57 protein-coding genes, 4 tRNA genes and 1 pseudogene are annotated in these 56176 nt (G+C 59.6%); 29 read left to right on the forward strand and 33 right to left on the reverse strand.

The window, feature by feature from the left end:
* The 12 genes from PMI31_RS25755 to PMI31_RS25810 form a co-directional block, all read left to right on the forward strand.
* A partial coding sequence (locus PMI31_RS25755) for a sigma-54 interaction domain-containing protein (protein WP_008004499.1) occupies positions 1 to 993 on the forward strand: 993 nt, incomplete at its 5' end.
* 814 nt (positions 994 to 1807) lie between these two features.
* A complete protein-coding gene (locus PMI31_RS25760; RefSeq protein WP_008022407.1) occupies positions 1808 to 3208 on the forward strand; it encodes a polynucleotide adenylyltransferase PcnB in 1401 nt (466 codons plus the stop codon).
* A 3-nt stretch (positions 3209 to 3211) separates the two neighbouring features.
* Positions 3212 to 3697, forward strand: a complete 486-nt coding sequence (gene folK / locus PMI31_RS25765) for a 2-amino-4-hydroxy-6-hydroxymethyldihydropteridine diphosphokinase (protein ID WP_008022409.1) — start codon at positions 3212 to 3214, stop codon at positions 3695 to 3697.
* Between the two features lie 277 nt (positions 3698 to 3974).
* Positions 3975 to 4775: a 3-methyl-2-oxobutanoate hydroxymethyltransferase gene (gene panB, locus PMI31_RS25770; RefSeq protein WP_008022412.1), complete on the forward strand. Its 801-nt coding sequence runs from the start codon at positions 3975 to 3977 to the stop codon at positions 4773 to 4775.
* Entirely contained in the window at positions 4772 to 5632 is an 861-nt protein-coding gene (panC, locus tag PMI31_RS25775) for a pantoate--beta-alanine ligase (RefSeq protein WP_008022414.1), read from the forward strand. Before panB ends, panC begins: the two co-directional genes overlap by 4 nt.
* A gap of 204 nt (positions 5633 to 5836) precedes the next feature.
* The gene (gene panD / locus PMI31_RS25780) at positions 5837 to 6217 is read left to right on the forward strand and encodes an aspartate 1-decarboxylase (RefSeq protein ID WP_003228271.1); all 381 of its coding nucleotides are present in this window, start codon (positions 5837 to 5839) and stop codon (positions 6215 to 6217) included.
* A 224-nt stretch (positions 6218 to 6441) separates the two neighbouring features.
* Positions 6442 to 8106 (forward strand): glucose-6-phosphate isomerase, encoded by a 1665-nt coding sequence (pgi, locus tag PMI31_RS25785; protein ID WP_008022416.1) that lies wholly within the window; start codon positions 6442 to 6444, stop codon positions 8104 to 8106.
* A gap of 186 nt (positions 8107 to 8292) precedes the next feature.
* Positions 8293 to 10230, forward strand: coding sequence for an acetate--CoA ligase (gene acs, locus PMI31_RS25790; protein ID WP_008022418.1), 1938 nt, complete (start codon positions 8293 to 8295; stop codon positions 10228 to 10230).
* A gap of 156 nt (positions 10231 to 10386) precedes the next feature.
* Positions 10387 to 11253, forward strand: coding sequence for an oxygenase MpaB family protein (locus PMI31_RS25795; RefSeq protein WP_008022419.1), 867 nt, complete (start codon positions 10387 to 10389; stop codon positions 11251 to 11253).
* 140 nt (positions 11254 to 11393) lie between these two features.
* Positions 11394 to 12410: a class I SAM-dependent rRNA methyltransferase gene (locus PMI31_RS25800; protein WP_008022421.1), complete on the forward strand. Its 1017-nt coding sequence runs from the start codon at positions 11394 to 11396 to the stop codon at positions 12408 to 12410.
* Positions 12411 to 12503: 93 nt separating this feature from the next.
* Positions 12504 to 15461, forward strand: coding sequence for a DUF748 domain-containing protein (locus PMI31_RS25805; RefSeq protein ID WP_008022423.1), 2958 nt, complete (start codon positions 12504 to 12506; stop codon positions 15459 to 15461).
* Positions 15461 to 15757, forward strand: a complete 297-nt coding sequence (locus PMI31_RS25810; RefSeq protein WP_008022424.1) for a DUF2845 domain-containing protein — start codon at positions 15461 to 15463, stop codon at positions 15755 to 15757. The genes PMI31_RS25805 and PMI31_RS25810 overlap by 1 nt, the downstream gene beginning before the upstream one ends.
* 180 nt (positions 15758 to 15937) lie before the next feature.
* On the opposite strand, the gene PMI31_RS25815 is transcribed toward PMI31_RS25810, so the two are convergent.
* The 3 genes from PMI31_RS25815 to PMI31_RS25820 all read right to left on the reverse strand — a co-directional run bounded on the left by PMI31_RS25815 (position 15938) and on the right by PMI31_RS25820 (position 17146).
* A complete protein-coding gene (locus tag PMI31_RS25815) occupies positions 15938 to 16294 on the reverse strand; it encodes a BON domain-containing protein (RefSeq protein ID WP_008022426.1) in 357 nt (118 codons plus the stop codon).
* 85 nt (positions 16295 to 16379) lie between these two features.
* The gene (locus PMI31_RS31125) at positions 16380 to 16667 is read right to left on the reverse strand and encodes a hypothetical protein (protein WP_238539322.1); all 288 of its coding nucleotides are present in this window, start codon (positions 16665 to 16667) and stop codon (positions 16380 to 16382) included.
* Between the two features lie 65 nt (positions 16668 to 16732).
* Entirely contained in the window at positions 16733 to 17146 is a 414-nt protein-coding gene (locus PMI31_RS25820; protein WP_008022430.1) for a pilin, read from the reverse strand.
* 227 nt (positions 17147 to 17373) lie between these two features.
* Here PMI31_RS25820 and PMI31_RS25825 point away from each other — a divergent pair, with 227 nt between their 5' ends.
* From PMI31_RS25825 to yacG, 4 genes are read left to right on the forward strand one after another with little or no spacing between them, the layout of a single operon-like run.
* Positions 17374 to 18591: a type II secretion system F family protein gene (locus PMI31_RS25825; RefSeq protein WP_008022432.1), complete on the forward strand. Its 1218-nt coding sequence runs from the start codon at positions 17374 to 17376 to the stop codon at positions 18589 to 18591.
* A gap of 1 nt (position 18592) precedes the next feature.
* On the forward strand, positions 18593 to 19465 hold the full coding sequence (locus PMI31_RS25830) for a prepilin peptidase (protein WP_008022434.1): 873 nt from the start codon (positions 18593 to 18595) through the stop codon (positions 19463 to 19465).
* Complete coding sequence (gene coaE, locus PMI31_RS25835) at positions 19462 to 20085, forward strand: dephospho-CoA kinase (RefSeq protein ID WP_008022437.1); 624 nt, start codon at positions 19462 to 19464, stop codon at positions 20083 to 20085. The genes PMI31_RS25830 and coaE overlap by 4 nt, the downstream gene beginning before the upstream one ends.
* Positions 20082 to 20282, forward strand: a complete 201-nt coding sequence (gene yacG / locus PMI31_RS25840) for a DNA gyrase inhibitor YacG (protein WP_008022439.1) — start codon at positions 20082 to 20084, stop codon at positions 20280 to 20282. The genes coaE and yacG overlap by 4 nt, the downstream gene beginning before the upstream one ends.
* 34 nt (positions 20283 to 20316) lie before the next feature.
* Here the strand turns inward: yacG and PMI31_RS25845 are convergent, their stop codons facing one another.
* Both PMI31_RS25845 and PMI31_RS25850 read right to left on the reverse strand, forming a co-directional pair.
* On the reverse strand, positions 20317 to 21006 hold the full coding sequence (locus PMI31_RS25845) for an energy-coupling factor ABC transporter permease (RefSeq protein WP_008022441.1): 690 nt from the start codon (positions 21004 to 21006) through the stop codon (positions 20317 to 20319).
* Between the two features lie 128 nt (positions 21007 to 21134).
* Positions 21135 to 22067, reverse strand: a complete 933-nt coding sequence (locus PMI31_RS25850; protein ID WP_008022443.1) for a LysR family transcriptional regulator — start codon at positions 22065 to 22067, stop codon at positions 21135 to 21137.
* A gap of 121 nt (positions 22068 to 22188) precedes the next feature.
* Here PMI31_RS25850 and PMI31_RS25855 point away from each other — a divergent pair, with 121 nt between their 5' ends.
* Positions 22189 to 22431, forward strand: coding sequence for a DUF2790 domain-containing protein (locus PMI31_RS25855; RefSeq protein WP_008022445.1), 243 nt, complete (start codon positions 22189 to 22191; stop codon positions 22429 to 22431).
* A gap of 9 nt (positions 22432 to 22440) precedes the next feature.
* Here PMI31_RS25855 and PMI31_RS25860 read toward each other — a convergent pair whose 3' ends face one another.
* From PMI31_RS25860 to PMI31_RS25870, 3 genes are read right to left on the reverse strand one after another with little or no spacing between them, the layout of a single operon-like run.
* A complete protein-coding gene (locus tag PMI31_RS25860; protein ID WP_008022446.1) occupies positions 22441 to 23709 on the reverse strand; it encodes an OprD family porin in 1269 nt (422 codons plus the stop codon).
* 16 nt (positions 23710 to 23725) lie between these two features.
* Positions 23726 to 24946, reverse strand: coding sequence for a benzoate/H(+) symporter BenE family transporter (locus PMI31_RS25865; protein ID WP_008022448.1), 1221 nt, complete (start codon positions 24944 to 24946; stop codon positions 23726 to 23728).
* Between the two features lie 3 nt (positions 24947 to 24949).
* Positions 24950 to 26293 carry an aromatic acid/H+ symport family MFS transporter gene (locus PMI31_RS25870; RefSeq protein WP_008022450.1) on the reverse strand — a complete coding sequence of 448 codons (1344 nt, stop codon included), beginning with the start codon at positions 26291 to 26293 and terminating at the stop codon, positions 24950 to 24952.
* Positions 26294 to 26512: 219 nt separating this feature from the next.
* Here PMI31_RS25870 and PMI31_RS25875 point away from each other — a divergent pair, with 219 nt between their 5' ends.
* Genes PMI31_RS25875 through PMI31_RS25890 form a run of 4 tightly spaced genes read left to right on the forward strand, consistent with a single transcriptional unit; the run spans position 26513 to position 29247 of the window.
* The gene (locus PMI31_RS25875) at positions 26513 to 27139 is read left to right on the forward strand and encodes a DUF1780 domain-containing protein (RefSeq protein ID WP_007970534.1); all 627 of its coding nucleotides are present in this window, start codon (positions 26513 to 26515) and stop codon (positions 27137 to 27139) included.
* Positions 27136 to 27663 carry an MOSC domain-containing protein gene (locus PMI31_RS25880; protein ID WP_008022452.1) on the forward strand — a complete coding sequence of 176 codons (528 nt, stop codon included), beginning with the start codon at positions 27136 to 27138 and terminating at the stop codon, positions 27661 to 27663. The genes PMI31_RS25875 and PMI31_RS25880 overlap by 4 nt, the downstream gene beginning before the upstream one ends.
* Positions 27664 to 27714: 51 nt before the next feature.
* Entirely contained in the window at positions 27715 to 27888 is a 174-nt protein-coding gene (locus PMI31_RS25885) for a DUF3094 domain-containing protein (protein ID WP_008022453.1), read from the forward strand.
* Positions 27889 to 27948: 60 nt separating this feature from the next.
* On the forward strand, positions 27949 to 29247 hold the full coding sequence (locus PMI31_RS25890) for an NAD(P)/FAD-dependent oxidoreductase (RefSeq protein ID WP_008022455.1): 1299 nt from the start codon (positions 27949 to 27951) through the stop codon (positions 29245 to 29247).
* A gap of 158 nt (positions 29248 to 29405) precedes the next feature.
* Here PMI31_RS25890 and PMI31_RS25895 read toward each other — a convergent pair.
* The 7 genes from PMI31_RS25895 to rluD all read right to left on the reverse strand — a co-directional run bounded on the left by PMI31_RS25895 (position 29406) and on the right by rluD (position 34500).
* Positions 29406 to 29482, reverse strand: a tRNA-Pro gene (locus PMI31_RS25895).
* Positions 29483 to 29577: 95 nt separating this feature from the next.
* Positions 29578 to 29653 (reverse strand) — tRNA-Lys (locus PMI31_RS25900).
* A 5-nt stretch (positions 29654 to 29658) separates the two neighbouring features.
* Positions 29659 to 29735: transfer RNA gene (locus PMI31_RS25905), tRNA-Pro, on the reverse strand.
* Between the two features lie 9 nt (positions 29736 to 29744).
* Positions 29745 to 29820, reverse strand: a tRNA-Asn gene (locus PMI31_RS25910).
* Positions 29821 to 30120: 300 nt separating this feature from the next.
* Positions 30121 to 32685 (reverse strand): ATP-dependent chaperone ClpB, encoded by a 2565-nt coding sequence (gene clpB, locus PMI31_RS25915; protein ID WP_008022457.1) that lies wholly within the window; start codon positions 32683 to 32685, stop codon positions 30121 to 30123.
* 130 nt (positions 32686 to 32815) lie between these two features.
* Positions 32816 to 33541 (reverse strand): peptidoglycan editing factor PgeF, encoded by a 726-nt coding sequence (gene pgeF / locus PMI31_RS25920; protein ID WP_008022458.1) that lies wholly within the window; start codon positions 33539 to 33541, stop codon positions 32816 to 32818.
* The gene (rluD, locus tag PMI31_RS25925; protein WP_008022459.1) at positions 33538 to 34500 is read right to left on the reverse strand and encodes a 23S rRNA pseudouridine(1911/1915/1917) synthase RluD; all 963 of its coding nucleotides are present in this window, start codon (positions 34498 to 34500) and stop codon (positions 33538 to 33540) included. Before rluD ends, pgeF begins: the two co-directional genes overlap by 4 nt.
* 151 nt (positions 34501 to 34651) lie before the next feature.
* On the opposite strand from rluD, the gene PMI31_RS25930 reads away from it, so the two are divergent.
* The 4 genes and pseudogenes from PMI31_RS25930 (at position 34652) to PMI31_RS25945 (ending at position 37715) form a co-directional block, all read left to right on the forward strand.
* Positions 34652 to 35674 carry an outer membrane protein assembly factor BamD gene (locus PMI31_RS25930; protein ID WP_008022460.1) on the forward strand — a complete coding sequence of 341 codons (1023 nt, stop codon included), beginning with the start codon at positions 34652 to 34654 and terminating at the stop codon, positions 35672 to 35674.
* 124 nt (positions 35675 to 35798) lie between these two features.
* On the forward strand, positions 35799 to 36032 hold the full coding sequence (locus tag PMI31_RS30405) for a PP0621 family protein (RefSeq protein ID WP_008022461.1): 234 nt from the start codon (positions 35799 to 35801) through the stop codon (positions 36030 to 36032).
* 46 nt (positions 36033 to 36078) lie between these two features.
* A pseudogene (locus PMI31_RS31660) lies at positions 36079 to 36381 on the forward strand (hypothetical protein); the annotation flags it as partial.
* Entirely contained in the window at positions 36378 to 37715 is a 1338-nt protein-coding gene (locus PMI31_RS25945) for a sigma-54-dependent transcriptional regulator (RefSeq protein ID WP_008022465.1), read from the forward strand. The pseudogene PMI31_RS31660 and the gene PMI31_RS25945, both read left to right, overlap by 4 nt.
* A 9-nt stretch (positions 37716 to 37724) precedes the next feature.
* On the opposite strand, the gene thiO is transcribed toward PMI31_RS25945, so the two are convergent.
* The 7 genes from thiO to PMI31_RS25980 are packed head-to-tail and all read right to left on the reverse strand — an operon-like array spanning position 37725 to position 41811.
* Positions 37725 to 38825 carry a glycine oxidase ThiO gene (gene thiO, locus PMI31_RS25950; RefSeq protein ID WP_008022466.1) on the reverse strand — a complete coding sequence of 367 codons (1101 nt, stop codon included), beginning with the start codon at positions 38823 to 38825 and terminating at the stop codon, positions 37725 to 37727.
* A gap of 56 nt (positions 38826 to 38881) precedes the next feature.
* Entirely contained in the window at positions 38882 to 39283 is a 402-nt protein-coding gene (locus tag PMI31_RS25955) for a type IV pilin protein (RefSeq protein WP_008022469.1), read from the reverse strand.
* A 14-nt stretch (positions 39284 to 39297) separates the two neighbouring features.
* Positions 39298 to 39660, reverse strand: coding sequence for a hypothetical protein (locus PMI31_RS25960; RefSeq protein ID WP_238539321.1), 363 nt, complete (start codon positions 39658 to 39660; stop codon positions 39298 to 39300).
* Positions 39661 to 39697: 37 nt separating this feature from the next.
* Positions 39698 to 40177, reverse strand: a complete 480-nt coding sequence (locus PMI31_RS25965; RefSeq protein WP_008022472.1) for a pilus assembly PilX family protein — start codon at positions 40175 to 40177, stop codon at positions 39698 to 39700.
* A gap of 10 nt (positions 40178 to 40187) precedes the next feature.
* Positions 40188 to 40895, reverse strand: coding sequence for a PilW family protein (locus PMI31_RS25970; RefSeq protein WP_008022474.1), 708 nt, complete (start codon positions 40893 to 40895; stop codon positions 40188 to 40190).
* On the reverse strand, positions 40892 to 41341 hold the full coding sequence (pilV, locus tag PMI31_RS25975; RefSeq protein ID WP_008022477.1) for a type IV pilus modification protein PilV: 450 nt from the start codon (positions 41339 to 41341) through the stop codon (positions 40892 to 40894). The genes PMI31_RS25970 and pilV overlap by 4 nt, the downstream gene beginning before the upstream one ends.
* Positions 41338 to 41811 carry a GspH/FimT family pseudopilin gene (locus tag PMI31_RS25980; protein WP_008022479.1) on the reverse strand — a complete coding sequence of 158 codons (474 nt, stop codon included), beginning with the start codon at positions 41809 to 41811 and terminating at the stop codon, positions 41338 to 41340. Before PMI31_RS25980 ends, pilV begins: the two co-directional genes overlap by 4 nt.
* 63 nt (positions 41812 to 41874) lie before the next feature.
* On the opposite strand from PMI31_RS25980, the gene PMI31_RS25985 reads away from it, so the two are divergent.
* The gene (locus PMI31_RS25985) at positions 41875 to 42414 is read left to right on the forward strand and encodes a GspH/FimT family pseudopilin (RefSeq protein WP_008022481.1); all 540 of its coding nucleotides are present in this window, start codon (positions 41875 to 41877) and stop codon (positions 42412 to 42414) included.
* Here PMI31_RS25985 and ispH read toward each other — a convergent pair.
* The 6 genes from ispH to murJ form a co-directional block, all read right to left on the reverse strand.
* Positions 42383 to 43330 (reverse strand): 4-hydroxy-3-methylbut-2-enyl diphosphate reductase, encoded by a 948-nt coding sequence (gene ispH, locus PMI31_RS25990; RefSeq protein ID WP_008022483.1) that lies wholly within the window; start codon positions 43328 to 43330, stop codon positions 42383 to 42385. The two genes, PMI31_RS25985 and ispH, sit on opposite strands and share 32 nt — an antisense overlap.
* Positions 43331 to 43460: 130 nt before the next feature.
* Positions 43461 to 43898, reverse strand: a complete 438-nt coding sequence (fkpB, locus tag PMI31_RS25995; protein WP_177323582.1) for an FKBP-type peptidyl-prolyl cis-trans isomerase — start codon at positions 43896 to 43898, stop codon at positions 43461 to 43463.
* A 7-nt stretch (positions 43899 to 43905) separates the two neighbouring features.
* The gene (gene lspA / locus PMI31_RS26000; protein WP_008022488.1) at positions 43906 to 44418 is read right to left on the reverse strand and encodes a signal peptidase II; all 513 of its coding nucleotides are present in this window, start codon (positions 44416 to 44418) and stop codon (positions 43906 to 43908) included.
* Positions 44411 to 47242, reverse strand: coding sequence for an isoleucine--tRNA ligase (gene ileS / locus PMI31_RS26005; protein WP_008022491.1), 2832 nt, complete (start codon positions 47240 to 47242; stop codon positions 44411 to 44413). The genes lspA and ileS overlap by 8 nt, the downstream gene beginning before the upstream one ends.
* A gap of 13 nt (positions 47243 to 47255) precedes the next feature.
* Positions 47256 to 48194 carry a bifunctional riboflavin kinase/FAD synthetase gene (ribF, locus tag PMI31_RS26010; protein ID WP_008022492.1) on the reverse strand — a complete coding sequence of 313 codons (939 nt, stop codon included), beginning with the start codon at positions 48192 to 48194 and terminating at the stop codon, positions 47256 to 47258.
* A gap of 129 nt (positions 48195 to 48323) precedes the next feature.
* Positions 48324 to 49862 (reverse strand): murein biosynthesis integral membrane protein MurJ, encoded by a 1539-nt coding sequence (gene murJ / locus PMI31_RS26015; protein ID WP_008022493.1) that lies wholly within the window; start codon positions 49860 to 49862, stop codon positions 48324 to 48326.
* Positions 49863 to 50114: 252 nt separating this feature from the next.
* Here murJ and rpsT point away from each other — a divergent pair, with 252 nt between their 5' ends.
* Positions 50115 to 50393, forward strand: coding sequence for a 30S ribosomal protein S20 (gene rpsT, locus PMI31_RS26020; protein ID WP_007970922.1), 279 nt, complete (start codon positions 50115 to 50117; stop codon positions 50391 to 50393).
* A gap of 187 nt (positions 50394 to 50580) precedes the next feature.
* Here the strand turns inward: rpsT and PMI31_RS26025 are convergent, their stop codons facing one another.
* From PMI31_RS26025 to rplU, 5 genes are all read right to left on the reverse strand, one after another.
* A complete protein-coding gene (locus PMI31_RS26025) occupies positions 50581 to 51045 on the reverse strand; it encodes a CreA family protein (RefSeq protein ID WP_008022496.1) in 465 nt (154 codons plus the stop codon).
* 12 nt (positions 51046 to 51057) lie between these two features.
* Positions 51058 to 52176, reverse strand: coding sequence for a glutamate 5-kinase (gene proB / locus PMI31_RS26030; RefSeq protein ID WP_043302662.1), 1119 nt, complete (start codon positions 52174 to 52176; stop codon positions 51058 to 51060).
* A gap of 137 nt (positions 52177 to 52313) precedes the next feature.
* Entirely contained in the window at positions 52314 to 53537 is a 1224-nt protein-coding gene (gene cgtA / locus PMI31_RS26035) for an Obg family GTPase CgtA (protein ID WP_008022500.1), read from the reverse strand.
* 195 nt (positions 53538 to 53732) lie between these two features.
* Positions 53733 to 53990: a 50S ribosomal protein L27 gene (gene rpmA, locus PMI31_RS26040; RefSeq protein ID WP_003281574.1), complete on the reverse strand. Its 258-nt coding sequence runs from the start codon at positions 53988 to 53990 to the stop codon at positions 53733 to 53735.
* A gap of 35 nt (positions 53991 to 54025) precedes the next feature.
* On the reverse strand, positions 54026 to 54340 hold the full coding sequence (rplU, locus tag PMI31_RS26045) for a 50S ribosomal protein L21 (protein WP_007950961.1): 315 nt from the start codon (positions 54338 to 54340) through the stop codon (positions 54026 to 54028).
* A 239-nt stretch (positions 54341 to 54579) separates the two neighbouring features.
* On the opposite strand from rplU, the gene PMI31_RS26050 reads away from it, so the two are divergent.
* Together PMI31_RS26050 and PMI31_RS26055 are read left to right on the forward strand one after the other, a co-directional pair.
* Complete coding sequence (locus PMI31_RS26050) at positions 54580 to 55548, forward strand: polyprenyl synthetase family protein (protein WP_008022502.1); 969 nt, start codon at positions 54580 to 54582, stop codon at positions 55546 to 55548.
* 169 nt (positions 55549 to 55717) lie between these two features.
* Complete coding sequence (locus PMI31_RS26055) at positions 55718 to 56059, forward strand: zinc ribbon domain-containing protein YjdM (RefSeq protein ID WP_008022504.1); 342 nt, start codon at positions 55718 to 55720, stop codon at positions 56057 to 56059.
* Positions 56060 to 56176: the final 117 nt, after the last annotated feature.

Here is a 56176-nt window from a genome sequence, read left to right on the forward strand (position 1 = left end):
GGCTCGTGCCCGCCGATGCAGGACCTGTACGGCAAGATCCGCAAAGTCGCGCCGACCGACTCCAACGTTCTGATCCAGGGCGAATCGGGCACCGGTAAAGAACTGGTGGCGCGCGCCCTGCACAACCTGTCCAAACGCGCCAAGGCGCCGATGATTTCGGTGAACTGCGCGGCCATTCCGGAAAGCCTGATCGAGTCCGAACTGTTCGGCCACGAAAAAGGCGCATTCACCGGTGCCAGTGCCGGACGCGCTGGCCTGGTAGAAGCGGCGGACGGCGGCACCTTGTTCCTCGATGAAATCGGCGAACTGCCGCTGGAAGCCCAGGCTCGCCTGCTGCGCGTATTGCAGGAGGGCGAAATTCGTCGCGTGGGCTCGGTGCAGTCGCAAAAAGTCGATGTGCGCCTGATCGCAGCGACGCACCGCGACCTCAAGAGCCTGGCGAAGATCGGCCAGTTCCGCGAAGACTTGTATTATCGCCTCCACGTTATCGCGCTGAAGCTGCCAGCCCTGCGCGAACGCGGTGCGGACGTCAACGAAATCGCCAACGCCTTCCTGGCGCGGCAAAGTGCGCGAATCAACCGCACCGACCTGAAGTTCGCCGCGGATGCCGAGCAAGCCATTCGTCACTACTCCTGGCCGGGCAACGTTCGCGAACTGGAGAACGCCGTCGAGCGCGCCGTTATCCTGTGCGAAAGCCCGGAGATTTCTGCCGAACTGCTGGGCATCGACATCGAACTGGGCGACCTGGAAGACGACGAGTTCATTGGCCTGCCCCCGCAACAGGGCAACGGCAATGCCAGTAACAACAACCACGAGCCGACCGAAGACCTCTCCCTGGAAGACTACTTCCAGCATTTCGTTCTCGAGCATCAGGACCACATGACGGAAACCGAGCTGGCTCGCAAGCTCGGGGTCAGTCGCAAATGCCTGTGGGAGCGCCGTCAACGCCTGGGCATTCCACGACGCAAGACCGGGGTGGCCAGCGAGAGCTGAACCGCTCCTGTCTGATGTGCGGGTAACACGTGACTTTGTGGAAAAAACTGTTACCTCAGTTTTTTCACGTAACAGAAGCCGGGGCTTACGGTAACGAAGCCCCGGTTTTTTTTGGCCCTCGAAATGCCTACCAGCCGACCTAACCCCTTGTTTTATTGGGCTTCGTAAAAGTTGGCACGCACCCTGCTATATGTTTGGTACAAGAACAATAACAAGCAATGCACAAGACAATAAAAATAAGACGAATCGACTCACGCACAATAAAAACAAGACGGCGAGAGGCGCAGCTAACTGATTCTTTTGGAGAGGCGTTGTATTTGGGGCTTGCCCCACGACCAGGCCGAGAACAACAAAAACTGTCCCAAGACAGAGCCTGCACTGGTTGGATCGAAAGATCACTGCAATTCAGCGACCAAAGCAATCCGTTTGCTCTTGGCTCCCGATTGGGAGGGTCATGAAGGAAAACTTCATGGCGAGGGCGCTCAACAAAAACAAGAAGCCCAAAACCAAAAATAAAAATAGAGCATGCAACTACTTCTTGGGGAGCTTCGGCTCCCCTTGTGGTTTCTGTGATCCCCCCCTACCCGCTTCCTGTCCCTGTAGGAGCGAGCTTGCTCGCGAAAAACCCACAGGCAACACTGGGCATCTGGTTTTCCGTGTAATCGTTCACGTCTTTCGCGAGCAATCGAGCGTCGACCGGCTGCTCCTACATTTGCAGTGTCCTACACCATCCCCCGACTAAATGCTAGAATCCCCGCCCATCATGCGGTCATTCTTCTGTTATGGCCGAATATTCCTTCAAACAGTGCATCCCATGCTGAAGAAGCTGTTCCAGTCATTCCGTTCTCCCAAGCGTCCTACGCAACACATTCGCAGCACGCCTGAAGTGCTCAACAGCGGTCAACATTCGCTGCAAAAGGCGCAATTCAGCCGCTACGCGGTGAATATCGTTGAACGCCTGCAGAGCGCCGGTTATCAGGCTTACCTGGTTGGCGGTTGCGTGCGCGACATGCTGCTGGGTATCACTCCGAAAGATTTCGACGTTGCCACCAGCGCCACCCCCGAGCAGGTACGGGCCGAATTCCGTAACGCGCGAATCATCGGGCGCCGATTCAAACTGGTGCACATCCACTTCGGCCGCGAAATCATCGAAGTCGCGACATTCCGCGCCAATCACCCGCAAAACGAAGACGAGGAAGACAGCAACCAGTCTTCGCGCAACGAAAGCGGGCGCATCTTGCGCGATAACGTCTATGGCACCCTGGAAGAAGACGCGCAACGTCGCGACTTCACCATCAATGCCCTGTATTACGATCCGGTCAGCGAACGCATCCTCGACTACGCCAATGGCGTACACGACATCCGCAATCACCTGATCCGCCTGATCGGCGATCCGAAGCAACGCTACCAGGAAGACCCGGTACGCATGCTGCGAGCCGTGCGTTTCGCCGCCAAGCTGAACTTCGGCATCGAAAAACACAGCGCCCTGCCGATCCGCGACCTCGCGCCGATGCTGCGCGAGATCCCGTCGGCTCGCCTGTTCGAAGAGGTACTCAAGCTGTTCCTCTCCGGTCATGCCGCCGATACGTTTGAAATGCTGGTCGACCTGCAATTGTTCGATCCACTGTTCCCGGCCAGCGCCGAAGCACTGGAATACAACCCGACGTACACCCACACCCTGATCAGCGAAGCCCTGATCAATACCGACCTGCGGATCAAGCAGAACAAACCGGTTACCCCGGCGTTCCTGTTTGCTGCCCTGCTCTGGCCTGCCCTGCCGGCGCGGGTCCTGCGCCTGCAGGAGCGTGGCATGCCGCCGATTCCGGCGATGCAGGAAGCGGCGCACGAGCTGATTGCCGAACAGTGCCAACGCATCGCGATTCCGAAACGCTTCACCATGCCGATCCGCGAGATCTGGGACATGCAGGAACGCCTGCCGCGCCGCAGCGGCAAGCGTGCCGATCTGTTGCTGGACAATCCGCGCTTCCGCGCCGGCTACGACTTCCTGCTGCTACGCGAAAGCGCTGGCGAGCAGACCGACGGCCTTGGCGACTGGTGGACGGACTACCAGGACGCCAACGACAGTGAGCGCCGCGACATGATTCGCGACCTCAGCGGCAAGGACGAAGGTACCGGTGCCCCGCGCAAGCGTCGCCGCAGCGGTGGTTCCAAACGCAAACGCGCCGCCGGTGCTTCGAGCACCTCGGGCGAATAATCCATGGAACGCATCTACATCGGCATGGGCAGCAATCTGGCTGACCCTGCCGAACAACTGCGCAGCGCCGTCGAAGCACTGGCGCACTTGCCGCAATCGGCGCTGGTCGGGGTTTCTGCGTTTTATCAAAGCGACTCGCTGCTTCCCGGACAACCGCGCTACACCAATGCGGTGGCCGCTCTTGACAGCACGTTGGCGCCACTGGAACTGCTGGATGCCTTGCAAGCCATCGAAAACGGCCAGGGTCGCGAGCGCCTCGAGCGTTGGGGGCCACGCACGCTGGACCTCGACATCCTGCTGTTCGGTGATCGCCTGATCGACGAACCGCGCCTCAAGGTCCCCCATTACCACATGCAGGAACGGGCCTTCGTGCTTTATCCGCTGGCGGAATTGGCACCTGCGGATCTGCGACTGGCTGATGGCCGGACATTGGCCCAACTGCTCATGGCATGCCCGTTCGTCGGCCTGGAGCGCCTTCCCCAAAACTGACCAAAATCCCCCACATTGGTTTTGCGTCGAGCGCGACATCCACTGCTGAATCGCATCAGTACCCCGGTAACACCCCACCCGTAACAATGCGGTAACACACGCAATTGACTTCCCTCGTTCTCCTCACGACTATAGGCGTCCCGCTGCCGCCAACACGGCGTTCAAGGGCGCAATCCAGGCCTTAAAAGCACGACAAAAGAGCGTGCGCCTGTATTTAACGAAGAATCACGCGCGTTACTCGCAGTAGTTTCCACAGCGCCTGAATGAGGAACTTTTCATGCCAGCCATCACCCTGACCACCCTGCAAGGTCTGAAGCAAAAAGGTGAAAAGATCACCATGCTGACCTGCTACGACGCGACCTTCGCCCATGCCTGCAATCAGGCCGGCGTCGAAGTGCTGCTGGTGGGCGACTCCCTCGGCATGGTTTTGCAGGGCCACGACAGCACCTTGCCTGTCACCACCGCAGAAATGGCTTACCACGTGGCTGCCGTCAAACGCGGTAACAGTGATGCCTTGATCCTCGCCGACCTGCCTTTCATGGCCTACGCCACCACCGAGCAAGCCATGGCCAACAGCGCTTTGTTGATGCAGGCCGGCGCGCACATGGTCAAGGTTGAAGGGGCTTTGTGGCTGGCCGACTCGATCCGCCTGCTGGCCGAACGCGGCATCCCTGTATGCGCGCACATGGGCCTGACGCCGCAATCGGTGAACATCCTTGGCGGCTACAAGGTCCAGGGTCGCAATGAAAACCAGGCGCGGCAGATGCGTGCCGACGCGATCGCCCTGGAACAGGCCGGTGCGGCAATGCTGCTGCTCGAGTGCGTCCCGAGCGAGCTGGCAGAAGAAATCACCCAGGCCGTGAAGATACCGGTGATCGGTATTGGCGCCGGCAATCGCACCGATGGCCAGGTGCTGGTTCTGCACGACATGCTGGGGCTGTCCATTTCCGGCCGCGTGCCAAAATTCGTGAAAAACTTCATGACTGGCCGGACCAGCATCGAAGCTGCACTGAATGCCTACGTGACTGAAGTCAAAGCGGCAACTTTCCCTGGGATCGAACACGGATTCTCTGCATGAACACCGTAAAAACCGTACGCGAACTGCGGGCCGCCGTGGCCCGTGCCCGTAGCGAAGGCAAGCGCATCGCCTTTGTGCCAACCATGGGCAACCTGCACAGCGGCCACGTTGCACTGGTGACCAAAGCCTCCCAACGGGCGGACTTCGTGGTGGCGAGCGTTTTCGTCAATCCGCTGCAATTCGGTGCTGGCGAAGACCTCGACAAGTACCCGCGCACTCTCGCCGCCGACCAGGAAAAACTGCTCCAGGCCGGATGCCACCTGCTGTTTGCCCCCACTGTCGAAGAGATGTATCCCGACGGCATGACCGGCCAGACCCGCGTCAGTGTCCCGCAATTGTCCGAAGGCCTGTGCGGCGCCAGCCGGCCGGGGCATTTCGAAGGTGTGGCGACGGTGGTCAGCAAGCTGTTCAACATGGTCCAGCCGGACCTGGCGATTTTCGGCGAGAAAGACTTCCAGCAACTGGCGGTGATTCGCGCACTGGTACATGACCTGAACATGCCGATCCAGATCATCGGTGAGCCGACCGTAAGGGCGGCCGATGGCCTGGCGCTGTCGTCGCGCAACGGTTTTCTCAACGAAGAGCAGCGCGCTGTGGCGCCGGTGGTGTACCGCACGTTGAGCGAGATCGCCGAGTCGATCAAGCACGGTGAGCGCGACTTCCCGGCGTTGATCCGCGTGAAACTGCAACAGCTCGAAGCCGCCGGCCTGCGCCCGGATTACCTGGAAATTCGCCACGCCATGACCTTGCGTCCTGCGACGCCAGAGGATCGTGACCTGGTAATCCTGGTGGCGGCGTTCCTGGGAACGACGCGGTTGATCGACAACCTGCACCTGAACCTCGACGCGCCGATCTAATCACCGAAATTCCCCTGTAGGAGCGAGCCTGCTCGCGATGAACTCCGACGCGCCGCGTACATTCAGGAAATACGCGTAATCGTTAACGTCCATCGCGAACAGGCTCGCTCCTACAGGGGCATCTGTGCCCAAACAGACTGTATTGCCGCCCACAAACCCATCGGGCAAACTGCCCGCCGTTCGATTCCGACCTGGGAAACACTCATGCACGCCATCATGCTCAAAGCCAAGCTGCATCGCGCCGAAGTCACCCACGCTGTACTCGATTACGAAGGCTCCTGCGCCATCGACGGTGAATGGCTGGACCTGTCCGGCATCCGCGAGTACGAGCAGATCCAGATCTACAACGTCGACAACGGCGAGCGCTTCACCACCTACGCCATCCGTGGCGAAGAAGGCTCGCGCATGATTTCGGTCAATGGCGCTGCGGCGCACAAGGCCAAGGTCGGCGATCGCGTGATCATCTGCGCTTATGCCCACTACAGCGAAGCCGAACTGCTCAACTTCAAGCCGCGCATGCTCTACATGGCACCGGGCAATGAACTGAGCCACACCAGCAATGCCATTCCGGTCCAAGTCGCCTGATCCGAGCACTGTCTCTTCCGTTTGTCGGACTTTTCCTAACTTCGATGTTAAAAAAGTACCGGAAACAGGTCAGACAAAGTCAAGACAGATCATTGCGCGGGGTTTACTGTATTCGCCCTGCGCCATGAAATCGTGTCGACGCAGTTGACCGGAACGCCAACCCACAGCGCTCCGGGATTTTTAGTGTTCAAAAGGCCGTTCAAGTAATAAGGAAACCCGCAGCGATGGCGTACTACCGCACTCCTCACGACGTGACCGCTCTGCCTGCCTGGCAAGCGTTGAATGACCACCGCCAAGCCATGCAGGATTTCAGCATGCGCGAAGCCTTCAATGCCGATCCGCAGCGCTTTACTCAATTCACCCTCAGCAGTTGCGGCCTGTTTCTCGATTACTCGAAAAACCTGATCAACGCCGAGACCCGCAACTTGCTGGTGGGCCTGGCCAACGCAGTCGACCTCAAGGGTGCGATCAAGTCGCTGTTCGACGGCGAAATCGTCAACGCTTCGGAAGGCCGTCCAGCCCTGCACACCGCCCTGCGCCGCCCGGTTGGCGACAAGCTCTCGGTCAATGGCATCAACGTGATGCCGGAAGTGCACAAGGTGCTGAACCAGATCACCGACCTCGTTGGCCGTATCCACGATGGTCTGTGGCGCGGTTACACCGAAAAACCAATCACCGACGTGGTCAACATCGGCATCGGCGGCTCCTTCCTCGGCCCGGAGCTGGTGTCCGAAGCCTTGCTGTCCTACGCCCAGAAAGGCGTGCGCTGCCATTACCTGGCAAACATCGACGGCAGCGAGTTCCACGAACTGACCATGAAGCTGCGCGCCGAGACCACGCTGTTCATCGTCTCGTCGAAATCCTTCAACACCCTCGAAACCCTGAAGAACGCCCAGGCCGCCCGTGCCTGGTATCTGGCCCAGGGTGGTTCGGAAGCCGAGCTGTATCGCCATTTCATCGCGGTATCGAGCAACAACGCCGCCGCGGTGGCGTTCGGCATCCGCGAAGAGAACATCTTCCCGATGTGGGACTGGGTCGGCGGGCGCTACTCGCTGTGGTCGGCCATCGGTTTGCCGATTGCCCTGGCCATCGGCATGTCCAACTTCAAGGAATTGCTGTCCGGTGCCTACACCATGGACCAGCACTTCCAGAGCGCACCGTTCGAACAGAACATGCCGGTGCTGCTGGCCTTGCTCGGTGTGTGGTACGGCAACTTCTGGGGCGCGCAAAGCCATGCGATCCTGCCGTACGATCACTACCTGCGTAACATCACCAAGCACCTGCAACAGCTGGACATGGAATCCAATGGCAAGAGCGTGCGCCAGGACGGCAAGCCCGTGTCCACCGACACCGGACCGGTGATCTGGGGTGGCGTTGGCTGCAACGGGCAGCACGCCTACCACCAGTTGCTGCACCAGGGCACCCAACTGATCCCGGCCGACTTCATCGTGCCGATCGTCAGCTTCAACCCGGTGTCCGACCACCACCAGTGGCTGTACGCCAACTGCCTGTCCCAGAGCCAGGCGCTGATGCTCGGCAAGACCCTTGCCGAGGCTGAAACCGAGCTGCGTGACAAAGGCATGGGCGAAGCCGAAGTGCAAAAGCTTGCACCGCACAAGGTGATCCCGGGCAACCGTCCGAGCAACACCCTGGTGGTCGAGCGCATCAGCCCGCGCCGCCTCGGCGCTCTGGTGGCGATGTACGAGCACAAAGTCTTCGTGCAAAGCGTGATCTGGGGCATCAACGCCTTCGACCAGTGGGGCGTGGAACTGGGCAAAGAGCTGGGCAAAGGCGTCTACAACCGCCTGGTCGGCAGCGAAGAAACCCCGGCCGAGGACGCCTCCACCCAAGGGCTGATCAATTACTTCCGCGGTCGTCACCGCGGGTGATTTGACCGGCCCCTGTAGGAGCTGGCTTGCCGGCGAAGGCTGCGTGTCATTCAACGCTTATGTTGACTGATCCACCGCTTTCGCTGGCAAGCCAGCTCCTACGAGGGTCGCACAGCTCCCCTCTTGAACCCATGGGGCACTCGGCGCATCTTTATCCTTGTCGCAAAACAAGCATAAGGAACCGTCATGTTCGATATCAGCACGTTCCCCAAAGCCGATGCCGTCCGCCGGGCTGCACAATTGAGTCAAGACGACTACCACCGCCTGTACCGCGAATCCGTCGAACACCCCAGTACGTTCTGGGCCGAACAGGCCACGCGTTTTCTCGACTGGAGCAAACCGTGGGACACCGTCCAGCGCTACAACCTGAAAACCGGTGAGGCCAGCTGGTTTGCCGGCGCGCAATTGAACGTCAGCTACAACTGCATCGACCGGCACCTGGAGAAACGCGGCGATCAGGTCGCCATCATCTGGGAAGGCGATGACCCCGCCGAATCCACGCAAATCACCTACAAAAAACTCCATCACCACGTCTGTCGACTGGCCAACGTGCTCAAAAGCCGTGGCGTGACGAAAGGCGACCGCGTGTGCATCTACATGCCGATGATCCCCGAAGCCGCCTACGCCATGCTCGCCTGTGCGCGGATCGGTGCGATTCATTCAGTGGTGTTCGGCGGATTCTCCCCTGACTCGCTGCGTGACCGGATCCTCGACGCCGACTGCCGCACCGTGATCACCGCCGATGAAGGCGTGCGCGGCGGTAAATTCGTGCCGCTCAAACACAACGTCGACAAGGCCCTGCAAAGCTGCCCCGATGTCAGCAGCGTGATCGTGGTCGAGCGCACCCAAAACCAGGTGAACTGGATTGAAGGCCGCGACCTCTGGTATCACCAGGTGCTGCGCGACGTCAGCGACGATTGCCCACCCGAACCAATGGACGCCGAAGACCCGCTGTTCATCCTCTATACCTCAGGCAGCACCGGCAAACCCAAAGGCGTGTTGCACACCACTGGCGGCTACCTGCTACAAGCGGCGATGACCTTCAAATACGTGCTGGATTACCGCGACGGCGAAGTGTTCTGGTGCACCGCCGATGTCGGTTGGGTCACCGGCCACAGCTACATCGTCTACGGCCCGCTGACCAGCGGCGCAACCACGCTGATCTTCGAAGGCGTGCCGAGCTACCCGAGCACTTCGCGTTTCTGGCAAGTGATCGACAAGCACAAGGTGAATATCTTCTACACCGCCCCTACCGCCCTGCGCGCCCTGATGCGCGAAGGTCCCGAGCCATTGAAGGAAACGTCACGCCAAAGCCTCAGATTGCTCGGTACCGTCGGCGAGCCGATCAACCCAGAAGCGTGGGAGTGGTACTTCCATGAGGTCGGCGAAGAGCGCTGCCCCATCGTCGATACCTGGTGGCAGACCGAAACCGGCGGCATCATGCTCAGTCCTTTGGTCAGCGCACAGCGGATAAAACCCGGTTGCGCCACGCAACCGATGTTCGGTGTGCAACCGGTACTGCTCGACGAGCAGGGCAAGGAAATCAAAGGCGCCGGCAGCGGCGTACTCGCCATAAAGTCCAGCTGGCCGGCGCAGATCCGCAGCGTCTATCGCGACCCGCAACGCATGGTCGACACCTATTTCAAGCCGTATCCCGGGTACTACTTCACCGGCGATGGCGCGCGGCGCGATGAAGATGGCGATTACTGGATCACCGGGCGCATCGACGATGTGATCAACGTGTCCGGCCACCGTATCGGCACCGCCGAAGTGGAAAGCGCCCTGGTGCTGCACGAGAGCATCGCCGAAGCCGCAGCAGTTGGTTACCCCCACGACATCAAGGGCCAGGGCATCTATGTTTTCGTCACGCCCATGAACGGCGTCGAAACCAACGATGAACTGAAAAAGCAATTGCTGGCCCTCGTCAGCCAGGAAATCGGCAGTTTCGCCAAACCGGATTTGATCCAGTGGGCACCGGCCTTGCCGAAAACCCGCTCAGGCAAGATCATGCGGCGCATTCTGCGCAAGATCGCCTGCAATGAGCTCGATAGCCTGGGTGACACTTCGACACTGGCCGATCCGAGCGTGGTGCAGGGGCTGATCGACAAACGCCTGAATCAATAACGTACCGACTTCTGTAGGAGCAGCCGGTCGACGCTCGATCGCTCGCGATGAACTCCGACACACCGCGTTTACTCAGGAAACACGCGTTATCGTTAACGTCCATCGCGAGCAATCGAGCGTCGACCGGCTGCTCCTACAGAAAATTACAGAGTGACCATGGAATTCATCCGCACCCGCATTGAAACCCAGATCATGAGCCTGAGCGGTTTGTCCCTGGGCAAACTCGACCTGGAAAACCCCAAGGGCGACCCCGGGCTGTTCGGGCCAGACTCGGTGAGCTGGCAAGTCCATGGTGATTTCAGCAGCATGCTGATCGGTGGCATCGCCGCCCTGATGCTGCAGGCCCTGCACCCGCTGGCATTGGCCGGGGTCTGGGACCATTCGAATTTTCGTGAAGACATGCTCGGTCGCTTGCGCCGCACCGGGCAGTTCATCTCCGGCACTACCTTCGGTTCTCGACAGGATGCCGAATGGCTGATCGAAAAAGTCCGCACCATCCATTTGCAGATTACCGGCACGGCGCCGGATGGCCGCCCCTATGCTGCCAGCGATCCCGAATTGCTGACGTGGGTGCACGTGGCAGAAGTCAGTAACTTCCTCGCCGCGCATTTGCGCTATCGCAACCCACATCTTTCACCTGCCGACCAGGATCGCTATTACGCGGAAATCGCCTTGGTCGCCGAACGCCTGGGCGCCCGCGATGTGCCCCGTTCACGGCGGGAAATTGCCGACTACCTCAAGCGCATCCGTCCACAACTGCTGTGCGACGAACGCAGTCGTGAAGTCCTGCGCCTGCTGCTGAACGCCCCCTCCCCCAGTCGCCTGGCCAAGCCTTTCGGCAGTTTGATGATGCAGGCCGGGATCGACTTGCTGCCGGACTGGGCCAGCGAGATGCTCGGCGTAAGCCAGAACCCGCTGCAACGCAAGCTGATCCGCGCCAGCGTCAACCGCAGCGCGCCGATGCTGCGCTGGGCGGTGCGTAATGGATCGGTTCAACGCGCTAAACGAAGGATGGGCCTGTAGGAGCTGGCTTGCCAGCGATGAACGATAATGCGGATTGTCAGATAAGTCGTGTTGCGGCCTTCGCTGGCAAGCCAGCTCCTACCAGGTGTGCTGCAAGCTGTTAAACTCCCGCGCCCAATTCCTCTTGCAAGGCGCCCAGCATGTCTTCCTTGAATCAGGCGCTGCGCGCCGCCCTCGATCAACGCCAGGACCTGCTCGCCGAACTGCACCAGCAAGGTACCGATTGCTATCGCCTGTTCCACGGCAGCCAGGAAGGCGCCGGCGGCCTGACCATCGACCGCTACGGCCCGCAATTGCTGGTGCAAAGTTTCCACCAGCCGCTGGAGCGCGAGACGCTGCTGCAACTGCACGAAGCGATCAATCAACACCTGGGTTTTGCCACCCTGCTGGTCTACAACGACCGCTCCCGGGGCAACTCACGCATCGATCGCGAAGACACCGTCTACCGCGCCGACGAAGCCGCCCTGCAAGACCTGGTTGGCCACGAATGGGGCCTGAACTATCGGGTGCGTGGCCGCCATGCCGGACAGGACCCGCTGCTGTTCCTCGATTTGCGCAATACCCGTGGCTGGGTCAAGGATCACAGCAAAAACAAAAGCGTACTGAACCTGTTCGCCTACACCTGTGGTGTCGGCCTCAGTGCTGCCGCCGGCGGCGCGCGCGAGGTATGCAACCTGGACTTCGCCGAAGGCAACCTGGCGGTCGGTCGGGAGAACGGCCAACTCAATCCGCAGTTGCCGACCATGGAATTTATCCAGTCCGACTACTTCCCGGCCATTCGCCAGCTTGCCGGCCTGCCGGTCAGCCAGCGCCGCGGGCAGAAACTGCCAAGCTATCAGCGCCTGGAACAGCGCCAGTACGATTTGGTGCTGCTGGACCCGCCGGCCTGGGCCAAGAGCGCATTCGGCACTGTCGACCTGCTGCGCGACTACCAGAGCCTGCTCAAACCAGCCCTGCTGACCACCGCCGACAACGGCGTGCTGATTTGCTGCAACAACCTGGCGAAAGTCAGCATGGACGACTGGCGTGAACAGGTTTTGCGTTGTGCAGAGAAGGCCGGGCGGCCGGTACGTGAGTGGACCGTGATGAAGCCAGGCGCCGACTTCCCGTCGCTGGATCAGCAACCACCGCTGAAAACCCTGATTCTGCAGCTCTGACCGTTGCAGGAGAAATCTGAAAGTTCATGAACGGGCCGACCACTTCGGAACCAGAATCGCGTGCCATACTCCAAGGCACTCCGATCCAGACAGATGAAGCCGCACATGTACAAAGGATTGATTCGCGCCCTCGGCGCCTTGTTGACTGTTCTGGCCCTCTACAGCTTGCTGGGCTTTCTGATTTTACCGGGGGTCGCGTTGCGCGTTGCCAACCAGCAACTGGCCAACTACGCCACCACCCCAGCCACGATCCAGCGGATCGAATTCAATCCGTTCAGCCTTGAACTGACCCTTTGGGGCTTGAATATCGGCGAGCCCGGCAAGGAGCAGGTCGGTTTCGAACGCCTGTACGCCAACCTGCAACTCGACAGCCTGTGGACCAAAGCGGTGCACCTGTCCGATGTCGAACTGATCAAGTCAAAAACCGAAATCCTGTTCAGCAAGGACGGCAAACTCAATCTGCTCGGGTTGTTCAAACTGCCAGCGAGCGAACCCACACCCGCCGACCCGAATGCCAAGCCCTTCCCGCTGCGCATCGAGCGGATCAAGCTGGCCGGCGGTTCCTTGCACTTTGAAGATGCCCGCCCCAGCGAGCCCATCGAGTTTCTCTACGACACACTCGATTTCGAACTGAAAAACCTCAGCACTCTGCCTGAAGACAGCGCCGACATGACCCTGGTGGCTATCGGCCCAAACGGTGGACAGATCGACTGGACGGGTAACTTCAGCCTGATCCCGATCGCCTCCGAAGGTAAGCTGAAAATCACCGATGGCAAGATGAAAGCCTTCTGGCCCTATGTGCGCGATGCCGTGCCACTGGACCTCGAAAGCGGCATCATGAGTATCAGTACCGACTACAAACTCAACCTGTCCAAGGAAACCGAGCTGCTGCTGAGCAATGTAGCGGTCAACATTGCCCCCTTCGCGATCAAGGCCCCGGATGGCCGGCCGCTGGTGAAGCTTGAACGCCTGGACGTCAGCGAAACCACCGTGGACCTGGCCAAACAGCAAGTGGTGGTCGGCAAGATCCGCAGCAACAAACTGGAAACCTGGGCCGCGCTGGAATCAGACGGCCAACTCGACTGGCAGAAGCTGTTCGCCAGCCAACCGTCAAAACCCGCCGCCAAAGCCAAGGCGGATGCCGAACCGGCCAGCACTCCGGCGGCGGCAGACTCACCGAAACCCGAACCGGCCGCGCCAGGCAAACCCTGGCAAGTGCTGCTCAAGGATGTGCAGTTGCGCGATTACCGGGTGCATCTGGCTGACCGCAAGGCACAACCCGCCGTCGCCCTGGACCTGAGCCCGCTGAACCTCGACCTGCAAAACTTCGACAGCCTCAACGGCTCGCCCTTTACCCTCAAGCTCGATACCGGCGTGGGCAAGCAAGGCAAGATCATCGCCGACGGCGAGGTCAACCTGGCCCCGGTCAGCGCCCAACTGAAGGTACAGACCAGGGACATCGACCTGCGGGTCGCCCAGTCCTACATCACTCCGTTCATTCGCCTCGAACTGCGCAGTGGCATGCTCGGCAGTGATCTTGCGGTCAACCTGAAGAGCACCGAGCCGCTGGCCTTCAACGTCACCGGCCGCGCCCAGGTCGATCAGATGCACACCCTCGACACCTTGAAAACCCGCGATTTCGTCAAGTGGCAACAGGTCGTTGTCGAAGGCCTGAACTATCAGCATGGGGACAGCCTTTCGATCGACAAGATCAACCTGTTCCAGCCCTATGCGCGTTTCATGATCAACGATGATCGCACCACCAACATCGATGACCTGCTGATTCCGCAGCCGGCGGACTCCGGGGCAAAACCGGCAGCGAACAAACCGGCCAGCAACGAAAAACCCTTGGGCATCCACATCGGCGGCATTTTCATCAATGATGGCTCGGCTAACTTCGCCGACTTCAGCCTGACCCCGAACTTCGCCACCGCCATCCAGCAACTCAACGGGCAGATCGGCACCATCGACAGCCGCCAGCCGAAACCGGCCGGTGTCGACGTCAAGGGCAAGGTCGATCGCTACGCGCCGGTGACCATCAAGGGCGCCGTCAATCCGTTCGACCCGATGGCCAGCCTCGACATCGCCACCAGCTTCAAACGCGTGGAACTGACCACGCTGACGCCCTACTCCGGCAAGTTCGCCGGCTACCGTATCCGCAAGGGCCGGCTCAATCTCGACCTGCATTACCAGATCACCAGGGGCCAGCTCAAAGCTGAAAACAAAGTGGTGGTCGAACAACTGCAACTGGGGGAAAAAGTCGACAGCCCGGATGCCGTGAGCCTGCCGCTGAAACTGGCCATTGCCTTGCTCAAGGACGTCGATGGCAAGATCTCCATCGAACTGCCGGTGACCGGCGACCTGAACAACCCCCAGTTCAGTGTCATGCCGATTATCTGGCAGACCCTGCGCAACCTGATCGTCAAAGCCGCGGCCGCACCGTTCAAGCTCATTGGCGGGCTGGTCAACGGCGGGGGCGCGGAAGATCTGGGCAGTGTGTCGTTCGCAGCGGGTTCCAGCGACCTGAGCAAGGACGCCGAAGGCGCGTTGGACAAACTGTCCAAGGCGCTCAAGGAACGCCCGGCCCTGCGCCTGGAAATCGAAGGCACCGCCGCCCAGAGCAGCGACGGCCCGTTGATCGCCGAACAACGCCTGGAGCGTGAGTACCAGTACAACTACTACAAAATGCTCCAGCGCCGCGGCGACAAGGTCCCGGCCCAGGCTTCGTTGCTGGAAGTGCCGGACGGGGAAAAAGGCCCGCTGCTCGAAGGTATCTACCGCACCCGCCTGAAAACCCAGCCCCCAGCCGAATGGAAGGATCTGGGCAAGGAAGAGCGCACCGCGAAAATGCGTGCCGAGGTGATCAAGTTCTGGAGTACCAGCGACGTGCTGTTGCGTCAACTGGGCCAGGAGCGCGCCAGCAGTATCAAGGATTACCTGGTCGACAAGGCCCAGCTGGAAGATGACCGGGTGTACTTCATCGACGCCAATCTGGGCGAGGCGGAAAGTGACGGCCGCGTGGTGACGCCGATGCATCTGGATGCCGAGTGATGACTCGACGGCTGCTGACAGGCCTGATTCTGGCGCTAGCCGCCAGTCAGGCTTGGGCGGCCGATACCCTGCGCTGTGGCAGCCAATTGGTCAGCGTCGGTGATCGTTCGAGTGAGGTTCTCCAGAAATGCGGTGAGCCGGTCAGTCGCGACTTGCTGGGTTACAAGCGCAGTGCAAACCGGCGCGAGGAGTTTCAGGTCGAGGAATGGACCTACGGACCGAATGGCGGCATGTATCAATACTTGCGATTCGAAGGTAATCGGCTGAAACAAATCACCAGCAAACGCGGCAATTAATCAGGCACGCCCCCCACAATTGATTGACACCGCGGCAAATAAAACAGGCCCCGGCAAAAATGCGCGGGGCCTGTGGTGGCCTAACTCCGTTTGGCCGTTCGCATGAACTCCCAGGTTGCAACAGACGTATGACTCGGCCCGTCTGTCGCGCCCTCTCCCGGTCCAGGCGAGAAGCCTGTCTTATTCAGCTTTGAGGCCGTCAGCGGAGACCGCCTTGACGCCTTTGATTTTCTTGGCGATGGCCACAGCCATGTCTTTTTGCGAATCGGTCACGGCAGCGGTCGACGACAGCGATACCACGCCTTTGTTGGTTTCAACCTTGATGTCGGTACCTGGAATGCCTTTTTCGGTCATCAGGTCGGCTTTGACTTTGGTGGTGATCCAGGTATCGGAAGTAGCTTCTTTAGCCTTGGTCATTTCACCCGCCGCCAGGGTCATTGGAGACTGGGTGGCTTGAGTGGTCTGGGCGAATGCCGCATTTGCCATGGTCAGAGTCAACGCGGTGGCAGTAGCGGCAGCGATAGCGAACTTCTTCATACGAGTAACTCCTGTTTTTCCGAAAAGTCTGCCGGGTGTCATGTCGGCAGGGTTACCCAGGGTATTGCGAACGCTGTGCCAGTTTTTATAAAGACAATAAACCCTTATAAATCAATAATTTATAAAGAAAGCCGATTTTCGGAATCATGCAAAATGCACGAGACGCCGAAACACTGCATGCAAGTTGCGGGTTTATGGAAAGTTCCTGAGATCCTGAATTTCTACGCTGCTCTGAAACTTTTGACGACAGGTCGGACCCCGCGATGGCGGTGATGATCCGCTGTAGGAGTGAGCTTGCTCCGGGCGGCGATCCGACGATGAATTCAAGAGCGCTGCGTTTCGTCAGTAACCACGCGGCATCGTTAACGACCATCGCGAGCAAGCTCGCTCCTACATTGCAATACTATTTTTGATACGTGGCTGGCTTGATTCAGTAATTCACGTTGCGGAACACCCTTTCGGCAAGTAGTCCCGGGATACGGTGCTTTTACACGACCAGCCTTTGGTTTCATCCCGTGTCAGGACGACGGTCTTGCCCAGGACCGTCCCCGGGGCATTCTGCAACGTACAAACGATCGATCCCTCCCCCTCCGGAGTCGAAGCCGTCACAGACAGGGCGCAGTGGATAGTCGAAGCCGCGCCGGCGGGCGCCACATTGGCAATGGTCGGGGTATCCCCCTGATTGACCACATCCTCGAACGGCACCTTCATCGCAGTCAGCTCGGCCAGCGCCGCCGTGACTTTGGCCCGGGCCTGGTATTTGGAATACATCGGCAGACCCAGTGTTGTCAGGATCCCGACGATCGCCACCACAACGAGCAACTCGATCAGGGTAAAACCTTTTTGATTCATATACAGGCTCCATGCATGAGTCGAAAGCTCATGATCTGCCCCTTGGCAGCACAGCCTGTGCCAAGGCAAAAGCCCCCTGTTGGCTGGGGCCGTGGCGGCGGCAAAGCCCTTTCTCACTACCAGGATCAGCACTATCTGACGTTTTTTGTCACCTCACCCTTGCTGGTTTGGCTCCGTTGATTGACTAGGCTATAAGAGCAACTCAACCGGATTACCCAGGACTGAACATGGCGGTCAAGGCAGCGAAAATCAGCGTGTATGCATGGGAAGGCATCGACCGCAAAGGCACAAAGGTAACCGGTGAGCTCAGCGCTCAAAACCCGGCGTTGCTCAAGGCAAAACTGCGCAAGCAAGGCATCAATCCGGGCAAGGTTCGCAAGAAAAACCATTCGGTTTTCCACATGGGCAAGCGCATCAAGGCCCAGGACATTGCCCTGTTCACCCGGCAAATGGCGACGATGATGAGGGCCGGTGTGCCCTTGTTACAGTCGTTCGACATCATCGGCGAAGGCTTCGACAATCCGGCCATGCGCCAGTTGGTGGATGAGCTGAAACAGGAAGTCGCGGCCGGCAACAGCTTCGCCACCGCCCTGCGCAAGAAGCCCCGGTATTTCGATGAACTGTATTGCAACCTGGTGGATGCCGGCGAGCAGGCCGGGGCCCTCGACACCCTTTTGGAGCGGGTCGCGACCTACAAGGAAAAAAGCGAAAGCCTCAAGGCCAGGATCAGGAAAGCCATGACCTATCCGCTGGTGGTGGTGTTCGTCGCGGTGATTGTCACCGGGATTCTGCTGGTCAATGTCGTACCGCAGTTCGAGTCGGTGTTCAAAGGCTTTGGCGCCGAGCTGCCGGCCTTCACCGTGATGGTCATTGGCCTGTCGCAATTCATGCAGGCCTGGTGGTGGACGGTCCTTGGTGCGCTGATCGCAACGGTCTTCGGTGTGCGCCACGCCCTCAGGACATCCCCGGCCTTTCGTGACCGGATGGACACCTGGCTGCTGAAGCTGCCGCTGGTGGGCACGTTGATTTACAAGTCCGCCGTGGCCCGGTTCGCCCGCACACTGTCGACTACATTCGCTGCCGGCGTGCCACTGCTGGAGGCCCTGGAATCAGTGGCCGGTGCGACCGGCAATAGCGTGTTCAAGCGCGCCGTGTTGCGCATCCGGCAGGACGTTTCGACCGGCATGCAATTGAATTTCGCCATGCGCACCTCGGGCGTGTTTCCGAACATGGCCATACAGATGACCGCCATCGGCGAAGAGTCCGGCACCCTGGACGATATGCTCGAAAAAGTCGCGGATTTCTACGAAAACGACGTCGATAACATGGTCGATAACCTCACCAGCCTGATGGAGCCGTTCATCATGGTGGTGCTGGGTGTTATCGTCGGTGGACTGGTAGTTGCCATGTACCTGCCCATCTTCCAACTCGGCTCAGCGATCTGACATGCCCTTGAATGAAATCCTGATTCACTATCCGCTGGCCTTTGTCCTTCTCGCAGGCATCACCGGCCTGCTGGTTGGCAGTTTCCTCAATGTGGTGATCTGGCGCCTGCCGAAAATGCTCGAACGCGAGTGGCGTGTGCAGGCCCATGACATTCTCGGGCTGCCCGGCGAAACGCCGGTGCCGACCTACAACCTGCTGCTGCCCCATTCCCAGTGCCCGCACTGCGGTCACCGGATCCGTGCCTGGGAAAACATTCCGCTGCTCAGTTATGTGTTGTTGCGCGGGCGCTGTTCATCCTGTGCAGCAGCGATCAGCCCGCGCTATCCGTTGATCGAGCTGGCCTGTGGCGCGCTGTCGGCGTTTGTGGCCTGGCATTTCGGCTTCGGTTGGCCAGCTGGCCTGATGCTGATCCTGAGTTGGGGGTTGCTGGCGATGAGCCTGATCGACGCCGAACATCAGATATTGCCGGACGTGCTGGTGCTGCCGTTGATATGGCTGGGGTTGATCGTCAACAGTTTCGGCCTGTTCGTGTCATTGCACGAGGCGCTTTGGGGGGCAATAGCCGGCTACAGCGTGCTGTGGGCGGTGTTCTGGCTGTTCAAGCTGGTCACGGGCAAGGACGGCATGGGCTACGGTGATTTCAAGCTGCTGGCGATGCTGGGCGCCTGGGGTGGCTGGCAGATTTTGCCACTGACCATCCTGCTGTCCTCGCTGGTGGGTGCCATTATCGGGATGATATTGCTGCGCTGGCGCAATGCAAAAACTTCGACGCCGATCCCTTTCGGTCCCTATCTGGCCATTGCCGGCTGGATTGCGTTGCTCTGGGGTGGTCAAATAACCGACCTTTATTGGCAGTTTGTCGGTTTGAAATGAATAGCCCTGTGGAAAAACCCTGGATTCTCGGCCTGACCGGCGGCATCGGCAGCGGCAAAAGCGCGGCCGCCCAGCACTTCATCGATCTGGGCGTGCATGTGGTCGACGCCGATCATGCCGCTCGCTGGGTCGTTGAACCTGGCCGCCCGGCACTGGCACTGATCGCCGGGCACTTCGGCCCCGGCGTGTTGCAGAGCGACGGACAACTGGACCGCGCAGCGCTGCGCAAATTGATCTTCGAAGTGCCTGAAGAACGCCGCTGGCTGGAGGCCCTCCTGCATCCACTGATCGGCGAGGAAATCGCTCACCACCTGGCGCTGGCAAAATCACCTTATGCGATTCTGGTTTCGCCGCTGCTGATCGAGTCCGGGCAATACGCCATGACCCAACGCGTGCTGGTGATCGATGCCCCGGAACTATTGCAGGTTGAACGCACCCTGCAACGTGACCAGACCAGCGAACAGCAAGTCCGGGCGATCCTGAAGGCCCAGGCCAGTCGCCAGGATCGCGTGAGCCATGCCGACGACGTCGTGATCAATGACCGCGACCTTGCCTGGCTGCACAGCGAGGTCGAACGCCTGCATCACTTTTATCTTACTTTGCGTGGAGGCCAGTCATGAGCCAACCAACAACCGTCGAATGCCCAACCTGTGGCGCCCCCGTGGAATGGACTGCCGAGAGCAAATTCCGGCCATTCTGCTCCGACCGCTGCAAACTGATCGACCTGGGTGCCTGGGCGTCCGAAGAACACAAGATTCCAGTGGCGCCCGATGCCGAGGACGAGTTGTTCAGCGGTGATTTCGACCCGCGTCACTGATCCCGACCGTGGCGATTTCAGGCTTTGATGTGAATCAGGACTTGGGATCGTCGTCCTTCCAGGGGGCCGAGAGGTAGCGTGTGCGGTTGAACGTCTCCAGCCATTCCGGGCAGAACACCACCAGCGCACTGACCACCATGCCGTTGATAAACGCCTCGGGGAAAATGATCAGCCACAGGTAACCGACAAAATCCTCGAGCCAATATGGCATTTCGAAACGCTCATCGAACCACAGCAACCACAGCCCCAGCAGCAGGCACAGCAACGCCGACAGTGCGGCGGCAAAGAATCCGGAAACGAAGATATACACGAAGGGATTTCGTGGCTGCGCACGTTCCACCAGAATGGCGCAGCACTCGGTGACCAGCACCGGCAGCGCAATCAACAGCGCACCATTGACCCCGACCGCCGCCAGGTCCTGTCGGCCGAGCAACACCAGCCCCGTTTGTGCAACCAACCCGCCGACCAGCGCCAGCGGCCAGTCCAGCAGCAGGGTTACCGCCGTCATGCCGATGAGGTGATAAGACACGCCGGTATCGAAATCCTGCCGCATCAGCCACAGCAGAAACAGCGCAAACACCGTTCCAAACAGCAGATGCTGACGACGGCTGTCGGTGAACAGTTCAACCCACGGCGCGCGACAGACCGCCCAGATCAACACCGGCACATAGATCAGCCAGCCGGCCGCAAGGGTTTCCGATGACAGCAACTGCGCACCAATCATGGTTCAACACACTCCCGTGTGCGCCATGGCACGATGCCCGCTGACCCTGGTGTGCACATCTACGCGCGACTCCTTGGCGAAAGACAACAGACACTCAGTCTACACCGCCGCTCGCAGGCCCTTCGACTTCAAGCCCAATGCCGCGGATCCTTCATCACCGCGTCATGCTCGGCGAACAGCTTCGGTAGTTCAGACTTGAGAAAGTCCACCCAGGTGCGGACCTTGGCATCGAGAAAGCGTCGCGAAGGATACAGCGCATACACATTGCGCTCGAGCAGACGCCATGCAGGTAACACGCGCAGCAAAGTACCATCGCTCAAGGGCCGCGTCGCGGTGTAGAAAGGCAGCAGGCTGATGCCCATGCCCGCCTCCGAAGCCTTGACCATCGACTCGGCAACATTGCACTGAAAGGTCTTGGCCGGGCTGACGGCGTGCTCGCCGTGCTCGTCCTGGAAAAGCCATTGATCGCCGTACAGCGGGTCGAGCATGCGCAGGCATTGATGATCGCTCAGCGCCAGCGGCTGCTGCGGCACGCCCCGGCGGTGCAGGTAGTCCGGGGAGGCACAGGGTACGCTGTAGATTTGCCCGACGGCCTGCGCAACCATTTGCGAGTCGGCCAGTTCCGGAGCTATCGAAATCACCACATCGTGCCCCTCCTCCAGCGGATCGGGATTGCGTTGCGACAAGGTCAGCTCGAACACCACATCCGGATACAGCTCGCTGTAGCGGGCGATCAACGGCGTGAGCAGCACACCCAGGCCGTTCATGCTGTGCACCCGCAGGCGTCCGGCCGGCTTGATATGAGCGCCACGGGCCTCGGCCGTCGCCTCATCCATGGCTTCGACAATTTGCCGACTGCGCAGCAGGAAGCGTTCGCCGGCGTCGGTCAGGCTCAAGCGCCGCGTGGTGCGTTGCAGCAGGCGCGCCTGTACATGTTCCTCCAGATCCGCCACCAATCGGGATACCTGCGCGGTCGACAGATCCAGCGCATCGGCAGCCCCGGTGAAACTGGCGCAGTCCACCACCCGGATGAACACGCGCAAGTTGTTAAGCACATCCATAAGCCCTCCTCGGGCGATGACTGTTACGTTTTATGTAAGGCTGCATCCGCCGTTCGCCCCTTTATCCGTTGGTGGCCAGGACTAAAATTCAGACATCAGAACCGACACGGAGCACGCCAACATGAAAACGTTGATCAGCCTGTTGCTGACCGTCATCGCCACCTCGGCCATGGCCGCTGACAAAGAACCCCTCGCGGTCCTGTACAACCCGGAGCAGGCACTGGACATCGCCAGCGTGGTTTCGGTGTCAGACACTGCGACCGCGTGCGGGGTCGTACCGGCGACCATGGTGTATGTTGATCATCAGGGCCAGACCCACCGCGTGACCTACAACGTCATGGGTGATTGCACCAGCAACCTGTGATCGATGGGTTCACAGCAAGGTCCACGTGTAGCTGAGGATCAAGCGGTTCTCGTCGATATCACTGCGGTAGTTGGAACGCGCCATCGCATTGCGCACGCGAATGCCCAGACCTTTGAGGCTGCCGCTCTGCAACACATAGCCGAGGTCCAGGTCACGCTCGCGATCCTTGCCTTCGAAACCCTTTCCGGTATCGACGTTGTTGCCGCTGATGTAGCGCAGGGTACTGGTCAACCCCGGTACGCCTAGCGCCGCGAAATCGTAGTCGTAGCGCGCCTGCCAGGAACGTTCATCGGTGAAGGCGAACTCATAGGTCGGCACTTCGTTGCCCAGCGGCGAGATGTTGGCAAATACCCGTGGAAATGCACTGTCGCCGAACATGCCCTGATAGCCGACGTAAAACGTATGGCCGCCACGCTTGGCCGACAGCAACGAGAAGAACGCCTGGTTGTCGATGTTGCCCAGCAGTTTCTTGCCATCCTCGCGCGAATCGTAGTAACCGAGGTTGGCGCCGAGGATCCAGTCGCCCACTGGCTCACTGTGTTTTAAACCCAGAAAACGCTGGTTGTAGATATCTTCCAGCTGCCCGTACCAGGCGCTGACCGAGCTGCGCTTGTCATTGAACGCATAATCAGCGCCGGCAAAATTGAAACCGTCACTGCTGACCTGACGCTGCGGCACGTGACCCAGCATCGCTTGCATCTTTTCGTCGCCAGCCTCGTTGCGCAGGCTGGTTGAACTCAAGTGACCACCCTGCAGCGTCAGGCCATTGATCTCGTTGGAGGTGATGCTTGCGCCCTGATAACTCGGTGGCAGCAGGCGAATATCGCTGAATGCCAACACCGGCAGATTGGGTTGCAGCTCACCGACTTTCAGCTCGGTTTTGGAGTAGCGCATCTTCAACGCGCCTTCCAGCCGGCTGTAGTTGTCCGCCGCGCGGCCGTCGCTCTGCACCGGCAGCAAACCGGTATTGGTCCGGTCCGGAGCGCTGTCGAGCTTGAGGCCGAGCAAGCCGATGACATCCACCCCAAACCCGACGGTGCCCTGGGTGTATCCGGACTTCACGTTGAGGATGAAACCCTGGGCCCACTCTTCAGCCTTCGATTGCTGGTTGGCGCCGACGATGTCGGAATAGTCGCGGCTGAAGTAGTAATTGCGCGCCTGCAACGTTGCGGTGGTGTCTTCGATGAAGCCTTTTTCAGCGGCCATCGCACCCGTGGAAAAACCCGAGACGACAGCCAGGGACAACGCCGAACCGGTTGTTGGGAGAATCTGTTTCATCGTTTTTCTCTTATTGTTATTGATCGACTGGTTGAAGGACTTCAGTTGCAGTGGATTTGCGACGGGGAACGGGACGACGAGCGCTCAACAACACATGGGTAACCATGCCGAAAATCAGCCCCCAGAACGCCGCGGACAATCCGAACAACGTCATGCCCGAAGCCGTGACCAGAAAGGTCACCAGCGCGGCTTCACGATCGCTCGGCACAGCCATCGCTCCCGTCAATGCACCGGCTATGGCGGCGAACAAGGCCAGCCCGGCCAACGCCGCGATCAACTCTTTGGGGAATGCTGAAAACAGCGAGACCAGCGTGGCGCCGAAGATCCCCAGCAGCAGGTAGCACAGGCCGCCGACGACCCCGGCCACGTAGCGTTTGCGAGGATCTTCGTGGGATTCGCGACCGGTGCAGATCGCCGCGGTGATCGCCGCCAGATTCAGTCCATGGCAACCAAACGGCGCCAGCAGTGCCGTGCCCAGCGCGCTACTGGCGATGATCGGGCTCGCCGGCACTGGATACCCACTGGCGCGTAGCACCGCCATGCCGGGCACGAACTGACCGGTCAGCGCCACCATCACCAGCGGCAAGGCGATGTTCAGGATCGCACCCAGACTGAATTCGGGCGTGATCCACACCGGTGTGGCCAGGCCGATCACCAGCACTTCACGATGCAATTCACCGGTGAACGCGGCAATCGAGCAACCCACCAGCAGCACCATCATCACCGCATAACGCGGCATCACCCGCTTGCAGATCAGGTAACTGGCAAACATCGCCAGGACCAGCAACGGCTGGTGCTGCATCGACACGAACAACCCGGTGCCGAAACTGAACAGGATCCCCGCCAGCATCGCCGCCGCGATGGCTGCGGGCAGCTTGCTGATGATCCGGTCGAAAGCGCCCGAAATGCCGACCACGAAAATGATCAGGCTACTGACCAGATAAGCCCCCACCGCCTCCGCCATGGAGATGTCCGGCAACAGCGTCACCAGCAACGCCGAGCCCGGCGCCGACCAGGCGATGATCACCGGAACTCGGTAGCGCAGGCTCAAAGCAATACCGAGCACGGCGCTGCCAATGGAGATCGCCCAGATCCAGGACGACAACACTTCCCGCGAAAGATGTGCCGCTTCTGCCGCCTGAAAGATGATCACCAATGGGCCGGCATAGGAAATCACCGTGGCAATGAATCCAGCCACGGCGGCTGACAACGAGAAGTCCTGGAAAAACGCTTTCATGATTCAGGCACCGGTCGCTGACAACGCAGGGTTGACGCCAGCAGCGCTGCGTCGACTGCTGATGGCGAACACGGTCATGGCCAGGGCCGCCACCGCACCGGGCAAGGCAAACGCCATGAAGTTCAGTTGCAGGGGCAAGCTGATCCCGAGCAACGCACCACCCAGCAGCGGACCGACGATGGCCCCGTTGCGCCCAATGCCCGATGCCCAGCCCAGACCGGTAGAGCGAATCGTCATGGCGTAAAACTGCGCGGCGCAGGCGTACAAAAGAATCTGCGAGCCAATGGTGGTGGCACCCGCAACGGCGATCAGCAGGTACAACACCGGCATCGGGCTGTTGAAGCCCAACAGAGTGATCGACACCGCCGCCATGGCGAAAAACACCGCCAGCACTTTCGGCAGATTGAGTTTGTCGCCCAGCACCCCGCCACCGACCGCGCCGAAGATCGCCCCGAAGTTCAACACCAGCAGGAACGACAGGCTCGAGCCCAGGCTGTAACCGGCGTTGGCCATCAGTTTTGGCAGCCAGGAACTCAGCGCATACACCATCAACAGGCAGCAGAAAAACGCCAGCCACAGCATCAGCGTGCGCAGCGCACGGCCTTCACGGAACAACTGCAACACCGGAGTGCCCGTGCCTTTCACTTCGGCCATGTGCAATTGGTCAGACGTTTGCGCGACGTAGGCCGGATCAATCCGCTGGAGAATACTGCGCGCCTCCTCATTACGCCCCTGACGCAACATGAAACCCACCGATTCGGGCAGGAAATACATGATCAGCGGCAACAACAGCAACGGCAGGACCGCCACGTAAAACACCGACTGCCAGCCGAAACCCGGGATCAGCACAATGCCCAGTCCGGCGGACAGCATGCCGCCCACCGAGTAACCGCTGAACATGATCGCGACCAGCGTGCTGCGGATTTTTTTCGGCGCGTACTCGTTCATCAGTGCCACGACGTTAGGCATCACGCCGCCAATGCCGAGCCCGGCAATGAAGCGACAGAGACCGAACTCGGTGGGGTTTCGGGCGAAACCATTGAGTACGGTGAAGCCACTGAAGAGCATCACGCAGATCGTGATCGCCTTCTTGCGGCCGATCCTGTCCGACAACGGGCCAAAGAACAGTGCGCCGAACATCATGCCGAACAGTGCATAGCTGCCCAGTGCACCGGCCTGCAAAGGACTGAGCCCCCACTCTTTCATCAGCATCGGCAAGACCACGCCGTAGATCACCAGATCGTAACCGTCGAAGATGATGATCAGGGCACACCAGAACAGCACCATCCAGTGAAAGCGGTTGAAGCGAGCGTTGTCGATAACCTCATGTACGTCGATCTTGCGCATGGCATATATCTCTTGTTGTTGTTTTTTTAGAGCGTCGGTAACACGGCTTACGTCCGTACAGCCGAGGGTAGAGCCACCCGATACGCGGCAATATCCAGTGCGCGCAGATCTCTATCCATTTTGTGCAGGGCCCTGAAACGGGCATGGGGACGGGAGGCATTGGCCCTCTCCGACAAATTGTCTTCTTTGCGATCACATTTGAACGCTAAGCTTGGGCCTATGGATGACTCAGATTATTTACGCCTGCTGACCATCGCGGCCGAGCAAGCCAACGCGTTCCTGTCCAACGCCCGCAAATGGGAGCGTGAGCGTTGGGTTTGCCAGCGCCTGCTGCAAGGCTTGAACATTCCCTATCGTGCCGATGAATTCGCCCCCGCCGGGGAACCGCCGGATGTGTTGTTTCGCGATGCCAGTTTCGAGGTGTTCTTCGTGCTCGACGAAGGCCGGCGCCTCAACGATGAATGGCGCGACGAATTGCAACGCCGACGCAGCGCGTTTTCCCTGAGCCAACTGGTGCGCCGCGAGGCCAAGCCACGACGCATCCCCGCCAACGAATTCTTGCTGCGATTGGCGCCGACCTTGCGCAAAAAAGCGCACAACTACAAAGAGCGTGGCATGGATCTGGGTGAGCTGGACATCATTGCCTTCGCCAGCCTCAAACGCGAAGTGCTGGACCTCAACAGCCATTTCCCGCCGCCGACCGAATACCTGCGCCAGGGCTGGCGCTCGCTGTCATTGGTCGGGCCGACATTTGCCCGCGTGCTGTTCGCTCACCCGGATGCGCCGGACTTCTTGCGCAGCAACCTGGGGCGCAGCATCGTTTTTGACGTCGGGATCAGCCTGTGAGCCCGTTGCAGGAGCTGATCGCCGAGGTGCCGCAACAAGGTCGTGTACGCTGGATCGGCGTGCGCCCGCAATCACGCTCGCCGATGCTTGCACTCGAGGCCGTGGAAGCGCGCCTCGAGGCCGGCCTGACCGGCGACCACGCCCGCCCCGGCGTGCGCAATGCGCGGCAGGTCACGCTGATTCAGTGGGAGCACCTGGCGGTGATCAGTTCGTTGATGGGCCGTGCGCACGATCACCCGCTCCGGCCTGAAGATCTACGGCGCAATCTCGTTATCAGTGGCATCAATCTGTTCAGCCTCAAGGGCCGCCGCTTCCGGATTGGCCAGGCAACCTTTGAAACCACTGGCTGGTGCCAACCCTGCGCGCGCCTTGAAAGCAACCTGGGCATCGGCACCTTTCAGGCCGTGCGCGGACATGGCGGAATCACTGCCCGAGTGTTACAAAGTGGAATCATTCGCCTGGACGATACGGTGAGCGTCGAGCCCCTTGCGGACAGCGGCTATGCTCCGTTCAACGTTCGTTAAATCAGCCTGTAGCTTCTACACATTCAGCTACGTCTACCTGACGAGGCCTTTATGACCAGCCGCCTGAACCCCGACGACCAAAAGCATGTCGAAGAGTACCTGCAGTTGTCCCAGCACCAAGTCGAGCGCCGGCCTTTCCGGCCGTGGATGCTCCTTGTACTGGTATTGGCAGTGACCATTGGTCTGGGCCTGTTGAGCCGATTTATCAGTTACCTGACGCTATGAGCTGCCTTGCGCTCGCGCGGTTGACTGTACCGATTTCTTTTAGCCTTGCGAGATATCCCCATGACTCATCGTATTGTCATCGTTGGCGGCGGCGCCGGCGGTCTGGAGTTGGCTACCCGTCTGGGTAAGACTCTGGGCAAGCGTGGCACGGCCAGTGTGATGCTGGTCGACGCGAACCTGACCCACATCTGGAAACCGTTGTTGCACGAAGTGGCGGCCGGTTCCCTGAACTCTTCCGAAGACGAACTCAACTATGTCGCCCAAGCCAAATGGAACCATTTCGAGTTCCAGCTGGGGCGCATGAGCGGGCTCGATCGCGCGAAGAAAAAAATCCAGCTGGCCGCCACCTATGACGAAGCCGGTCTGGAACTGGTGCCAGCCCGCGAAGTGCCTTACGACTCGCTGGTGATCTCCGTCGGCAGCACCACCAACGATTTTGGCACCCAGGGCGCTGCGCAACACTGCCTGTTCCTCGACACGCGTAAACAGGCCGAGCGTTTCCACCAGCAACTGCTCAACCACTACTTGCGTGCTCACGCCGGTCAGACCGACACGATCGAGCAAATCAGCGTGGCCATCGTCGGCGCCGGTGCCACCGGGGTCGAGCTGGCCGCCGAGCTGCACAACGCCGCCCATGAACTGGCAGCCTATGGCCTGGACCGGATCAAGCCGGAAAACATGCACATCACCCTGATCGAAGCCGGACCACGAGTCCTGCCGGCGCTGCCAGAGCGGATTGGCGGACCTGTGCATAAAACCCTGGAGAAACTCGGGGTCAACGTCATGACCAATGCCGCTGTCAGCGAAGTGACGGCCGACAGCCTGATCACCGCCGACGGCAATGAAATCAAGGCCAGCCTGAAAGTCTGGGCCGCGGGGATTCGCGCACCGGGCTTCCTCAAGGACATCGACGGCCTGGAAACCAACCGCATCAATCAGCTGCAAGTACTGCCGACCCTGCAAACCACCCGCGACGAGAACATCTTCGCCTTCGGTGACTGCGCCGCCTGCCCTCAACCAGGCAGCGACCGCAATGTGCCGCCACGTGCCCAGGCTGCTCACCAACAGGCTTCGTTGCTGGCCAAATCGCTGAAACTGCGCATCGAAGGCAAGCCACTGCCGGAGTACAAGTACACCGACTACGGCTCGCTGATCTCGCTGTCGCGTTTTTCGGCTGTGGGTAACTTGATGGGCAACCTCACCGGCAGCGTGATGCTTGAGGGCTGGCTGGCGCGGATGTTCTACGTGTCGCTGTACCGCATGCACCAGATGGCGCTGTACGGACCGTTCCGCACGGCGATGCTGATGCTGGGCAGCAAGATCGGACGTGGGACTGAGCCGCGGCTGAAGCTGCATTAAGATCTGCGGCGCCTGAAAGGGCCTCTTCGCTGGCAAGCCAGCTCCTACAGGATTGATGCAGTTCTGTAGGAGCTGGCTTGCCAGCGAATGCTTCACCTTTGCCCCTGGAATCCGGACAAAAAAAATCCCCGTATCTTTCGATACGAGGATTTTTAATATGGTCGGGGTAAGGGGATTCGAACTCCTGACATCCTGCTCCCAAAGCAGGCGCGCTACCGGACTGCGCTATACCCCGGTAAAAAAAAGGCACCTTCGAGAGGCGCCTTCTGCGAACAGAGCTTTTGGCGTCTGATCTTAAGATTCGATTCCAGTTTAACCTGGTTTCAAAAATGGTGGGTCGTGTGGGATTCGAACCTACGACCAATTGGTTAAAAGCCAACTGCTCTACCAACTGAGCTAACGACCCAAAAATGGTCGGGGTAAGGGGATTCGAACTCCTGACATCCTGCTCCCAAAGCAGGCGCGCTACCGGACTGCGCTATACCCCGGTTTGAAATTGGCTCCGTGACCAGGACTCGAACCTGGGACCCAATGATTAACAGTCATTTGCTCTACCGACTGAGCTATCACGGAACTACACATTTCAATTTACAACTTTGAAGCTTTACTGCGTTCTCTTCAACCCGTTTGCATCGCTGCGTTCGTGTGTCTGAGGCGCGCTATTCTACAATCTTCAGAACCTCTGTCAACCCCCTAAATTGCTTTCAAGTTAATGATTTGCAACTTATTTTGGATTCCTGCCCAGTGAGCGGAAACCCTGGCGGGTGACTTACTGCGGGGCGCACTTTACAAGCCTTTTCCTTTGAGTTCAACAGCCTAACGAAAAAAAGGCCTCACAATGCGAGGCCTTTTCAATTTTGTTGCCGATCCGGATCAAACGAAGACGATTTCGTCGTTTTCCACCACGCCATGAGCCGTGTCGCCCGGCATGAATCGACCGGACAGGATCAGCTGCGCCAGCGGGTTCTCGATCCAGCGCTGGATCGCTCGTTTGAGCGGCCGTGCGCCGTACACCGGGTCGTAACCGACCGCAATCAGCTTGTCCATGGCTTCAGGGCTGAGTTCAAGCTTCAGCTCCCGTTCGGTCAGGCGGCTGCGCAGACGACCCAACTGGATCTCGGTAATGCCGGCGATCTGATCCCGCGCCAACGGCTCGAAGATCACCACTTCGTCGACCCGGTTGATGAACTCCGGCCGGAAGTGGCTGGAAATCGCATCCATCACCGCTGCACGCTGCGCCTCACGATCACCGACCAGTTCCTGGATCTGCACCGACCCCAGGTTGGAGGTCATGACAATCACGGTGTTCTTGAAGTCCACCGTGCGGCCATGGCTGTCGGTCAGGCGACCGTCTTCAAGCACTTGCAGCAAGATGTTGAACACATCAGGGTGCGCTTTCTCGACCTCATCCATCAGGATCACCGAATACGGCTTGCGACGCACGGCCTCAGTCAGGTAACCGCCCTCTTCGTACCCCACGTAGCCCGGTGGCGCACCGATCAGGCGAGCCACGGAATGTTTCTCCATGAACTCGGACATGTCGATCCGCACCATCGCCTCTTCAGTATCAAAGAGGAATTCGGCCAGCGCCTTGCACAGCTCGGTTTTACCGACACCGGTCGGGCCGAGGAACATGAACGAGCCGCTGGGGCGATTCGGGTCGGACAAGCCGGCACGCGAACGCCGCACCGCGTTGGAAACCGCAACCACCGCTTCATCCTGGCCGATCACACGCTGGTGCAACAGGCTTTCCATCTTCATCAGTTTTTCACGCTCGCCTTCGAGCATCTTCGACACTGGAATTCCGGTCCACTTCGATACGACTTCAGCGATTTCTTCCTCAGTCACCTTGCTGCGCAGCAACTGGTTCTCGCTTTTGCCATGCTGGTCGACCATTTGCAGGCTGCGCTCCAGGTCCGGGATCACCCCGTACTGCAACTCGGCCATGCGGTTCAGGTCGCCTTTGCGGCGGGCCGCTTCCAGTTCCTGACGGGACTGTTCGATTTTCTGCTGGATCTGTGCAGAACCCTGGACTTCGGCTTTTTCCGAATTCCAGATTTCTTCGAGATCCGAATACTCACGCTCATGACGAGCGATTTCGTCCTGCAGTTTTTCCAGACGCTTTTTCGCCGCATCGTCGCTTTCTTTCTTCAGCGCCTGGGATTCCACCTTCAGCTGAATAAGGCGACGTTCCAGACGGTCCAGCACTTCCGGTTTGGAGTCGATCTCCATGCGGATGCGGCTGGCCGCTTCATCGATCAGGTCGATGGCTTTGTCCGGCAACTGCCGGTCAGTGATGTAACGATGGCTGAGCTTGGCCGCGGCAATGATCGCGCCGTCGGTGATCGCCACCTTGTGGTGAACCTCATAACGCTCCTTGAGGCCACGCAGGATGGCGATGGTGTCTTCTTCGCTCGGCTCATCCACCAGCACTTTCTGGAAGCGTCGCTCGAGCGCAGCGTCCTTCTCTATGTATTGGCGATACTCGTTGAGCGTCGTGGCGCCCACGCAATGCAGCTCACCGCGGGCCAGAGCCGGCTTGAGCATGTTGCCCGCATCCATCGAGCCCTCGCCCTTGCCGGCGCCGACCATGGTGTGCAGTTCGTCGATGAACAGAATGATCTGCCCTTCCTGCTTCGACAGTTCATTGAGCAACGCCTTGAGTCGCTCTTCAAACTCACCGCGATACTTGGCACCGGCAATCAGCGCCCCCATGTCCAGGGACAACAGACGCTTGCCCTTGAGGCCATCCGGCACTTCGCCATTGATGATGCGCTGGGCCAGGCCTTCGGCGATGGCGGTTTTACCCACGCCAGGCTCACCGATCAGCACCGGGTTGTTCTTGGTACGACGTTGCAACACCTGGATGGTCCGGCGAATTTCATCGTCACGGCCGATCACCGGATCGAGCTTGCCCTCTTCGGCGCGCTTGGTCAGGTCGACGGTGTATTTATCCAGAGCCTGACGGGACTCTTCGTGATTGGGGTCGTTGACAGCTTCGCCACCGCGCAGGTTGTTGATCGCATTTTCCAGGGCTTTCTTGCTCACGCCCTGGCCGAGCAACAGCTTGCCGAGCTTGCTGTTCTCGTCCATGGCGGCGAGCAGCACCAGCTCGCTGGAGATGAATTGGTCGCCTTTCTGTTGCGCCAGACGATCGGCCTGGTTGAGCAGGCGCGCCAGATCCTGCGACATGTTCACGTCGCCGGTCGGATTCTGGATTTTCGGTAGCTGGTCGAGCTCTTTGGTCAGCTCTTTACGCAGGCTGTTGATGTCGAAGCCCACCTGCATCAGCAGGGGCTTGATCGAGCCGCCCTGCTGCTCGAGCAAGGCTTGCATCAAGTGCGCCGGTTCAATGGCCGGATGATCGTGGCCGACAGCCAGGGATTGGGCATCGGACAACGCTAACTGCAATTTGCTGGTTAAACGGTCTATACGCATGGGTCACCTTCCTTTTGAGCAGGCCGGACCTATAAAACATCCTGAATGAAGAAACCTGCCAGATAGCACAATAGATGTGGTCGATTCTGGGAGTTTCAAGCGTCGGGACGTTGATGCAGGTCAGGAAAGCTTAGTGGGTGAGCCAGATCAGGGAGGCGAATCGACCGGTGCGTGGATTACGGCGGTAAGAGAAAAAGCGCGGATCGGTCACGGTGCAGAAACCGCCACCGTAGACAGCGGTGACACCGCGAGCCGCCAGACGCAAGCGGGCCAGCCTATAGATGTCGGCCATGAACTTGCCGGGGTTTTGGCTCGGTACAAAGGCTTCTGCCGCTTGCGACAGTTGCTGCACGAAGGTTTCGCGCACTTCCGGGCCGACTTCAAAGGCTTGCGGGCCGATGGCCGGACCGAGCCAGACGAGTACCTCGGCAGGTGGCACCGCCAGACTGTCGAGGGTGGCTTCCAGCACGCCCGCCGCCAACCCGCGCCAACCGGCATGGGCCGCTGCTACGCGGGTACCGGCACGGTCGCAAAACAATGTCGGCAGGCAGTCCGCAGTCATCGCCGTACAGGCGATACCGGGTGTCGACGTCCAACTGGCATCGGCGGTGTCCACCCGGCCTGGATCGGCATGGGCCACGGCAATGCCGTGGACCTGCTGCAGCCAGGCCGGTCGAATGGAGAAATGATCGGTAAGACGACGGCGATTCTCGGCAACAGCTTCAGGGCTGTCATCGACATGATCGCCAAGATTGAGGCTGTCGAACGGCGCCACACTGACGCCGCCCGCACGGGTGGTGACACAGGCTTTGACCCCGGCCGGCGCGGGCCAGTCAGGAATCAGCCAGTCACTCATCCGATGAACGCCTCGCGGTCTTGCTTGAGCAGGGTCAGCAGCCAGACGAAATCTTCCGGCAACGGTGATTCCCAGCTCATGCGCTGACCGGTGGTCGGATGATCCAGTTCCAGGAAACGCGCATGCAGCGCCTGACGCGGGAAGTTTTTCAGCGATTCGACCATGGTCGGGTTGGCCGCCGGCGGAATACGGAAGCGACCGCCGTAGGCAGGGTCTCCGACCAACGGGTAGTTGATGTGCGCCATGTGCACGCGAATCTGGTGCGTACGACCGGTTTCCAGCTTCACCCGCACGTGAGTATGGGAGCGGAAGCGCTCGAGCACGCGGTAATGACTGACGGCCTGCTTGCCACCTTCCATCACGGCCATGCGCTGGCGCTGCTGGCCGTGACGACCGATTGGCGCATTGATCTTGCCACCGGCTGTCACCACACCGATCACGATGCATTCATAGATACGGCTGACGCTGCGGCTCTGCAACTGTGCAACCAGTTGCGTCTGCGCCTGAATGGTCTTGGCCACCACCATCAGACCGGTGGTGTCCTTGTCCAGGCGATGCACGATACCGGCGCGGGGCACATTGATGATGTCCGGCACGTGGTGCAGCAAAGCGTTGAGCAAGGTGCCGTCGGCGTGACCGGCAGCCGGGTGTACCACCAGGCCCGCAGGCTTGTTGATCACCAGGATATCGTCGTCTTCATAGACGATGTCCAGGGCAATGTCTTGAGCGACCCATTCGCCCTGAGCTTCCTGCTCGGCAGTCAGCTCAAGGATGGCGCCACCGTGAACGATGTCTCGCGGGCGGATAACCGCCCCATCCACAGTCAGGCGGCCGTCTTTGATCCAGGCGGAAAGGCGCGAGCGCGAGTGCTCAGCGAATAATTGTGCGGCGACTTGATCGAGGCGTTGGCCGCCCAATTCGGACGGCACCTCTGCGCGGAGTTCAATTTTATCGGACATGCTCAGACTAGGCGTCGGCACAGCCTTTGGTTTCGGCTGCGCGCTTGTGGTTAAATACGGCGTCTTTTGCCCCGAGGCTATTCAACGGGGCGCTCATCATAACAGGACGGCCACGCCCAAGACAGCGGCCGTCATAGGGACGCAAGCCGCCATGCAAGTGAAACACCTGCTGCTGATCGCCATCCTCGCATTGACCGCTGCTTGCTCATCGAAGGAAGTCGTAGACGAAAACCTCAGTGAAGTCGAGCTGTACCAACAGGCTCAAAAAGACCTGGACAACAGTAGCTACACCAGTGCCATCGCCAAGCTGAAGGCTCTGGAATCGCGTTATCCGTTCGGTCGTTATGCCGATCAGGCACAACTCGAACTCATCTACGCCAACTACAAGAACACCGAGCCAGAGGCGGCCAAGTCCGCTGCGGAGCGCTTCATTCGCCTGCACCCACAGCATCCGAACGTCGATTACGCCTACTACCTCAAGGGCCTGACTTCTTTCGACCAGGACGTCGGCCTGCTGGCGCGCTTCCTGCCGCTGGACATGACCAAGCGTGACCCGGGTGCCGCCCGCGACTCCTATAACGAGTTCGCCCAGCTGACCAGCCGCTTCCCGAACAGCCGCTACGCACCAGACGCCAAGCAGCGCATGATTTATCTGCGCAACCTGCTGGCGGCCTACGAAATTCACGTGGCCGACTACTACCTGACCCGTCAGGCCTATGTCGCCGCCGCGAACCGCGGTCGTTACGTGGTGGAAAACTTCCAGGAAACCCCTTCGGTCGGCGACGGCCTGGCAGTGATGACCGAGTCCTACCAGCGCCTGCACCTGGACGACCTGGCGGCCACCAGCCTGGAAACCCTGAAGCTCAACTACCCGAACCACCCGACGCTGGTGGACGGTCAGTTCGTGCCGACCGTGGCCGAAGCCGACAACCGTTCGTGGCTGAGTAAGGCGACCCTGGGCCTGATCGAGTCCCGTCCGCCGCTGCCACCGGGCGAAACCCGCGCCAACCAGGACGTGCAGAGGCAGTTCCAGGACGCCAAGGATGCAATCCCGGCCGAACTCAAGCCTAAAGACACCAATGGCGACGCGATCGAAGAAGAAGATCACGAAGCGGAAGGCAACAGCAGCGACCGCTCGTGGTTCAGCTACATGACCTTCGGCGTGTTCGACTGACACTCGGGTTGTGCAAAAAGGGAGACTTTCGAGTCTCCCTTTTTTATTTCAGCGATTTATTGCACTGTGCGCCTGACAGGTCCTTGGCTAAACTGCCGGATCATCCACCGAAAAGCAGCTCACCATGCTTCGTTTATTGTTCTGGATTGCCCTGATTGCCGCTGCAGTATGGTTCTGGCGCAAGCTCAAGGGGCAGGCTTCCACCCCCAGCCCCCCTACTGAGCGGGAAGCTGCGCCCATGGTCCGTTGCGCCCATTGCGGCGTTCACCTGCCCCGTGACCGCGCGCTGAGCCTCGACCAACGGTGGTATTGCAGCCAGGCTCATCTCGAGCAAGACAAGGGCTCCAGTGGCCGCTGATGCGTCACCCGAAATGGCGACCGATTGAGCACTATCGCGCGTACTCAAGGAACTGAAAGGCGTCGATCGACGTCTGACGCAGATTATTCAAGACCACACTCTGCGAATGAACCGGGTAATCGAAAACGTCCTGCACCTGTGGCGCCGCGAGCAAATTTCGCCGCTACAGCTCGATTTGAAATCACTGGAAATACTCGATAACGAAGCCCCCACCCCCCAAATCAAGGGCCTGGGGCCTTATCTGTCCGGCGAGCCGGGCGAAAGCATTCTGTCCCGCCTAGACTTCAAGGCACGCCAGGAAAGCGGCTGCTTTTGCATGACCTTTGCTCACGGACGGAACCCACGTTGAACACCAGACCACGGCAAAAAGTCTTGATCGTCGATGACGAACCGGAAGTACGCGAATTCCTGGAAATCTCCCTGGGAAGGATGAAACTGGAGACGTTCAACGCCCGCAACGTCGGCGAAGCGCGATCCCTGCTAAAACGCGAAAGCTTCGATCTATGCCTGACCGATATGCAGTTGTCGGATGGTACCGGCCTGGAGCTGGTGCAGCACATCCAGCAACGTCACCCTCAGGTCCAGGTGGCGATGATCACCGCCTATGCCAGTCTCGAAACCGCGATCGATGTGCTCAAGGCCGGGGCATTCGACTTCCTGACCAAACCGGTGGACCTTACCCGCCTGCGTGAACTGGTCACCAGCGCCCTGCTGCTTCCTGCCCGCGGGGTTGGCATCGATCGTCGCTTGCTGGGCGACTCATTGCCCATGCGCAACCTGCGTAAACACATCACCAAACTGGCCAGCAGCCATGCGACGGTATACATCAGCGGAGAATCCGGCAGCGGCAAGGAATTGGTCGCGCGCCTGATCCATGATCAAAGCCCCCGCGCCAATCAGCCGTTCATTGCGATCAACTGCGCAGCGATTCCTTCGGAACTGTTGGAGAGCGAGTTTTTCGGCCACCGCAAAGGCAGTTTCAGCGGCGCCATCGAAGACAAGCCCGGTCTGTTCCAGACCGCCCACGGCGGCACCCTGCTCCTCGACGAAGTGGCTGACCTGCCGCTGGCAATGCAGGTCAAACTGCTGCGCGCGATTCAGGAGAAAGCCGTACGCAGCGTTGGCGGGCAGCAGGAAGTGGCGGTGGATGTGCGCATTCTCTGTGCCACACACAAGGACCTTGGCGCCGAAGTCGCCGCCGGGCGATTTCGTCATGATCTTTACTACCGTTTGAACGTGATCGAACTCCGGGTGCCGCCCTTGCGCGAGCGTCGTGACGACATTGAAATGCTGGCCAGCCACATGCTCAAGCGCCTGGCCGCCGATACCGGTCAACCTGCGGCGAGACTCCACCCCCACGCCCTCGATGCGCTGAAAAACTATCGCTTCCCAGGCAATGTGCGGGAACTGGAAAACATGCTCGAACGGGCGCACACCCTGTGTGAGAACAATCAGATCGAAGCCGGCGACCTGCGCCTGGCCGAAGGCAACTGTGGGGCAGAAGGTGGCCTGCCGGACCTGACCCGGATCGACAACCTGGAAACCTACCTGGAAAACGTCGAACGCCAACTGCTGCTCCAGGCCCTGGAGGAAACCCGCTGGAACCGCACAGCGGCGGCTCAGCGGTTGAATCTGTCATTCAGGTCGATGCGTTACCGGCTCAAGAAGCTGGGACTGGATTGAGTCCGCTAGTCAGAGCCGCCCGGCAGGCGCATAAGGCGCCGGATCGATAATGGGTACCCGGCCCAGCATCACATCGGCAAACAACTGGCATGACGCTGGCGCCAGCACCAACCCGTTACGGTAATGCCCGCAGTTGAGCCAGAGCCCGTCAAAACCCGGCACCGGGCCGATATAAGGAATGCCCTCGGGTGATCCCGGGCGCAATCCGGCCCAATGCCCCACCACTTCGGCATCGGCCAGCGCCGGGATCAACTCCACCGCCGACGCCTTCAGGCTTTCAAGTGCCGACCCGGTCGGCGTCTTGTCAAAGCCTTCATGCTCCAGGGTACTGCCGATCAGTATGTGTCCGTCGCGCCGGGGAATCGCATAACGGCCCTTGGCCAGGACCATGCTCGGCAGGAAATCCGCCGCACACTTGTAGAGAATCATCTGCCCTTTCACCGGCTCGACCGGCAGCGTCAGGTCAAGATGCTTGAGCAAATCACCACTCCAGGCCCCTGCCGTCAGAACGACTTGATCGCCCAGGACAGTACCTGCGTGAGTCTGCACGCCGACCACTTTGTTGCCGTCACGTACAAACCCGCTGACTTCGCACTGTTCATGGATCGTCACGTTCGGCAGCGCCAGTAATGCGGCCTTGAGTGACTTCACCAGGCGCGGATTACGCACGTTGGCAACGTCGGCCATGTAGATCGCCCGGGAAAAACCTCCGCCCAGTACCGGCACGGCGTCGTGCGCGACCGAAATATCCACCGCGCTCAACGGACGATGCTCCCGGGCGGCCCATGCCAGCGCTTCAGCCTCGTCATCCAGATCCAGCCAGTACAGACCAGTGGTGTGCACCTCAGGATCAACGCCGGTGGCGGCAAACAAGCGCTCGCCCAGTTGTGGATAATAATCCTGGGACCAGTGCGCCAACGCAGTGACCGCCGGGCTGTAGCGCCACGGGTAAAGCGGCGAAACGATGCCGCCGCCGGCCCAGGACGATTCCTGGCCGACGTTCGAGCGATCCAGCAGCACAACGCTTTGCACTTCGGAGGCGAGATTGAATGCCGTCAGCAAACCAATCACCCCACCGCCGACAATCACCACTTGCTGTTGCCTGGTCATGTTCTGATCCAATCGTTAAATAGACAGAGGGTGCAAAGGACACCCGAAAAGGAGACTCAGCGCCCCCAGCAGTCTTTGCTGGTCAGGCCGGATTTTGCGTTGACCATGCCAAGGACACCGGTGTTGCTGATGGTCAGATCACCGCACTTGTCAGTGGCCATGCTCGAGTCAGCCTTGCGCACCGCCGTCAGCAGAAAGGTCTGGTCGGTCAAGGTCGGTGTGATCCTGTAGTAATCATTGCCGGCACTGAGGCCCGTTGCATCGGTGTAGACATTTTTCTGCGAGTAGAAGCGCTCCAGGATCTGCGCCTGCTCCGAGAGCAGACCCGCCACTTCTGCGCGGCGGCCCTTGTTCAGGTACTCGGTGAAACTCGGGGCAGCAATGGTCATGACAATCCCGATGATCGCAATCACGATCATGATTTCGATCAGGGTAAAACCGCGGTTGGTACTACGCATGCCTCAACTCTCACTTACTGTATTTGTCGCCACATGATGCGACGGCTACCGCCGGATTTTTCCATTCCCGGCGTATCGTCGCCAGTGGAATCGTTCACGCCCCCGCCATTGTCGCTGACGTCCTGGGGCGAATGCTCTCCAACAAAGATCACGCCATCGGACAGCGTGTCGATGTTGTCGACCACGCCATCGGCGTTGCTGTCGAGCATCTTAACGCTGATCGCAGCGGGCAGCCTCAGGCAGACGGCTTTCAATCCCTGATTGCTGTGGTAGAACCCGTACCAGTTGCCATTCGCCAGGCAGGTTGGCCGGTTCAGCGCTGGCGAATCCGATGGCCTGGCAGCGTGCGCCGAAACCGTCAGGTTCAGCGCGGCCACGAATCCGAACAGTTGTGGCCACAGCCTGAGATATCGCTCAGTACTTCGCATAGATGCTCTCCACCACGCTGCGCGAATGACCCGCGATGCCCACTGCCGTTACCCGATACAAGGTCGCAGGGGTATTGATTGGCACATTCACCGCGTCTCGGCTGACACCAATGTTTTGCACGCCATAAAAGCCGTTGCCCGATGCAATCCAGGTCACCCCGGAAGTGGCATTGAAACCGGCAGCGGTAATAGTCGAGGACTCGGACGGCGGCGCACATTGAACGATGCCGCTGCAATCAGGCAGCACATAGCTGTCCCGTTGCACTGCACTCTCGCCCACCCGCAATGCAGCTTCGGCAGTCTGAAACGACTGGTTGCGCAAGGCGACGCTACCGGCCATTTTTTCCTGCAGGGTGGCGCTCTGCATCGATGAAAGACCAATCAGCGTCAGCAAGAGCAAGAACACCAGACTGACCAGCAGTGCCATGCCGCGCTGGGTGTCATCTGTCATGGGAGAACGGTTCATTGGCATTCCCTCATGGCAAGCGGTTGCGTAGAGCAGCCACTGCGTTGAAGGTTTGATCGCTCACCCGGTGGTTCGGATCGGTGAGCGTCAAGCTCAGGCGAACGCTACGAATCAGCGCGGGGTCCGGTGGGTTGCTGCTGTAGCGGGAAGCAGCCAGATCGGTGGCAGAGCTGGCCAGGCCGAAGCTCACATCAAAAGCACTTACGTTGTCCACCAAGACCTGTGGTTTTGCGGCCCCGCCCCCCATAAACAGCTGGTGGTTGCTGAAGCTGTAAGTCAGTTGCCGTATTGGAAAGGCCAGTTGCCCTGCCACGGGTGTCGCACTGTCGCTGTAGGCCGTCGAGTTGTTTCGACAATCGGAAAGCACGGTCCAGTCCGGTTTGTCGCCATTGCCGCCGATATCCGCCGTAACCAGCGCCAAACTGCGGCGTCCATTATCCCAACGGATCGGCGTCATACGATTGGCATGGAAATCACCTTTCTTACTTGCATCAGTGATCGTTTCCAGGCAACCGAACATCCCGACCATGCGGATTTCCTGAATCATTTTGCTCAACACGAAACGCGCGTCCTCCTGCATGTTCGCGGCCGCATTCTGGCTGAGATACGTGTTCTTGGCCGCGATGAAAACCTGTACCACGCCCAGCACCACGATCAGGCTCAATGCCAGGGCGATCAGCATCTCGATCAGACCAAAGCCTTTGCTGCGGCGACTCACGGGATCACCGCCGGATCAATGGCCGTGCGGCTGCCAAGGACAAAGCTGCGCCGCGAGTCGGCAGCATTTGCAGCCCGTGAGTCATCCCAGGTAATCGTGATGGTGTACACCTGCTGATTGACGGTGACACTGCCCGTCGCAGTGGCGCCGAGCGAGCTGACAATGTTGGATTTGAAGTCGAACAGGTCCTGATCCCGGGCAACACCCGGATTGCCCGTAGCGGGCGGCGCGATGGTGTAGTCCGCAGCGGCGTTGGCGCGAATGCGGTCCATCATGTCGTAGGCGATAAAACTGGCCTGACTGGTCATGCGCGCACTATCGGTGTACTTCAGCGCATTGAGCTGAACCGCCGCGGCCCCCAGTAACCCCACTCCCAGAATGACCAATGCCACCAGGACTTCGACCAGCGTCATGCCCTCTTGTGCGCCTTGCTTCCCTGCCCTCATCCGCAACTACCACCCAATAGGATTCGTCCGTTCAAACACACGGTCAGCGTCCTGCTTTGCGCTCCCCGCCGATAGCTGATCACCACCTCTGAGGACGGTGACGACAATCCGCCCATACTATTGAAATCGATGGCAGACACACCCGAGGTTAGCGCCAGAGTTGCACCGCCGCTCATCGCCGGAACAACCCGCAATACATTGGCCAAAGCGCCAGTACCGTCGTAAACCGCCAGCTCCCCACTCCAGACATCCCCACCGGCCGTCGGGCGAACCCGTGTGGTATTGCCCCGTTCGATGGCTTCGAGGCGGGCAAAGTTCAGGGCTCGACGCAGGCCAAGGATCTCAGTATCAGCCCTCGTCGTTTGCGTCGAACGGATAAACGCCGGGACAGCCACAGTCAGCAGAATCAGAAGGATCGCAATCGCGACCAGCAACTCGATCAGAGTGAAACCTTTTGTACGATGATCCATCGGGGCCTTCTGTTTCCTTCGGCTATACCTGCTCTTGCACAGCGCGCCACGGAGGGAGATGTCATGCGCCAACGAGGCTTCAGCCTGATCGAACTGCTCATGGGACTGGCAATTACAGGAATTGTTCTGCACCTGGTCAGTCCGGTGTTCTCAACGCTGATCGAGTCGAACCAGAGAGGGCAAGCGGCACAGGCGCTTTTCAGTGGCATTCGCACCGCCCGAACCGAAGCCATCGTCCGCAACCAGGCCGTGGTGATTCACGGCATCAATGGCGACTGGAGCCTGGGCTGGCGGATCATTCTGGATATCAGCGGCAAAGGCGATATGGACAGCGACAATCCACTGCTGGCCGAACGCCGGAGCGGCACACGCGTGTCGATTGTGGGGAACGGCCCGGTCGAACGCTCTATACGATTCAGAGGCCAGGGCGAATCACTGATTGGAGGGACATTGCACATTTGTGCAATCCGCGAGCCGGTGAGCCAACATCAGGTGGTGTTGGCCCGGACCGGTCGCGTCAGCCTGCGCAGCGACAAGGCTGAGCAGCCGTTATGCGAAGAAAGGAAAAAACTCAGAGCAACGAGCGAACGCGCAGCTCTTTAGGCATCGAGAACGTGATGTTCTCCTCGCGACCGGCCAGTTCATCGGCACCGGTGGCACCCCAGGCCTGCAACTGCTGGATCACGCCGCGCACCAGAACTTCCGGGGCGGAGGCGCCTGCGGTGATGCCGATACGCTCGACACCGTCAAACCAGCTCTTTTGCAGGTCTTCGGCACCGTCGATCAGGTAGGCCGGTGTGGACATGCGTTCTGCCAATTCGCGCAGGCGATTGGAGTTGGAGCTGTTCGGGCTGCCGACCACCAGCACCACGTCACACTCGTCGGCCAGTTGCTTGACCGCGTCCTGACGGTTTTGCGTGGCATAGCAAATGTCGTCCTTGCGCGGTCCGCCGATGGCCGGGAAGCGCGAACGCAGGGCGTCGATAACACGACTGGTGTCGTCCATCGACAAGGTGGTCTGGGTCACGAAGGCGAGCTTTTCAGGGTTGTTCACCTGCAATGCTGCGACATCTTTCTCATCTTCGACCAGGTAGATCGCACCGCCATTGCTGGCATCGTACTGGCCCATGGTGCCTTCGACTTCCGGGTGACCGGCGTGGCCGATGAGAATGCATTCACGACCGTCACGGCTGTAGCGTGCCACTTCGATGTGGACCTTGGTCACCAGCGGGCAGGTGGCGTCGAAGACTTTCAGCCCACGACCTGCCGCTTCGCTGCGCACGGCCTGGGAAACGCCATGGGCACTGAAGATCACGATGACGTCGTCCGGCACCTGATCCAGCTCCTCGACGAAAACTGCACCACGGGAGCGCAGGTCTTCGACGACAAATTTGTTGTGGACCACTTCGTGGCGCACGTAGATCGGCGGCCCGAAGACTTCCAGGGCGCGGTTGACGATTTCGATCGCCCGGTCCACACCGGCGCAGAAGCCACGGGGATTGGCGAGTTTGATTTGCATGCTGTGCCTCGTGTCTTGCGCGCAAGAAATTAGATCAATTGTAGGAGCTGGCTTGCCAGCGAAGGGGCCAGCAGAGTCACTGCAAGACTTGAGACCCTTCGCCGGCAAGCCGGCTCCTACAGAAAAGCGTTTACAACGCTTTGACGGAAATGATTTCCACATCAAAGGTCAGCGTTTTGCCCGCCAGCGGGTGATTGAAGTCGACGGTCACTTGCACATCGTCGAACTCTTTGACCACGCCCGGCAATTCAGTATTGGCCGCATCGTTGAAGATCACCAGCAAGCCAGGCGACAGTTCCATGTCCTGGAACTGTGAGCGCGGGATGACCTGCACGTTTTGCGGGTTAGGCTGGCCGAAAGCGTTTTCCGGCTCGATGCTCAGTGTACGCTTGTCACCGGCCTTGAAACCGAACAGGGCTGCTTCGAAACCTGGCAACAGGTTGCCGTCACCGACCTTGAAGGTCGCCGGGGCCTTGTCGAAGGTGCTGTCCACCGTGTCGCCGTTCTCCAGGCGCAATGCGAAGTGCAAGGTGACTTCCGTGTTCTGGCCGATACGCTGCTCAGCCAATACCTGTTCAGTCATGAACGGTTTCTCCGGTCTTTTTACTTTTGAACATATCCAGTGCCAGCATGACAGCGCCTACAGTGATTGCACTGTCGGCAAAGTTGAACGCCGGGAAATACCAGCGGTTCTGCCAATGCACCAGAATGAAATCGATCACATGGCCCAAGGCAATGCGGTCATACAGATTGCCCAGCGCGCCGCCGAGCACCAGTGCCAGCGCAACCGCCAGCCAGGTCTCGTTACGCCCCAGACGCTTGAGCCACACCACCAGCACCGCACTGACCACGACAGCGATCACCGCAAACAGCCAGCGCTGCCAGCCGGAGCTGTCAGCCAGGAAGCTGAACGCCGCGCCTGTGTTGTAGGCCAGGGTCCAGCTGAAGTAATCGGGGATGATCACGATCTGCTGGTACATCTGGAGCTTGCCTTCGAAGTAGAACTTGCTGGCCTGGTCGATGACCAGGACCAGCAAACTCAACCAGAGCCAGCTCAGCCGTCCGAAACGGCCAACGGCATTAGGCATAGTGACGGACCTCGCCGGCGCCGCTGATGTTATCCACGCAACGGCCGCAGATTTCCGGATGCTCCGGGTTCACGCCGACGTCTTCGCGGCAGTGCCAGCAACGGGCGCACTTGGCGTGGCTCGACTTGACGATCTTGAGCTTCAGGCCGCTGACTTCGGTGACCACGGCATCGGCCGGTGCCTGCACCAATGGTGCAACGCTGGCGGTCGACGTGATCAGCACGAAGCGCAGTTCGTTGCTGAGTTTGGCCAGATCGGCGGTCAGCGCGTCTTCGGCGAACAGCGTCACTTCGGCTTGCAGGTTGCCACCGACAGCCTTGGCTGCACGCTGGATTTCCATTTCCTTGTTGACCGCAACCTTGACCGCCATGATCCGGTCCCAGTAAGCGCGATCCAGCTCGAAGCCTTCCGGCAGTTCGCTCAGGCCTTCGTACCAGGTGTTGAGCATGACGGACTCGTTACGCTCGCCCGGCAGGTACTGCCACAGTTCGTCGGCGGTGAACGCCAGGATCGGCGCGATCCAGCGCACCAGCGCTTCGGAGATGTGGAACAGCGCGGTCTGGCACGAACGGCGGGCCTTGCTGTCGGCGCCAGTGGTGTACTGGCGATCCTTGATGATGTCGAGATAGAAGCCGCCCAGCTCCTGCACGCAGAAGTTGTGGATCTTCGAGTACACGTTCCAGAAGCGGTATTCGCCGTAGTGCTCCTGCAGCTCGCGTTGCAGCAGCAGGGTACGGTCCACGGCCCAACGGTCCAGTGCCAGCATTTCTTCAGCCGGCAGCAGGTCGGTGGCCGGGTTGAAGCCGGTCAGGTTGGAAAGCAGGAAACGCGCGGTGTTACGGATACGCCGGTAGGCGTCCGCACTGCGTTGCAGGATCTGCTCGGAAACCGCCATTTCACCCGAGTAATCGGTCGAGGCGACCCACAGACGCATGATGTCGGCGCCCAGGGTGTCGTTGACTTTCTGCGGCGCGATCACGTTGCCCAGGGACTTGGACATCTTGCGGCCGGACTCGTCGACGGTGAAGCCGTGAGTCAGCAGTTCGCGATACGGTGCGTGGTTGTCGATGGCGCAACCGGTCAGCAGCGACGAGTGGAACCAGCCACGGTGCTGGTCCGAGCCTTCCAGGTACAGGTCGGCGCGCGGGCCGGTTTCGTGGCCCATCGGGTGCGAACCGCGCAGGACGTGCCAGTGCGTGGTGCCGGAGTCGAACCAGACGTCCAGGGTGTCGCTGATCTTGTCGTACTGCGGCGCTTCAGCGCCCAGCAGTTCGGCGGCATCCAGCTTGAACCAGGCTTCGATACCTTCGACTTCAACGCGCTTGGCCACTTCTTCCATCAGCTCGACGGTACGTGGGTGCAGCTCGCCGCTTTCCTTGTTCAGGAAGAACGGGATCGGCACGCCCCAGTTGCGCTGACGGGAGATGCACCAGTCCGGACGGTTGGCGATCATCGAATGCAGGCGCGCCTGACCCCAGGCCGGAACGAACTTGGTGTCTTCAATGGCCTTGAGCGAGCGTTGGCGCAGGGTGTCGCCGGTGGTCGGCTGCTTGTCCATGCCGATGAACCACTGCGCGGTGGCGCGGTAGATCAGCGGGGTCTTATGGCGCCAGCAGTGCATGTAGCTGTGTTCGATGACGGTGGTGTGCAGCAGCGCACCGACTTCGGTCAGCTTGTCGACGATGGCCGGGTTGGCCTTCCAGATGAACTGACCGCCGAAGAACTCCAGCGACGGTACGTAAACGCCGTTGCTTTGTACCGGGTTGAGGATGTCATCGTTGACCATGCCGTACTTCTTGCAGGTCACGAAGTCGTCCACGCCGTAGGCCGGAGAGGAGTGAACCACACCGGTACCGGCGCCCAGTTCAACGTAGTCGGCCAGGTATACCGGCGACAGACGGTCGTAGAACGGGTGACGGAAGTTGATCAGTTCCAGCGCTGAGCCGTTGGCGGTAGCGATCACCGAGCCTTCCAGCGAATAGCGCGCCAGGCACGACTCGACCAGCTCTTCAGCCAACACCAGCAGTTTGTCGCCGACGTCGACCAGGGCGTAGTTGAATTCCGGGTGAACGTTCAGCGCCTGGTTGGCCGGAATGGTCCACGGGGTGGTGGTCCAGATCACGATCGAAGCAGGCTTGGCCAGCGATGGCAGACCGAAAGCGGCCGCCAGTTTGGCTTCATCGGCAATCGGGAACGCGACGTCGATGGTCGAGGACTTCTTGTTCTCGTACTCGACTTCCGCTTCAGCCAGGGCCGAACCGCAGTCGAAGCACCAGTTCACGGGCTTCAAGCCCTTGAATACGAAACCGCCCTTGACGATCTCGGCCAAGGCGCGGATTTCGCCGGCCTCGTTCTTGAAGTCCATGGTCTTGTACGGGTTGGCGAAGTCGCCCAACACGCCCAGACGGATGAATTCGGATTTCTGGCCTTCGATCTGCTCGGTGGCGTACGCGCGGCACAGTTCGCGGGTCTTGTCCGCGCCCAGGTTCTTGCCGTGGGTCACTTCGACCTTGTGCTCGATCGGCAGCCCGTGGCAGTCCCAGCCGGGGACATAAGGCGCGTCGAAGCCCGACAGGGTCTTCGAGCGGATGATCATGTCCTTGAGAATCTTGTTCAGTGCGTGACCGATGTGAATCGTGCCGTTGGCGTACGGAGGACCGTCGTGCAGGACGAACTTCGGACGATCCTTGCCAATCTCGCGCAACTTTCCGTACAGGCCAATGCTGTCCCAGCGCTGCAGAATCTGCGGTTCGCGCTGAGGCAGGCCGGCCTTCATTGGGAAGGCGGTGTCCGGAAGGTTTAGCGTGGCTTTATAGTCGGTCATTTAAGGCTCTTCATTAGCGATGGGCGCTAGGTGCGGCTAGTGCACGGGCGGCGGCGACATCCGCGTTGATCGCCGTTTTCAGCGCCTCCAGAGAGGCGAAACGCTGCTCTTCACGCAGCTTGTGGTGGAAAACCACCGTTAAACGCCGGTCATACAGATCGCCGGCAAAATCTAAAAGATGCACTTCCAGGTGGGCTTTGCCATCACCTTGAACCGTGGGCCGCACGCCGATATTGGCGACGCCGGGCCAGGTCTTGCCGTCGATCTCGACGTCCACCAGGTAAACCCCGGTAAACGGTACGCGACGACGCTTGAGTTGTATGTTGACGGTGGGCGTACCCAGCTGCCGAGCGAGCTTCTGGCCATGCAATACGCGACCGGCGATCCGGTACGGCCGCCCGAGCAGGCGTTCGGCCAGGGCGAAATCCGCGGCGGCCAAGGCATTGCGCACCTGCGTGCTGCTGACCCGGATCCCATCGAGCTCGACGGTTTGCGCCGCTTCGACGGTAAACCCCTGAACGATGCCGGCCTGTTGCAGAAAATCGAAATCTCCCAAGCGATCACAGCCGAAACGGAAGTCATCACCGACCTCCAGGTGCTGGACACCCAGGCCGTCCACCAGAATGGTATCGACAAATTCGCTGGCGCTGAGCTTGCTCAGGCGCTGGTTGAAAGCCAGGCACAGAACACGGTCGACGCCTTCGGCAGCCAACAATTGCAGCTTGTCCCGCAGACGGGCCAGACGGGCCGGTGCAGTCTCCGGAGCAAAGAACTCTCGCGGTTGCGGCTCGAAAATCACCACGCAACTGGGCACGCCCAACTCGAGCGCACGCTCACGCAGCCGCGCCAGGATAGCCTGGTGGCCACGGTGTACACCGTCAAAGTTGCCAATAGTGGCGACACAGCCCCGATGCTGGGGGCGCAGATTTTGGAGGCCTCGAACCAGCTGCATAACGCGCTTCTTGCTCATAAAGTGGTCGATTATAACCACACCCGGCGGCCGACGACAGGCAACACCGTAACCCAAAGTGATCGAGCCGACAAAACCGCCGGCTCGCCCGTGTTTATCGAGGCCAGAACCTCAGCCCAGCGCTTTGCGATTGAAGTCGCGCAAACGGAAGCCCATCAACACTAACATGCCGAAATAAGCCACCACACCCGCCGCCACCAACGCCCCCAGACGCAGGAAGCGTTCGAGCATATGCCCTTGATCCCAGGCCGGCATGAAATACATTGTCCCCAACAGTACCGCGGACATCACCGCCACCGCGACCACCAGCTTGAACGTGAACTTCGCCCAGCCCGGCTGCGGCTGGTACATCTGCTGCTTACGCAGTTGATAGAACAGCAACCCGGCATTGAGACAGGCGCCGACACTGATCGCCAAGGCCAGGCCAGCGTGAGCCAGCGGCCCGATCAGCATCAAGTTGAACAGCTGGGTCACCACCAGGGTGAAAATCGCGATTTTTACCGGTGTACGGATATTTTGTTGCGCATAAAAGCCAGGGGCCAGCACTTTGATCATGATAATCCCGAGCAACCCGACCGAGTAGGCGATCAAGGCACGCTGGGTCATCGATGCATCAAACGCATCGAACTGGCCGTACTGGAACAGGGAAACCGTCAGCGGCTCCGCCAAAATCCCCAATGCCAGCGAGCAAGGCAGCACCAATACGAAGCAGAGGCGCAAGCCCCAGTCGAGAATGCGCGAATACTCATGACGATCCTTGTTGGCGTAGGTCTTGGCCAGGGTCGGCAACAGAATCGTCCCCAGCGCCACACCCAGCACGCCAGATGGCAGCTCCATCAAACGGTCGGCGTAATACATCCACGACACGGAGCCGGCAACCAGGAACGAAGCGAAGATAGTATTGATGATCAGCGAAATCTGGCTCACCGAGACACCGAGGATTGCCGGCAGCATTTGCTTCATCACCCGCCAGACCCCCGTGTCGCGCAGGTTCAGGCGCGGCAGCACCAGCATGCCGATCTTTTTCAGGTGCGGCAGCTGATAGAGCAACTGCGCCAGGCCGCCGGCCAGTACCGCCCAGCCAAGCGCCATGACGGGCGGATCGAAGTACGGCGTCAAAAACACCGAAAAGATGATCATGCTGACGTTCAGCAGGGTTGGCACGAAGGCCGGCACCGAAAAACGGTTCCAGGTATTGAGGATCGCACCGGCCAACGACGACAGGGAAATCAGCAGAATGTACGGAAAGGTCACCCGCAACAGGCTGGAGGTCAGTTCGAATTTTTCCGGGGTGTTGGTGAAACCCGGCGCGGTCACCCAGATGACCCACGGCGCAGCGATCATGCCCAATACCGTGACCAGCGCCAGCACCAGCGTCAGCAGGCCCGAGACATAAGCTATGAAGGTTCGCGTCGCCTCTTCGCCCTTCTGGCTCTTGTATTCGGCAAGAATCGGCACGAACGCCTGGGAAAACGCCCCTTCGGCAAAGATCCGCCGCAGCAGATTGGGCAATTTGAAGGCGATAAAGAAGGCGTCGGTCGCCATTCCCGCGCCAAATGCACGTGCGATGAGGGTGTCCCGAACAAATCCCAGAATCCGGGAAAGCATCGTGATAGAGCTGACGGCGGCCAACGATTTGAGCAGATTCATGGAAAGAGTTTGTGCCTGTCGATAAACAGCAGGCGAACTACGCGCCCACTTATGCGATACTCCGCGCCGCAACAGCACAGAGCCAAAGCTCGCGAGTTTACAGGTCAAGCGCCGGAAATAAATATCCCGCCTCTTTAGATCGACCACTCAGCGGAACGCATCAACCGCCCTTGACAACACATCAACTCATCGGCATGATTCGCGGCCTATTTTGTTTGCTATTTCCTAAAAAGTCTTTCGAGGAGCTCGACGGTGGCCAACTCACCTTCCGCCAAAAAACGTGCAAAACAGGCTGAGAAGCGTCGCAGCCACAACGCCAGCCTGCGTTCCATGGTTCGTACCTACATCAAGAATGTAGTTAAGGCCATCGACGCAAAAGACGCTGCCAAAGCTCAAGCCGCTTACGTTCTGGCTGTGCCAGTTATCGACCGTATGGCCGATAAAGGCATCATCCACAAGAACAAGGCCGCTCGTCATAAGAGCCGCCTGAATGGCCACGTCAAGGCCCTGAACGTTGCCGCTGCTGCCTAAGCGACCCGTTCATTAAAAAACCGACCTCAGGGTCGGTTTTTTATTGCCTGCGATTTGGCGAATTCTGCGCAATAAAAAATGTGGGAGCGAGCCTGCTCGCGAAGAGGCCCCTGCCAGTCAACATTGATGCTGAATGACACACCACCTTCGCGAGCAGGCGCACTCCCACATTTGGACCTGCGTTAGCTTATTGAGCGTGGGCCCACGGCAAGATCGGGATCGCCGTCACCGCATTCTGCGGGCTGCCCTCGATCAAGCGATCGCTATACACCAGGTACACCAGCGTATTGCGCTTCTTGTCGAGGAAACGCACCACCTGCATGGTTTTGAACACCAGAGACGTGCGCTCCTTGAACACCTCGTCGCCATCCTTGAGCTCACCCTTGAAGCTGATAGGCCCGACCTGCCGGCAAGCGATAGAGGCTTCAGCACGATCCTCGGCCAAGCCAAGACCACCCTTCACCCCACCAGTCTTGGCGCGTGACAGGTAGCAGGTCACACCGTCGACCTTGGGATCATCGAATGCCTCGACCACGATCCGGTCATTTGGCCCGACAAACTTGAATACCGTCGACACCTGACCGATCTCTTCGGCCGACGCCAGCAGCGGCATCGCCAGCAGGAGTCCCAACAATCCTTTTGCTACACGCATTCAGGTATTCCTTCAGACCAGAATCAGGTTATCGCGGTGAACCAGTTCCGGCTCCGCCATGTAACCCAACAGACCGACAATCGCATCAGACGACTGGCCGATGATTTTTTGCGCTTCCAGCGCACTGTAGTTGGCCAGGCCACGGGCAATCTCACGACCGTCCGGCGCCACGCAGACCACCATCTCACCGCGACGGAAACTGCCCTGCACCAATTTGACTCCGACCGGCAGCAAGCTCTTGTTGCCCTCGGACAACGCAGTCACCGCACCCGCGTCCAGCACCAGGGTGCCACGGGTTTGCAGATGACCGGCCAGCCACTGCTTGCGCGCCGCCAGCATGCCGCGCTCCGGCGAGAGCAAGGTGCCAATGCGCTCACCCGCCTTGAGGCGATCCAGTACGCGCTCAAGCCGCCCACCAACGATGATGGTGTGAGCACCGGAACGCGCCGCCAGTCGCGCAGCGCGCAGTTTGGTCTGCATGCCGCCACGCCCCAGCGCCCCACCCGTACCGCCTGCCACCGCGTCGAGCGCCGGATCATCGGCACGCGCCTCGTAAATCAGTTGGGCATCCGGATTGTTGCGCGGATCGGCGTCGAACATGCCATCACGATCCGTAAGAATCACCAGCAAATCCGCCTCGACCAGGTTCGCCACCAGCGCCGCCAGGGTGTCGTTATCGCCAAAACGGATTTCGTCGGTGACCACCGTGTCGTTCTCGTTGATCACCGGAATGACCTTGAGCTCGACCAGCGCACGCAAGGTGCTGCGGGCATTCAGGTAGCGCTTGCGGTCGGACAGGTCATCATGGGTCAGGAGAATCTGCGCGGTATGCCGGCCATGCTCGGCAAAGCTCGACTCCCAGGCCTGCACCAGCCCCATCTGACCGATTGCAGCAGCGGCCTGAAGCTCGTGCATCGCACTGGGTCGCGAGGTCCAGCCCAAGCGGCTCATACCGGCCGCCACCGCCCCGGAGGACACCAGCACCAGCTCGACACCCGCCTCATGCAAGGCCACCATCTGCTCAACCCAGACACCCATTGCCGCGCGATCCAGGCCCTTGCCGTCCGCCGTCAGCAAAGCGCTGCCGATCTTCACGACCCAACGCTGCGCACCTGTCACCTTGCTCCGCATCATCTTCAACCTTAGCTTGAGGGCAGCACGACCTGGCACTGCCCGTGACATTATTCGTGGTTATTCGTGACCAACGATCGATTTCCAGATACCAAAACGCCGCTCGATTGAGCGGCGCTTAAGTTTATCGCAACGAATCAGTCACGCACGTAAATGATTTCCGGACCGTCTTCGTCATCCACATCTTCTTCGTCCCAATCATCGTCGCCGATGTCGTGAACCGACTTCACGCCGCTGCGACGCAGGGCACGCTTGTCATCCAGCGCCTGCAGTTGCGCACGAGCTTCGTCTTCGATGCGCTGATCGAGATCGGCCAGCTCTTCCTTGTAGGCCGGGTCATTGGCCAGGCGATCAGCACGATCCTCCATGTAACGCATGATGTCGTGACACAGACGCTCGGTGCCGAGCTTGGAGATTGCCGAGATCACGTAGACCGGACCAGTCCATTCCAGGCGATCAACGATTTCCTTGACGCGAGCATCGTGCTCTTCATCAAGGATCTGGTCGCACTTGTTCAGGACCAGCCAGCGATCACGCTCCGCCAGGGACGGGCTGAACTTGATCAGTTCGTTGACGATCACTTCAGCGGCATCCGGTGCGCTGGCGTCATCCAGCGGCGCCATGTCCACGAGGTGCAGCAGCAGACGCGTACGCGCCAAGTGCTTGAGGAAGCGAATGCCCAGACCAGCACCTTCGGAAGCGCCTTCGATCAAACCCGGAATATCGGCAATGACGAAGCTCTTCCAGCGATCGACACTGACCACACCCAGGTTCGGCACCAGCGTGGTGAATGGATAGTCGGCAACTTTCGGCTTGGCGGCCGATACCGAACGGATAAAGGTACTTTTACCGGCGTTTGGCAAACCCAGCAGACCGACATCAGCCAGTACTTTCATTTCCAGCTTCAGGTCGCGCTGCTCACCCGGCTTGCCCGGAGTGGTCTGGCGCGGCGCACGGTTGGTACTGGATTTGAAACGGGTGTTGCCCAGACCGTGCCAGCCACCCTGCACTACCATCAATTTCTGACCGGCCTTGGTCAGGTCGCCGATGACTTCCTGAGTCGCGGAGTCGATCACCGTGGTGCCGACCGGAACGCGCAGGATCAGGTCTTCACCCTTCTTGCCGGTGCAGTCGGTACTGCCGCCGTTGGAGCCACGCTCGGCATCGAAGTGCCGGGTGTAACGGTAATCCACCAGGGTATTGAGGTTTTCGTCGGCCATCATGTAGATGGAACCGCCGTCACCACCATCACCACCGTTAGGACCGCCGTTTTCGATGAATTTTTCGCGACGGAAACTCATGCAGCCATTGCCGCCGTCACCGGCTTTTACTCGAATCGATACTTCATCAACAAACTTCATAACAAACGCCTCTCGCCATACGGACGAGCCGAAAAACAATCAAGACATAAGACTCTTGCAAAAATGAGCGCAGCGACCCCAAACCACGACACCTACATCGTACGCCGACAGCCCATACAAACAGCTTTGCAAGAGACTCACCCCACAAACGAAAAAGCCCCGTCGCGAGACAGGGCTTTTCCAGCGATCGCGCAATTAAGCTGCGACTACGCTCACGTAACGACGACCGAAGGCGCCTTTTACTTCGAACTTGATCACGCCTTCGACTTTAGCGAAGAGGGTGTGATCTTTACCCATGCCAACGCCGTAGCCAGCGTGGAATTGGGTGCCGCGCTGACGCACGATGATGTTGCCTGCTTTGATAGCCTGGCCGCCATACATCTTCACGCCAAGGCGTTTGGCTTCTGAGTCGCGACCGTTACGGGTACTACCACCAGCTTTTTTGTGTGCCATGAGTTCAATTCTCCTAGTGAGGAATTAGGCTGAAATTAAGCCTGAATACCGGTGATTTTGATCTCGGTGTACCACTGGCGGTGGCCCATACGCTTCATGTGGTGCTTACGGCGACGGAACTTGATGATGCGGACTTTATCGTGACGACCTTGGGAGATCACTTCAGCCACAACGGTAGCGCCAGCAACAACTGGAGCGCCGATATTCACGTCGTCACCGTTGGCAACCAACAGAACGCGATCAAAGGTAACGGATTCGCCGGTAGCGACTTCCAGTTTTTCGATCTTCAGGTATTCACCTGGGGCGACTTTGTACTGCTTGCCGCCAGTAACGATTACTGCATAAGACATGGTATTTCTCCGATAATCCTGCTCACCCAGCTCTTTATAAGAAGAGGTATTGGCTGGCATGGCTGCATGGGGCTGGAGGCCCGCTTGCAATTGCGTAAGGCAGGTGCTGCCCAGGAAGTTCAGGGTGCGCGATTGTACGCAAGCCACGCCAGCCTTGCAAGGGGCCGTCCATCGCGCCTTGACACCTGCAGGCGTGGGTCCTAGCATGCCGCGCAACCCTTCTGGAGCGACTGTCGCTGATGCAACCCCAAGCTTTCTACCGCGCGGTCGCGGACGATTTTAGCGCCGTCGACGGCATCATCAAGAAGCAGCTGACTTCCCGAGTGCCGCTGGTATCGAAAATCGGCGATTACATCACCTCGGCCGGCGGCAAACGCCTGCGTCCTTTATTGGTGTTGCTGTGTGGCAAGGCCCTGGGCCGTGAAGGTGACGACCTGCGCCTGCTGGCCGCCACCATCGAGTTCCTGCACACCGCTACCCTGCTGCATGACGACGTGGTCGACATGTCCGGCATGCGCCGTGGCCGCTCGACCGCCAACGCCATGTGGGGCAACGCGCCAAGCGTGCTGGTCGGTGATTTCCTGTATTCGCGCTCCTTCGAAATGATGGTCGAGCTGGGCTCCATGCCAGTGATGAAGATCCTTTCGCAAGCCACGCGCATCATCGCCGAAGGCGAAGTGTTGCAGCTGTCGAAGGTGCGTGACGCCAGCACCACCGAAGAAACCTACATGGAAGTCATCCGCGGCAAGACCGCGATGCTCTTCGAAGCCTCGACCCACAGTGCCGCCGCCCTGTGCGAAGCCACGCCGGAGCAGGCCGAAGCCCTGCGTACATTCGGCGATCACCTGGGAGTGGCCTTCCAGTTGGTCGACGACCTGCTTGATTACAAAGGCGACGCCGAAACCCTGGGCAAGAACGTCGGGGATGATCTGGCCGAAGGCAAGCCGACCCTGCCGCTGATCTACACCATGCGTGAAGGTACGCCGGAGCAGGCCGCCCTGGTACGCAAAGCGATCCAGAAAGGCGGAATCGAAGACCTGGAGAGCATCCGCGAAGCCGTGGAAGCCTCGGGCTCGCTGGAGTACACCGCGCAACTGGCCCGAGATTATGTGGCCCGCGCGATCAAGTGCCTCGAAGCACTGCCCGCCAGCGAATACCGCGACGCGCTGATCGAATTGAGCGAATTTGCGGTAGCCCGCACCCACTGATTCGCCTCTGTAGGAGCCGGCTTGCTGGCGATTGCATCACCACGGTGGTCCTGACACACCGAGTTGTATGCATCGCCAGCAAGCCGGCTCCTACAGTCAGTCCCACCTTCCCGCTCTAAAACCCTATATAATGTGCGCTTTTTAGCGATCCTGAATCCAAGGAGCCTTAGTGAGCACGCTGCCACCCTGCCCAAAATGCAATTCCGAATACACCTATGAAGACGGCGCCCAGCTGATCTGCCCCGAGTGCGCCCACGAATGGTCCGCCAACGGTGAAGCCGAAGCCGCGTCCGATGACGCAGTGAAAAAGGATTCGGTCGGCAATGTCCTGCAGGACGGCGATACCATCACCGTGATCAAGGACCTCAAGGTCAAGGGTACGTCTTTGGTGGTCAAGGTCGGCACCAAGGTCAAGAACATCCGCCTGTGCGATGGCGATCACGACATCGATTGCAAGATCGACGGCATTGGCCCGATGAAACTCAAGTCCGAGTTCGTCAGGAAAGTCTGAACCTGCTGCCCTCCATCCCGTGCCCCGCGCGGGATGGCGCCTCACCCTCCCCTGCTTCGCCCAGCAAATCCTCGCAATAGCCAAACACCAGTCGTTTTGACCTGACGCAATCTTTAC

The organism is Pseudomonas sp. GM55, from assembly GCF_000282395.1.
GTDB classification, from domain to species: Bacteria; Pseudomonadota; Gammaproteobacteria; order Pseudomonadales; family Pseudomonadaceae; genus Aquipseudomonas; species Aquipseudomonas fluorescens_CC.

Bases quoted from the DNA above. Each gene is read 5' to 3' on its own strand.
- PMI31_RS25830 (WP_008022434.1), top strand. From the start codon at position 18,593: ATGCCCTTGAATGAAATCCTGATTCACTATCCGCTGGCCTTTGTCCTT.
- proB (WP_043302662.1), bottom strand. From the start codon at position 52,176: ATGCGGAGCAAGGTGACAGGTGCGCAGCGTTGGGTCGTGAAGATCGGC.
- PMI31_RS25865 (WP_008022448.1), bottom strand. From the start codon at position 24,946: ATGAAAGCGTTTTTCCAGGACTTCTCGTTGTCAGCCGCCGTGGCTGGA.
- PMI31_RS25885 (WP_008022453.1), top strand. From the start codon at position 27,715: ATGACCAGCCGCCTGAACCCCGACGACCAAAAGCATGTCGAAGAGTAC.
- panB (WP_008022412.1), top strand. From the start codon at position 3,975: ATGCCAGCCATCACCCTGACCACCCTGCAAGGTCTGAAGCAAAAAGGT.
- coaE (WP_008022437.1), top strand. From the start codon at position 19,462: ATGAATAGCCCTGTGGAAAAACCCTGGATTCTCGGCCTGACCGGCGGC.
- PMI31_RS30405 (WP_008022461.1), top strand. From the start codon at position 35,799: ATGCTTCGTTTATTGTTCTGGATTGCCCTGATTGCCGCTGCAGTATGG.
- PMI31_RS25825 (WP_008022432.1), top strand. From the start codon at position 17,374: ATGGCGGTCAAGGCAGCGAAAATCAGCGTGTATGCATGGGAAGGCATC.
- PMI31_RS25805 (WP_008022423.1), top strand. From the start codon at position 12,504: ATGAAGCCGCACATGTACAAAGGATTGATTCGCGCCCTCGGCGCCTTG.
- ileS (WP_008022491.1), bottom strand. From the start codon at position 47,242: ATGACCGACTATAAAGCCACGCTAAACCTTCCGGACACCGCCTTCCCA.
- rpmA (WP_003281574.1), bottom strand. From the start codon at position 53,990: ATGGCACACAAAAAAGCTGGTGGTAGTACCCGTAACGGTCGCGACTCA.
- PMI31_RS25930 (WP_008022460.1), top strand. From the start codon at position 34,652: ATGCAAGTGAAACACCTGCTGCTGATCGCCATCCTCGCATTGACCGCT.
- murJ (WP_008022493.1), bottom strand. From the start codon at position 49,862: ATGAATCTGCTCAAATCGTTGGCCGCCGTCAGCTCTATCACGATGCTT.
- PMI31_RS25965 (WP_008022472.1), bottom strand. From the start codon at position 40,177: ATGAACCGTTCTCCCATGACAGATGACACCCAGCGCGGCATGGCACTG.
- pilV (WP_008022477.1), bottom strand. From the start codon at position 41,341: ATGAGGGCAGGGAAGCAAGGCGCACAAGAGGGCATGACGCTGGTCGAA.
- rplU (WP_007950961.1), bottom strand. From the start codon at position 54,340: ATGTCTTATGCAGTAATCGTTACTGGCGGCAAGCAGTACAAAGTCGCC.
- PMI31_RS25845 (WP_008022441.1), bottom strand. From the start codon at position 21,006: ATGATTGGTGCGCAGTTGCTGTCATCGGAAACCCTTGCGGCCGGCTGG.
- PMI31_RS26025 (WP_008022496.1), bottom strand. From the start codon at position 51,045: ATGCGTGTAGCAAAAGGATTGTTGGGACTCCTGCTGGCGATGCCGCTG.
- yacG (WP_008022439.1), top strand. From the start codon at position 20,082: ATGAGCCAACCAACAACCGTCGAATGCCCAACCTGTGGCGCCCCCGTG.
- cgtA (WP_008022500.1), bottom strand. From the start codon at position 53,537: ATGAAGTTTGTTGATGAAGTATCGATTCGAGTAAAAGCCGGTGACGGC.
- PMI31_RS25985 (WP_008022481.1), top strand. From the start codon at position 41,875: ATGCGCCAACGAGGCTTCAGCCTGATCGAACTGCTCATGGGACTGGCA.
- PMI31_RS31125 (WP_238539322.1), bottom strand. From the start codon at position 16,667: ATGGTCGTTAACGATGCCGCGTGGTTACTGACGAAACGCAGCGCTCTT.
- PMI31_RS25815 (WP_008022426.1), bottom strand. From the start codon at position 16,294: ATGAAGAAGTTCGCTATCGCTGCCGCTACTGCCACCGCGTTGACTCTG.
- ispH (WP_008022483.1), bottom strand. From the start codon at position 43,330: ATGCAAATCAAACTCGCCAATCCCCGTGGCTTCTGCGCCGGTGTGGAC.
- PMI31_RS25850 (WP_008022443.1), bottom strand. From the start codon at position 22,067: ATGGATGTGCTTAACAACTTGCGCGTGTTCATCCGGGTGGTGGACTGC.
- PMI31_RS25875 (WP_007970534.1), top strand. From the start codon at position 26,513: ATGGATGACTCAGATTATTTACGCCTGCTGACCATCGCGGCCGAGCAA.
- PMI31_RS25820 (WP_008022430.1), bottom strand. From the start codon at position 17,146: ATGAATCAAAAAGGTTTTACCCTGATCGAGTTGCTCGTTGTGGTGGCG.
- PMI31_RS25810 (WP_008022424.1), top strand. From the start codon at position 15,461: ATGACTCGACGGCTGCTGACAGGCCTGATTCTGGCGCTAGCCGCCAGT.
- PMI31_RS25860 (WP_008022446.1), bottom strand. From the start codon at position 23,709: ATGAAACAGATTCTCCCAACAACCGGTTCGGCGTTGTCCCTGGCTGTC.
- lspA (WP_008022488.1), bottom strand. From the start codon at position 44,418: ATGCCTAATGCCGTTGGCCGTTTCGGACGGCTGAGCTGGCTCTGGTTG.
- clpB (WP_008022457.1), bottom strand. From the start codon at position 32,685: ATGCGTATAGACCGTTTAACCAGCAAATTGCAGTTAGCGTTGTCCGAT.
- PMI31_RS25890 (WP_008022455.1), top strand. From the start codon at position 27,949: ATGACTCATCGTATTGTCATCGTTGGCGGCGGCGCCGGCGGTCTGGAG.
- PMI31_RS25760 (WP_008022407.1), top strand. From the start codon at position 1,808: ATGCTGAAGAAGCTGTTCCAGTCATTCCGTTCTCCCAAGCGTCCTACG.
- rluD (WP_008022459.1), bottom strand. From the start codon at position 34,500: ATGTCCGATAAAATTGAACTCCGCGCAGAGGTGCCGTCCGAATTGGGC.
- panC (WP_008022414.1), top strand. From the start codon at position 4,772: ATGAACACCGTAAAAACCGTACGCGAACTGCGGGCCGCCGTGGCCCGT.
- pgeF (WP_008022458.1), bottom strand. From the start codon at position 33,541: ATGAGTGACTGGCTGATTCCTGACTGGCCCGCGCCGGCCGGGGTCAAA.
- panD (WP_003228271.1), top strand. From the start codon at position 5,837: ATGCACGCCATCATGCTCAAAGCCAAGCTGCATCGCGCCGAAGTCACC.
- folK (WP_008022409.1), top strand. From the start codon at position 3,212: ATGGAACGCATCTACATCGGCATGGGCAGCAATCTGGCTGACCCTGCC.
- PMI31_RS25795 (WP_008022419.1), top strand. From the start codon at position 10,387: ATGGAATTCATCCGCACCCGCATTGAAACCCAGATCATGAGCCTGAGC.
- PMI31_RS25870 (WP_008022450.1), bottom strand. From the start codon at position 26,293: ATGCGCAAGATCGACGTACATGAGGTTATCGACAACGCTCGCTTCAAC.
- PMI31_RS26050 (WP_008022502.1), top strand. From the start codon at position 54,580: ATGCAACCCCAAGCTTTCTACCGCGCGGTCGCGGACGATTTTAGCGCC.
- PMI31_RS25855 (WP_008022445.1), top strand. From the start codon at position 22,189: ATGAAAACGTTGATCAGCCTGTTGCTGACCGTCATCGCCACCTCGGCC.
- ribF (WP_008022492.1), bottom strand. From the start codon at position 48,194: ATGCAGCTGGTTCGAGGCCTCCAAAATCTGCGCCCCCAGCATCGGGGC.
- acs (WP_008022418.1), top strand. From the start codon at position 8,293: ATGTTCGATATCAGCACGTTCCCCAAAGCCGATGCCGTCCGCCGGGCT.
- PMI31_RS25980 (WP_008022479.1), bottom strand. From the start codon at position 41,811: ATGGATCATCGTACAAAAGGTTTCACTCTGATCGAGTTGCTGGTCGCG.
- pgi (WP_008022416.1), top strand. From the start codon at position 6,442: ATGGCGTACTACCGCACTCCTCACGACGTGACCGCTCTGCCTGCCTGG.
- PMI31_RS25955 (WP_008022469.1), bottom strand. From the start codon at position 39,283: ATGCGTAGTACCAACCGCGGTTTTACCCTGATCGAAATCATGATCGTG.
- thiO (WP_008022466.1), bottom strand. From the start codon at position 38,825: ATGACCAGGCAACAGCAAGTGGTGATTGTCGGCGGTGGGGTGATTGGT.
- PMI31_RS25800 (WP_008022421.1), top strand. From the start codon at position 11,394: ATGTCTTCCTTGAATCAGGCGCTGCGCGCCGCCCTCGATCAACGCCAG.